Here is a 46,151-nt window from a genome sequence, read left to right as displayed (position 1 = left end):
ACTGGTGCTGGAGCTAAACAGTATGAAGTTAGCTCGGATAACGGTGTAACTTTTGGAGCAGGAATTCCGCTTACATCTAATAACTTTCTTTTTGATACAGCAACTCCAGGAACCTATATTTTTAGGGTTACCGATAATAATACAACGAGTGCTGGTTGTGCAGCAAATTCGGCATCTATTGTTTTAAACCCACCTCAGGCAATTGCAGCAGCAGTAGCAGTAAGTACACCTGTAAGTTGTGGGCAAACAAGTAATGGTATAGTAACCATTACACCAGATGCAACAAGTGGTGTGCCACCTTATGAGATTAATTTTAATAATACGGGTTGGAGTGCGCAAACGGTTTATTCAGACTTACCAGTAGGTACGTATCCATTTTTAGTAAGAGATGCTCGTGGGTGTGAAACGTTACCGGCAGATATAGATGTAATTTTAGATACTACGCCGACTCCAGATGCAACAGTTGCAGAAGTGCAAGCTAGTTGTACAACGGCCGTTTTAAGCGGGGGAATAGAAATTTCTAATGTAGTAGATGGTCAAGAGAATTTTACTTTTATTATAGAAGATAATACAGGAACAGAAATAACAAGACAAACAAATGTAGCTAGGGCTGCATTGCCAATTCAAATTTTTGATAATGGTTTAATTCCTGGTGATTATACCATAATTACGATTGATGCTAATGGTTGTACAGATATAGATACGGCAACAATAACTACAAACGAGGTGCTAATTACACCAATACCACCACCAGCACCAATAACATGTGATGATATAGGGTTTACATATACTGTTTTGGTTAGTGGAGGAACTGGTTCTTATGAAATTAGATTAGCAAATCAACCTGCATTTTATGCGTTGAATAATATTCCAGGAGCAAATAACCATACATTTAGTAATGCTACGGATGGTATTCTATATGGTGTGGCTTATACGGTTGAGGTTAGAGATATAGGTACGGGTTGTATTTATGAACAAGAAATATTACCTATAGATGGGCCATCAACACTTGATGTAACTGCTAGTTCTACTCCAGGGGCTTGCGATATAAATAGAAATGGAGAGATAAATTACGAAATAACAGGGTTTACAGTTGGCGATAATTTAAGAATAGAGTTGCTTAATAATGATGATAATACAGTAACTGTTTTACATAATTCAGTAACAACGGTCGTAGATCCTTTTGTGGATGTTTATGCCGAATTGCCAGGGGATTACCAAATAATAGTAACCAATTTAACGGATACTTGTACAGATGCCGTAGGAGTAGTTATTGATCAAAACTTACCTGCAATAGATATTTTGTCAGAAGTACCAGCAAATTGTAATGCTTTAGGGCAGATAACAGTTCAAGGTCGTGGAGGTAATGGTGGACCTTATGAATTTGCTTATATGGATAATGGGGTCGTACCAGTTTACCCAACGGACTATACAACAAGTACTACTTTTGTAGCACCAGATGGGAATTATGATGTATACGTAAGAGATGCGAGTGGGTGTACCTCTTTTGATATTGCAACAATAATACTATTGGATCCTAATCTTCCTACACCAACATTTATAGTTGTAAACCAATGTGATCCTACCTCAACATCTTTTGATATTACAGTACAAGTGCCAAGCTCTTTAAATACGCCAAGATTTACTTTGGCAGGAACAGAAGTGTTACCAGTTATAAATGGGGTTTTTTGGGAACATACCTATACAGTTGGTAGTCCAGGAGATTATATAGTTGATGTGGTTGATGCAAATGGATGTACAAGCCAAGGAACTGCTACGGTATATGATTTTTTAGCAGCAACAGGAGATTTTGCAACAGAGTCTACTTGTAATTCTGCCGATGGCGAAATTACTATTTCTACCAATGGAGGTAGTGGTGACTTTAGTTTTGTATTAACAGGAACAAATTATTTAGGTGCTAGTGTTGCCGCTGTTACTCAAATAAATAACCCACTTTTTACAGGTCTTTTACCAGGGAATTATCAAGTACTTGTGACCGATAGAATTGTGAATGATGGCTCTGGGTTTTGTGAGTTTACCGTAACAGATATTAACCTAAACCAAGCTGCGTTACCAGTGATAAGTTCACAAATAGCTACAGATATTAGTTGTCGTGATCTTAATGATGGCGAACTAGAGATTGTGGTTGATCCAGCAGATGCCTTGGTGCCATTTACATCAGAAGATTTACCAATAGAATATATACTAAATAATACAGATACAACCACAGAGATAGCAAGAAACAATACAGGTTCTTTTACGGATTTGCCTGAAGCTAATTACCAAGTAGAAGTAGTTACGGCACGTGGTTGTTCAATATTATCTGCTGTACATTTTATAGACAATCCAGATGATTTTTCGTTAACAGCTGCAGCGCCAGATTTTGCCTGTGAACCAGGAGCAAATAGATTTAGCTCTACCACCATAACAACTACAATTGCAGATGTAGGAACAGTAGGTAGTGGTTACAGGTATAGTATAACAGGTTTTTCCAATTATCAATCTTCAAATACTTTCGAGATTGTAGACAATGGTAGTATACAAAATATTACGGTTTATGCTATAGATGGTAATGGTTGTCAAGCAACTTTTGATGTAACAATTAACCCTCCGACAGGGGTAGTGCCATCCATTAGCAATATAGTTCCTTTAAATTGTGCAGCGGATGAAGTTGTAACTATAAGTGTGTCTGGAACAACAAATTTCACGGTAACAACTATATCGGCAATACCAGTTGCTCCAGTGAGTAACTCAGGAGGAAGTGCGACATTAAATGTGTTATTACCAGCTGCGGGAGATTATATTTTCGAAGTAACAGATAATATAGGAGGTTGTACATACCCAATGCCAGTACATACTGTAATTGAACCTATTAGTCCTACTGTAGTTGTAGCAGAGGCTAAACCTATAAGTTGTTTTACTCCAGGTAATGATGGTGAGTTAAGTATAGTTGTAACAGATTATACAGGCTTATATGATTATAGAGTATATAGGGGAGACGATCCAGGGAAAACAACAATCATTGCATCTGGTACAGGTTTAGATACAGCCAATAACCCAGAAACTATTGCGGGCTTATCCGGTGGAAATTATTTTGTTACCGTAACATCTACTGCAACTCCTTTTTGTGATGCAGACAGTAATGTTACAACTATACGAACGCCAAATGGAGAGTTGCAAGTTAGTGCTGTAGAAATAGGAAATACAGGCTGTAATGATGATACAGGGAAAATTGAAGCAACAGGAATAGGTGGTTGGGATGCCTCTGCATATCAATATAGATTATTAAGAAGCTTAGATGGTGGTACAACTTACCCAACAGAAGTAGTCGCATTTTCTAATCTTAATGAATTTGAAAATTTACAAAGTGGCGATTATCGTGTGGAGATTACAGATGTCGAAGGATGTATAAATGATTTTGATATTAATTTACCAGTTGTTCCTCAGATTGATGCTGGAATAAGAGAACCGCAAGGATTACAGTGTCCTAGTGGTAATAATGCAGTATTAGAAGCTTACGACCCAACAAGTGGTACGCCTACCACAGCTACACCAGGAGCTTCAGGGGGTTACCCAGGGGCTGGTTACAATTATAGGTTGCTTTACTTAAATAGTAACGATAATACAGATATAGCATCGACAAGTGGTCTTCAGAACTCACCTACTTTTATAGGGGCTACTGGCGGATTTATTAGTGCGGGATGGTATGCAATTGAGGTTTCTTCTAGTTTTGACTGTGTATTTGTTACCGTACCATACTATGTGGATCCACCACCAGCTGTAGAACCAAGACTGGTACAAACTCAAGTGCCAGGTTGTGGAGGATTTGGAGAAGTGCGTTTGTCTATAGAAAACCCAGAACCATCTTTTGTGTATGAATATTTACAAATTGAAAATGGAGTGGCAGTTGGTGCTTATACCGATATGGTTGGAACTTCTGTTTTAATCTCTGGAACGGCTGGTATTTCGTATCAGTTTGATGTTAGAAAGAAAAACATACTAAATACTTGTTTGGCAGTTAGATCTAATGGTATAACCATGACAGATGCTACTGGTATAACCATATTACCAAATCAGATAGATGATATCTCTTGTGCATCAGAATTAGATGGAAGAATTGAATCTTTTGTAAATGGAGGAGTGGGTAACAACGAATTTATTTTATATGCGGGTGATCCCGTGGACGCTTTTAGTCCGGTAGCTTCAGCAACAGTTTTTAGAGGGCCACAGCCAGATGGTACTTTTGAAGGGCTACCAGAAGGGAGCAACTATTATATAGCGGTTACTAGTGGCGCTACTTGTAGTGATATAAAAGGACCTTTTGAAATTATTAGACCAGTGCCAATTGTGTTTACAGCGAATGAGAGTCCTGTAACTTGTTTTGGACAAGAAGATGGTTCTATCTTAGTAGAGGTGCAATCAGGTGGAGAGGGCTTATTACAATTTGCTATCGGACCTCATTTTGATGAATTTTTTAGTGATCCATTAACTCCAAATTCTTATGTTTTTGATGAATTGGCAGCAGGTTATTATGAAATTCTTATTAAAGATGATAATGGTTGTTTTGAAAAAGATTTTATAACGGTTACGGAGCCCGATGTTCTAGAGGTAACGAATATGGTTACAACTCCAGAACTATGTATTGGAGCAAATGACGGTACTTTAGTTTTTAATATTATAGGAGGTACTCCATTTACCGATGTATTGGTTTATCCAACACCATATTATGAATATAAACTAGAGAAGATAAGTCCGGTAGATGAAACAGGAACAGGTCTATTTGCTCCGTATGATGGTTTACCTATTGAGAATTTAGAAGGAGGGTCTTCTTATGCATTATATATTCAAGATGTTAATTTATGTGCAGTAACCGAAGTTATAACTATTAATATAGGGGTAGATTTAACAGCGGAACCTATTATACAGTACGGCTGTGATGGAATTTTTCCAAATAGTACCGTTACTATAGAAATGGAGGAGCAAGGTGTTATGGCAGATTTGCTATTTGCTTTGGATCCTGTAGATCCAACCGATGCAGTTACTTCTTTAGCTGGAACAGAAAATGTTTGGGGAGATTTAGCAGCAGGTGACCATACAGTTTATATTTACCATCAAAATGGTTGTACAAATATTATAGATTTTACAATGGAAGCATATAATCCACTTACCTTAAGTGCTATTAAAACTGCGCCTAATGAATTAACAGCAAGTGCAGACGGTGGTTATGGTGGTTATGAGTTTTTCTTCCAAGGGGAATCTTTTGGAATAAATGGAGTTTATACAACAAATGAAAGTGAATTGGTTACCGTAAGAGTAGTAGATCAGAATGGTTGTGAGGCAATAGTTTCTGTACCGTTTGAATTTACAGGAATGTTAGATATACCTAATTTCTTTACCCCAGACGGTGACGGTAATAATGATATGTGGTATCCAAAGAACAGAGAATACTTTCCGAATTTAGAAGTTAAAATATATGATCGTTACGGTAGAATTGTAGCCATACTAAATAATATTAATTATTGGGATGGAAATTACGAAGGGTCTCCCGTGCCAACAGGAGATTATTGGTATGTAGTGAATGAAAATAATAAGAGTAAAAATCATTATGTAGGTCACTTTACCCTTTACAGATAGGTAAGCATATTATGTTATAAATTTGTTTTTTAAGGATTAAGAAACGACTTTGGAACAGACTAAGACAGTTAGTGAATTCTCACAGTTTTTAGTAAAAAACAAGTAGATATTACCGCCATCTTTTATTTTGTGTTTTTTACGGATATCAGAAACGTTTTCAGGAAAATTTCGAATAGTAACATTTGCTTTTGTTATTCCTAGATTTTTTATTACCTTTTTGTTGTATGGGTGTATACTGTTAATTTTAAATGCCCTCCCTGGAAAGTTATGGTAATCTTTGTGTGTATATAAATGGGTGTTTGTATGAAGCTTAGCAATGTTAAGTTGCTTGCTTAAAGTTTTGAAAGCACCAGATTTTAAAATCGCTGCATTAGGTTCATAAAGATATTTTAAGGGTAAAGAAAGTTCTGCATTGTTCTCTTTTTCTTCTTCTAAAATAAAATTAAATAGGTCTATTCTCTTTTTTACTATGTTTACTGCTGTTATAGAAATGGTGTCTGTGTAATTTTTTTCAAGAACCCAAAGAAGTTCTTTTACTTCATTTTCTACAGCTACAATATGAATTTCTTTAACATTTTTTAGTTCAGATATTCCTACAGAAAAATCTAATAGAGGAGAGGTTTTTATTAAAATATTGTTGGTTTTACTAAAAAGAAAGTCTACATGGCTCGGAACATTTGGAAGGCAGTCTGATAGCAAAAATACTTTTCCTTTACGGTCATTTCTACGAGAGGGATCTACATAAACCCAATCCAATTTTAGGTCTATTTTTTTTAAATATTCAATTCCATCCAGAGGAATCATTTTAATATTTTTTACATTTAAAATACTTAAGTTATGAGAAACAATTTTGGATAATTGGGTGTTAATTTCGCAATGAAAAACTTGTTCTATTTTAGAGCTAAAATAAAAACAGTCTATGCCAAACCCACCGGTTATATCTATTACCGATTTACCTGTTAAAATAGAAGCTTTGTATTCTGCTGTTTTTTCTGATGAGGTTTGCTCAATGTTTAGCTTATTAGGATAGTATATTTTGGAAGTATTAAACCACTTTGGGAGTTTGTTTTTACATTTTTTTTTGGCTTCAATCTGTTCCGCGAGTTCTTTGGAGGTAACACTGGTAAATGGTGATTTTTTTAATAAAATGGAGGAGATGTCTGTATTTATGTTCTTGCTTATAAAATTTTGAACACCAGTATGTAGTATATTTTTATTCAAAGTTTAGCTATAAATTTTGTGTTAAAGACTTTACAAGCTTGTTCTCGGATAAAAATTCTTTTAAAATCACTTTTATAGCGGTATATCCTGGCACAGCAACAATCATTCCTACAACTCCAAAAAGTAATCCAGCAATAATAATAACTAAGAAAATTTCTAGGGGATGCGATTTTACACTGTTAGAAAAAATAAAGGGTTGTGAAAAGAAATTATCAACCAATTGTCCTATTGCTAAACCGATTAATACATAGCCTGCTTTGGGAAGAATAACCGTGCTAAAATCTGCACCCAAATTACTTGTCATTGTAAGAATAATCATGAGTACGGCACCAATGATAGGGCCTACATAGGGAATGATATTAAATAAGGCACAAAGAAAGGCAATTACGATAGCATTTTCTATACCTACAATAAGTAATACAATAGTGTAAATTACAAACAAAATAAAGATTTGTAGTAGTAAGCCTAAAAAGTACCTGGATAGTAAATTATTAATTTTGTCAATAGAATTTACAGTGCCTTTTTCTTTAGTGTTGGGAACAAACATTAAAAGCCCATTTTGGAGTAACTTACTGTCTTTTAAAAAGAAAAATGAAATAAAAAGAACGGAGAACAACCCTATGCTAGCGGAACTCAGAATGTTTAAAAAGGAATTTAAAAAATTAGGAATAAACCCAATATTAAGACCACTTAATATATTTTTTTCAATATGAGCTTCTTGTAAAACTTCATTAACAGTGACCGTAGATAGTCCTAAATAAGTTGTTATTTCTTTATATAGTATGTTTAAGTTGTTTTGTAAATCTTCGATGTTTAGTAATGAGAGGTTTTTCCCCTGTTCCGATATTAAAGGAACAAATAAAGCTATAATTCCGGCCAATATTCCAACCATTATAAGCATGGAGGTTATTACGGCAATGGTATTAGGGAATTTTAATTTTCGTCTTAAAAAAAGAACAATAGGCCTTCCTATCAATGCAATAACTGCTGCAATTGCTAAGTATGCCAGTACGGATTGAATTTTATATAAAAAATATATAATAGCTACTACGCCTAGAAAGATTCCAATAGCTCTTAAGATACCGTTAGAGATTGTTTTAGAAGTCATTTTGCTAATGTTTAAATGCGTAATTTATAATGTTTGCGCCCATTTTAAGGGCTTTTTCTCTAATAGACTCTGGGTCATTGTGCACAGATGCATCTTCCCAGCCATCTCCTAAATCGGATTCATAAGTAAACAAAAGAACAAGTCTACCTTCATGGAAAACCCCAAGTGCTTGAGGTCTTTTATTGTCATGTTCATGAATTTTTGGTAACCCATCTGGGAAACTATACGTATCGTTAAAGATTTCGTGGTTTTTACCTACTTCTTCTAATTTTTTATCGGGAAAAACTTTAGATAACTCTTTTCTTAGATAAGGTTCCATACCATAATTGTCATCAATATGTAAAAAACCGCCAGATAATACATAGTTTCTTAAATTATCGGCTTCTTCGGTAGAAAAAACAACATTACCGTGTCCAGTCATATGGATAAAAGGGTATTGGAAAATAGCGGAACTACCAACTTCAACTGTTTTTGGTTTTTCTTTAATAGTCGTATTTAGATTGCTATTGCAAAAAGCTATTAAATTGCGAAGGGCAGTGGGATTAGCATACCAATCACCTCCACCATTATATTTTAAAACAGCAATTTCTTGCGCTTGGGAATAGAATGTGAAGAATAAAAAAAAGAGTAAAAAAGTAATTTTGCTTTTGAACATTGCTTAAAGATACAATAACTAGGATTAGCTGTTATTAATTATGGCAATAGTAGTACAAGCAACTAATGCAGCAGTCTCTGTTCTTAATCTGTTTTCTCCTAAAGAAACAGGAAGAAAATTAGCCTCATACGCACTTTTAATTTCAGAAGAGCTAAAATCGCCTTCAGGGCCAATTAATATAGTGATATCTTTATCTGCAGTAGCTCTTCTTTTGAGTTCTACTTTTTCTTCATTTTCACAATGTGCTATAAATAATAAGCCTTTGTGTTCTTTTTTTATAAATTCTTTATACGAGATTGCGGGGTTGAATTTAGGTAAATAGCATTGTAAAGATTGCTTCATAGCGGACTGTATTACTTTTTCTAAGCGCTCTTGTTTAATAACTTTTCTTTCGGAATGTTCGCAAATAATAGGAGTTATCTCATCTATTCCTATTTCTGTGGCTTTTTCTAAAAACCATTCGTAGCGATCATTGTTTTTGGTAGGAGCAACTGCTATATGTAGCCACTTTTTTTTGTGATGCTTTTTTACACAAGCAATTATCTGGGCTTTGCAACGCTTTGCATTGGCTAAAATGATTTCAGCAGTAAGTAATAATCCTTTTCCATTGGTAATGGACAATGTATCTGATTCTTTTTTACGAAGAACCCTTACAATGTGTTTGCTTTCTTCTTCGCTAAATATAAAGTCAGATGTTTGCTCATCTAGGTTTGGGTTGTAAAAAAGTTGCATTCTAATTTTTTATGTAAAATTATAAACTTTTGAGCTTACTTTCGGCATGTTCTAGTCCTAGTTCTAACTAAATTTGTAATTGTTCTTCGGTTTTTAACCCTTCGTTAGAGATATAGACGAATTCTTTCATACGTTTTTTTGGTGAAATCTATGGGGCTAACAAAATGGAGATTTAGGTAGTGGTCTATTTTACCCGAAATAATTTTTACCATTAAATCATTCTTAATAATCCCAATAGTTATTTTACTTCTATAGATATATCCTAGGCCGCCAAATATCCTTTTTTTTGTGAAATTTTCTTTACTCGATAATCGAGTATTTAAATGCTCCGAGGCTTGCCTCTAAATTTTAAGATTGTTTTTCTACGAATGCCTCGTGGGCTTATCTCGAGGTAGTTTACTATTTTAGCAAAAACTGTAATAACCACATCTATTCTAGATCCTAATTGTTCTTGATACCCCATTTTTATTAGTTCATTGAGTCTAAATACACTAAATACTATACCTTGCCTTAGCGGTAATGTTTTGATTAGAAAACAGTTCTTCTTTATATTTTAAATACCCAACAATACCAATCATTGCGGCATTATCGGTACAATATTCAAATTTTGGAATATAGGTTTGCCAATCGCTACTTTGTTCTTTGTCCTTAAGGGCTTTTCGAATGCCAGAATTAGCAGAGACACCTCCGCCGATGGCTATTTGTTTTATACCTGTTTTTTTTACGGCATTCTTCAATTTTAGCATTAGGATTTTTACAATCGTATATTGAATAGAAGCGCAGATATCGTGCAAATTTTTAGAAATGAAATCTGCGTCTTTTTGCACCTCTCTCTGGATAAAATAGAGGATACTTGTTTTAAGTCCGCTAAAACTAAAATCTAATTCACCAACTTTAGGAATAGGGAATGGGTATTTTTTTGGGTCCCCTTCTGCGGCGTATTTATCTATTAAGGGGCCTCCAGGGTAGGGTAATCCTAGAATTTTAGCGCTTTTGTCAAAAGCCTCTCCAACGGCATCGTCTAGGGTTTGCCCTAGGATTTCCATATCAAAATAATTCTTGATTAATACTATTTGCGTGTGTCCGCCACTAATAGTTAAACCAATAAAAGGGAAGGTTGGTTTTTTAGATAAATCATCCCCAATAAAATGAGCTAATAAATGCGCTTGCATATGGTTAACCTCAATAAGTGGTATCTGTAATCCTAGCGAAAGCGATTTAGCAAAAGACGTTCCTACTAATAAAGAACCCATTAATCCAGGACCTCTTGTAAAAGCTATGGCTGATAATTCTTTTTTATCGATATTTGCTTTAGCTAAAGCTTGGTGAACCACGGGAACAATATTTTGTTGGTGCGCTCTTGAGGCTAATTCAGGAACAACACCACCATATTCTCTATGAATTTGTTGTGTTGCTACTATATTGCTTAGTACTTTATCGTTGCATAGAACTGCAGCAGAAGTATCATCACAAGAAGATTCTATAGCTAAAATGTAAATAGTTTTATTTTCCACTTGGTTTGGAATAAAAATTGAAAGACAAAGGTAAAACATAAAGCCCTATCAAAAAATTAAGAAAAATATTGGTAAGAACACTTTTGGCTTTATTGCTAATCGGTGTTTTGGGGACTATAATATTATCATTACCTATTGTTCAAACTAGATTTGCGGAATACGCTACGAATAAAATTAATACTAAATATGGCACAAGTATTAATATTGATCGTTTAAAAGTATCTTTAATATCGGGAAAGACATACTTAAGAGGTGTTTATGTAGAAGATTATCAAAAAGATACTTTGTTCTATGTAAATGATTTAAATACTTCCATTTTAAGTGTAAAAAATCTTCTTAATGGAAAATTAGAATTTGGTGCAATTTCTATTAAAGAATTAAATTTTAAATTAAAAACGTATAAAGGGAATAAAGAAACCAATCTAGATGTTTTTATAAAAAAGTTAGATAGTAAAAAACCTAAAGATCCAGACTCACCAGCATTCTTTTTGTCTTCCTCAAATGTTAGTATTGAGAATAGCGTGTTTAAATTAATTGATGAGAATTTTGAAAAAGAAAAAATCTTAGATTTTCAGAGTTTACATATAAATTCTTCCAATTTTAAAATTTTGGGGCCACAAGTTTCTACAGCTATCCAGAATTAATGTATCGAATCTTAAAACGAATTTTTCATATACAAAACAGCAAATGAGGTTCGATTCTTTGCAGTTAAAAACAAAAGAATCTAATTTAATAGGAGAGTTGGTATTTAATTACGAGAGAAAGGATTTTAAAGATTTTCTAAACAAAGTAAATGTGGCGGCTGTATTTACAGAATCTACAGTAGCCTTAGACGAAATTAATACTCTTTATAACGAATTTGGAAAAGGCAAGATGGTTTCCTTTTCCTCGAATGTCAGTGGAGTTTTAAACGATTTAAATACAGATAAACTCTTTCTTCAGACAGATAATACGGGTATTCGTGGGGATTTTAATTTTAAAAATCTTTTTTCTAGAAAAGAGCCTTTTAAAATGACGGCAAAGATAAAAAATGTAACTTCTAGTTATTATGAGATGCGTTCTTTAATGCCAAGAATTTTAGGAAAATCATTACCATCCTCTTTTCAAAAACTTGGGCAGTTTACTATAAGGGGTAATACTGTTATTACAAAATCTGCCATAGAGGCAAAGGTAAATTTAAATACAGATATAGGTAGTAGTTATACAGATGTTCTGCTATCCAATATTAATAATATTGATAATGCAACGTATATTGGTTTTGTTTCTTTAATAGATTTTGATTTAGGGAGTTTTACAGAGAATAATTCTCTTGGGAAAACAACTTTAGATTTTAATATAGAAGGCAAGGGTTTTGTTAGGGAGAATTTAAATACAGAGGTAATAGGAGATGTGTATTCTATAGAGTTTAATAATTATGTATATAAGGATATAAAAGTTTCGGGAGTTTTAAAAGAGCAATTGTTTGATGGTTCTTTGTTGAGTAATGATGAGAATTTAAAATTTAATTTTAAAGGATTAGCAGATTTCGAGGAAGGGCGTAATAATTTTAATTTTAGAGCCTCGGTAGGCTATGCTAACCTTAAAAAATTACATTTTATTAACGATAGTATATCTATATTCAAAGGGAATATTAATATGGATATTACAGGGAACTCGTTAGATAAAATTGAAGGAGATATAAAGTTTACTAAAACTAATTTTCAAAATAAAAATTTCACTTATTATTTTGAAGACTTTAAAATATCATCCTCTTTTGAAAATGATAGCGTGCGTACTATTGCAATAAATTCACCAGATATTATAACGGGCTATTTAAAAGGTAACTTTAAAGTAAAGGAGCTAGGGAGAGTAGTGCAGAATTCCCTTGGAAGTATTTATACCAATTATAGACCTTTTAAGATTTCTAAAGGGCAAAATTTATCTTTTAATTTTAAAATTTATAACAAGATTGTAGACGTTTTCTTTCCGGAAGTAAAATTCGACCCTAATACTTTTATTAAAGGAAAGATTAATGCAGATGAAGGTGATTTAAAACTAAACTTTAAATCACCAAGTATAGCTGCTTATGGTAATGAGGCAGATAATATAGATTTAAAAATAGATAATAAAAACCCGCTCTTTAACACCTTTGTCTCTGTAGGAGATTTGTCTACGCCGTATTACGATGTAAAAGATTTTAATTTAATAAACACCACCTTGAAGGATACGCTGTTTTTTAGAGCGGAGTTTAAAGGGGGTAGTGAATATGACGATAGTTATAATTTAAATTTTTACCACACTTTCAATAAAGAAAATAAGTCCGTAATTGGTTTAAAAACCTCCGATATTAGTTTTAAGGGTAATAAATGGATTCTTAATAAGGCAGACGATGCAAATAATAAAGTAATTCTCAATAGAACCTTCGATAGCATTACAATAAAAGAAATTGTAATGAATAATAGCAAAGAAGAACAAATACGCTTAAAAGGACAGCTAGCGGATTCTACATATAAGGATTTAGAATTACAGTTTAACTTGGTCTCTTTAGATAAAATAACACCAGCAATTGATAGTCTTAAATTGCAAGGAGAGGTAAATGGTATTTTAAATGTATTACAGAAAGATAATATTTATTTGCCCTCATCTAATCTTCAAATCACCAATTTTGGTATTAACAGTATACCCTTGGGAGATTTAACTATTGGGATAATAGGAAATAAAGATTTGACAGATTTTGTGGTTAATTCTCAAATCACAGAAAATGGCGTAGAAAAATTAGGAGTAGTGGGTAATGTATTGAATACAGGAGGAACTCCACAAGCTAATTTATTGGTTAACCTTAGTAGTTTTAAAATAAACCCATTTAGGCCGCTAGGAAAAAATATAATAGGGAATATAAGAGGAGATGTAACGGGTAGCGCAAGGTTAACTGGACCAGTGAATAATCCAGAAATAAACGGTTTATTATCTTTAAATAATTCGGGTATAAGTATACCGTATTTAAATGTGGATTACGATTTTGCTCCAGATTCTAAGGTGCGTTTATATGAACAAACATTCGATTTTGAAAATGTAAATTTAACCGATGTAGATAAAAAAACAAGAGCTAGTATTGATGGAACCATTTCTCATAAATACTTTGATAATTGGGTGCTGAATTTAGATGTGAATACTAATGATGACCGTTTTTTAATATTGAATACAGAGTATGACGAAGAGCAATTGTATTACGGAACAGGTTTTTTAAACGGAACAGGAAGAATTTACGGGCCAACTACAGCATTAAACATAGATGTCTTGGGGGCAACAGCAGAAGGAACCTCTTTAAAAATACCATTGAGTGATGTTGCTAGTGTAGGGGATTATTCCTTTATAACATTTGTTAAAAAAAACAGAACAAAAAATATTGATGATGAAAGAGTCATTAAGGATTACCAGGGATTAGAATTAAAGTTCGATTTAGATATTACCCCAGATGCTGAAGTAGAAATAGTTACCGATCAAAAAACAAAAAGCTCTTTAAAGGGGACAGGTGCGGGAACCATATTAATGCAGATTAATACTCGTGGTAAGTTCGAAATGTATGGGGATTTTGTGGTAGTTACAGGGCAATATCATCATAAATTTGGAGGGGTAATAGATAAAACATTTACGGTAAAGCCAGGAGGAACAATTGTTTGGCAACAAGATCCTTTAGCTGCAGAGTTAAACATGGAAGCAGTATACTCTTTATACGCTAACCCTGCTCCTTTATTAGATAATTCGGCTTCTTCTACCAGTAGAATACCTACAGACGTGGTTATAAAGTTGACAGATGAATTACAAAGCCCTAATATAAATTTTGAGATAGAGTTTCCGAATACAAATTCTATAATTAAATCAGAATTAGAGTATAGACTACAAGATCCTACCGTAGAAGAAAAAAACGCGTTGTTTTTATTAGCCCAAGGTTCTTTTGTAAATGATCAATCGGGTCTTAATCAACAAGCTCTAACAGGAAACCTGTTGCAATCGGCATCCGGAATTCTAAATCAGATGCTTGGAGGAGATAATGATAAGTTTAATTTAGGACTATCTTATGAGCAAGGAATAATAGATAAAGGTGCCGATATAGAAACGGAGGATAGAATAGGGTTTACCGTTTCTACAAAGATAAGTGACCGAGTTTTGTTTAATGGTAATTTTGGTGTTCCAGTTGGTGGTTCTAGCGAAACGGTTGTGGCAGGTGATGCGGAAATACAATTATTATTAAATGAAGAAGGCACGCTTAGTGCTAAGTTTTTTAATAAACAAAATGAAATTCAAGAATTCTTAGCAGACAACCAGGGATATACCCAAGGAGCAGGCCTTTCTTACGAGGTCGATTTTAATAGTTTTAAAGAACTTTTTAGAAAAATACTAGGAAAGGATAAGACTAAAGAAAAAAAGAAAAAAAAGAAACCTATGCCAACTTCGGTAATGGGAAAAGATAGCCTTCTTAGGTTCTATTCTAAAGACCAAATGAGTCCAATTTCAAACTAATTACAACGCTGTTTTCCCTTTATAGAGAAGGAACTTAAATTATTTTTAATACGAAAACGTTTGAAGTTGTATCGTCTTGAAAATTAATACTTAGAAGCCCTATTTTATTGAATTAAGTTTGCTAATTTCGTGTATAGATAACTTAACAATGACTACAAAAATAGAAAAAATAGGTGTTCTTACTTCTGGTGGAGATTCTCCAGGAATGAATGCAGCAATACGTTCCGTAGTACGTACTTGTGCATATCATGATATAGATTGTGTTGGTATTTATCGTGGATATCAAGGAATGATAGAAGGCGATTTTAAACCTATGGATGCGCGTAGCGTAAATAACATAATAAATAAAGGAGGGACTATTCTAAAAAGTGCAAGATGCATGGAGTTTAGAACCAAAGAAGGTAGAAATATGGCCTACGAACAATTAAAAGCAGAAGGCATAGATGCTTTTGTTGTAATTGGAGGAGATGGTAGTTTTACTGGCGGAATGGTTTTTAATCAAGAATATAATTTTCCTGTAATAGGTATACCAGGAACAATAGATAACGATATTTACGGAACAACCTTTACTTTAGGTTTCGATACGGCTTTAAATACAGTGGTAGAAGCCATTGATAAAATTAGAGATACCGCTAGTTCTCACAATCGTTTGTTCTTTGTAGAAGTAATGGGTAGAGATGTTGGCCATATAGCATTAAATGCTGGTGTTGGTGCAGGCGCTGAAGAAATTCTTATCCCAGAAGAAAATTTAGGATTAGAACGTTTGGTAGACTCTTTAAAACGAAGTAAAGAATCTGGAAAATCTTCTAGTATTGTAATTGTTGCAGAAGGAGATAAGACAGGTAAAAATGTTTTTGAACTTAAAGAGTATGTAGAAAAACATTTGCCAATCTATGATGTAAGAGTTTCTGTTCTTGGGCACATGCAACGAGGAGGTTCCCCTTCTTGTTATGACAGAGTACTAGCTAGTAGAATGGGGGTGCGAGCAGTAGAGGCTTTATGCGAGGGTAAAACCAATTTAATGGTAGGCATACAAGATAATAAGCTTATTCTTACGCCATTAGAAATGGCTATTAAAGGACATACAGAAATAGATAAAGAGCTTATAAGGGTTTCAGATATAATGACAACATAAATTAATTAATAAAGCAATAAAAATGTCAAATTTAAAAATAGGAATTAACGGATTCGGTAGAATAGGTAGATTAGTTTTTAGAACCACTGTAAAAAGAGGAGATATAGATGTAGTAGCTATCAATGATCTATTAGATGTAGAACACTTAGCGTATTTATTAAAGTACGATTCTGTTCATGGAAAGTTTGATGGTACTGTTGATATAAAAGACGGTAACTTAATTGTAAATGGAAAAACAGTAAGGATTACGGCAGAAAGAGATCCAAAGCAGATTAAATGGGATGCTGTTGGTGCTGAAACTGTTGCAGAATGTACCGGTATTTTCACAACATTAGAAATGGCACAATACCATATTGATGGTGGAGCCAAAAAAGTAGTTATTTCAGCCCCATCTAAAGATGCTCCAATGTTTGTTTATGGTGTTAATCATAAAGATGTAAAAGCTTCAGATACTATCGTTTCTAATGCCTCTTGTACAACAAACTGTTTAGCACCATTAGCTAAAGTTGTTGATGATAGTTTTGGTATAGAGGAAGCTTTAATGACAACAGTACACGCAACTACTGCTACGCAAATGACAGTAGATGGTCCTTCTAGAAAAGACTGGAGAGGTGGTAGGAGTGCTATGTTAAATATTATACCAGCCTCTACAGGTGCTGCAGTTGCTGTTACTAAGGTTATTCCTTCTTTGAAAGGAAAACTTACAGGGATGGCGTTTAGAGTACCCACAGCAGATGTTTCTGTTGTAGATTTAACTGTAAAAGTTAAAAAAGAAACTTCTTTAGAGGAGATTAAAAAAGCATTTAAAGTTGCTTCAGAAGGAGAGTTAAAAGGAGTTTTAGGATATACAGAAGAAGCTGTTGTTTCTCAAGATTTTATAGGGGATGCAAGAACAAGTATTTTTGATGCAGGAGCCTGTATTGAGTTAAATTCTACATTCTTCAAATTAATTTCATGGTATGATAATGAAGCTGGGTTCTCTCATAAAATGGTAGACCTAATGAAACATGTAAATACTTTGTAAGTTTGTTTATAGTATAATTATATCCTGAAAATAAAGAACTTCTTTATTTTCAGGATTATTTTTAAAAGTTTAGAAATTATGATGTTAATTGTGGATAGCGGAGCTACTAAATCGGATTGGATAGCCTTAAATGAAAAAAGAGAACAACTTTTTTTTACACAAACTTTAGGATTAAGCCCAGAGGTATTAACTCGAGAAGTTATAGAAGATAGATTAGCAAATAATTTTGAACTTTCTAAAAACAGAGAGAATGTTACACACTTGTTCTTTTATGGAGCGGGTTGTGGTACAGATCGTATGAAAATATTTTTAAAAGAAATTTTTAAAGATTATTTTCCAAAAGCTAAAGCCGTTGTAAAAGAAGATACGTATGCAGCTATTTATGCTACCACAGAACTTGGTAAGCAAGGTATAGTCTGTATTTTAGGAACCGGTTCTAATTGTTGTTATTATGATGGTCGTCAATTATTCCAAAAGGTGACTTCTTTAGGATATATACCTATGGATGATGGTAGTGGAAATTTCTTTGGACGTAAGTTAATAAGAGATTATTATTTTCATAAAATACCATCCGACTTAGCAATTAAATTTAACAATGAGTACGATTTGGATGCGGATGTTATAAAAGAAAATTTATACAAACAACCTAACCCAAATACCTATTTGGCAACCTTTGCACGCTTTTTAATTGAAAATAAAGAGCACCCTTATTGTAAAGGGGTAATAGATAAAGGGTTTCAGCAATTTGTAAATAACTACATTATGCAGTTCGAGTTAGCTACGAAAGTACCAGTCAATTTCGTTGGGAGTATAGCACATTATTTGCGTAAAGAATTAACGGCTGTTTTGGAGCGTAACGATTTAGTGGTGGGTGTTATTCGCCAAAGACCAATCGAAGGTCTTGTAGAGCATCATCAAAAAACAATATAGTTTATTGTTTTATAGCAATCATTGATATTTCTACATTAACAAATTTAGGTAAATTAGCAACCTCTACAGTTTCTCTTGCAGGAGCTGTTTCTGGGTTAAAATAGGTGCCATAGATTTCGTTTACTTCAGAAAATTGATTCATATCACTTAAAAAAATAGAAGCTTTAACTACATCTTCGAAACTCATATGGGCTTCTTCAAGAATAGCCTTAAGGTTTTCCATAGATTGTTTGGTTTCCTTTTTTATATCTCCTTCTATTAATTTTCCTGTAGAAGAATCGATAGGAATTTGACCAGATATATATAGGGTGTTTCCGCTTAAAACAGCTTGGTTATATGGTCCTATAGGAGCTGGTGCTTTAGAGGTGTTTATTATTTTTTTCATATTTTTTTAATTTGTTATCTAACTCTTTGACTTCTGTTTTCCCATTTAAGGTCTTTTAATATAGAACTTTTTATGCCGATAAAGAAATACCATCTTTTGTAAGTACCAAAGGGGGTCCAGTTAAAACGCATAGTAAAACTTTTTAAGTCTCGTTCAAAGCGAAGCTGGGTTAGTGTAAATCCTTGATTTTTAAAATCATATCCAGAAGACCCGCCTACTTTCCATCGTGGAGATAATTCTATGTCTCCGGAAAACATTAAAGAGTGACTGCTAAATTCATTTTGTCTTGCGGAGTTAGCGTAACTAGCAGAATATGCGAGTCTAAAATTCCATGGAATTTTAGTTCCATAGATAGGGTTATCTACATCTTCTCCCTTTTTTTCATCGTCTTCTCTGCTTCTTGGGCTATTAAAATCGTCTCCTTTCCCAAAAAGATCATCCGTGCGGCCTCCACTAGATGCAACATAATCAAAAGGGTCTGGTTCTTCTTCTTTTTCTTCGTCGTCTTTTTTGCCAAAAGTTTTACTGTCAATAGAATAGCCAACATTAATATTGGCTCTTGTTAAGCGTAGTAAACTTCCTCCGTTATCAATATTAAAAGTGTTTATACGTGATCCGTTATTGTCTATAGCGTAAGGATCTAATCCTGCGGAGAAATTAATAGACATTTTGTTGTCTAGTATATTAGTTCCGCCATTTACGCTTAAAGGGCTTAATTTTAAAGAGTCCGATTCTAGGTTGTATCCTGTGGAGATATTAAAATTACTTAATATGGGTATTTTTTTAGCTTCTGTGGCAGTAGAGTCTTTATCGGTTACTTTGGCTTCCAGGGTGTTGGCTAAGGAAAAACTTAGGCTGTTAGATTTTCCTAGGCTTGGTTTTCCAAATAAAGTACCTTCAAATCTACTGTATTGTATAGGTTTTCCATCAATGTCATATTCATCATAAAACTGCTCAAAAGAAGGCGCGTATCCGTAGCTTAAAGACGGGCGCATAACATGGCGAATGGCTTGTATTTTTTTATCTTCTCCAAAGTCATAAGTACCGTATAATGTGGTTCCTATGCTGGCGCTTAAATTGTATTTGTTAAATCTGTCGAACCCACTTACTGTATCTATAACTACGCTTTGCGAATCTACATCATAACTTTTTTTATAGGTATCCAGGGACCATACGTCTTCATAACTACCACCAAGACTAACACTAAAGTATTTTGCAACTTTAAAGTTTGTGCTTATGGGTATTTTGTGTTTTGCTCCAATCTTAGAATTTGCAAAGGAAAAATTCTCACTATCTGTTACTACACTATTTCTGGCATTTAGATCATACTGAAAATTTATATTCTGAATTAGTCCTTTTTTTATACCATCTCTTTTTGCAAATGGATAAATGCGTTCCATGCTGGCTTGTAAAGTTGGCAGTGTAAGGTTAACTACTTCTGTATTGGTGTTCTGGCTGTGTGTGGCAGATAAACTCATGTTTACCGATGGATAGGCAGGGAACGTTTTAGAATAAGAAATAGAGGAGGATAATGTATTGTTCTGTGTATTTGGTAAATTTTGTTGCTGTAAAGATTCTTTGTAATAACTGCTACTTCCAAGGTTTACAGAAGCAGAGAATCTGGAATTAGGGCTAGCTTTTGTGTCTTGTGAATGCGAAATCTGAATATTATAGTTTGTATTATTGCTATACTTACTAAACCCTTTCTGGCTATTTACTTGGTTCTCGTATCTTATATTTACATTACCTCTGTATTTATACCTTTTTGCGTATACCGATTGTCCACGTACACCATAGCTTCCGTTGGTGTAAAAACTTCCATTTACGGTTAGGTCGGCTACTTCACCTATTGGTATATAATAACCTAAATCTTGTAAAAAATAACCTGTGTCTGGGTCGCTACCATAGGTAGGCATCATAACACCTGCAGTTCTACCAACTGTTAGTGGAAAATAAGCAAAAGGTAAGGCTATTGGGGTTGGTACATCGGCAATATAAAGATTACTGTATCCGGCAATAACTTTTTTCTTAGGAACAAATTTTGCTTTACGGATACGAATATAATAATCTGGATTAATCGTATCAGCAGATGTGGTGAGTTTACCTTCTTTTAGGAAATATACAGAGTCGTTTTCTTTTTTTGTAATGTCGGCATACACCTTCATAGCATCACTTCCTAAAGCTCCGGCTGCAGCTTGTTGTTCTGTTCTAGAATTCCAAATTAATGCTTTTTGCGTATCAAAATTAAATCGAATAGAATCTGGGATAACTACGTTGCTGCCTTGTTTAAAATATGGTAGCTGAGAATAGTTACCTAAAGAATCTCTTAATCGCCCAGCGTAGACTTCATTTTTAATATAGTCCATTATTATAACACCCGCTTTTAATTCGGTGTCTTGATAATGAATTTCTGCTTCATTATACAAATATATTTTTTGGTCTTTTTGGCTCAGTTTTACATAATCCTTCGCTTTGTAAGTGATTTGGTCTAGTAAAAGAGCAGGCTTTTTGTTTAGACTATCGGTGATAGTTGAGTCTCTTTCAATGCTATCTTTCGCTACAGGAGGAGGAAACAAAGGAGCTGTTATAGAATCTGTTACTGCCTTTATAGGGAGTGTAACTAGTTGGTCTTCTTGTGCGTACAAAGAAATTATGCTAGTAATTAGCAGCAAAAAGAAAAGTGGAAAATGTTTGTTTGATTGCAAGGCTATATGTCCTATTTTTGTAAAAGGTTTGGCTCGGCTTTTAGAGTTCAAAACTACATATATTTTTTGTTCCTCTTGTAGGGTATTACAATAATTTTAACCTTATCAAGAACCTCAAATCAAAATACTAGTATGAAAATGAAGTTGTTTTTTATTTTGCCTGTTATTTTTTTAGCAGGCTCATTATCCTCTTTTGCATTATTTAATGGAGGTTTACAAGAGAAAGATCCATTTGTAATTGTTTTAGATGCCGGGCATGGAGGGCATGATCCGGGGAATTTAGGAAATGGTTACCTAGAAAAAAATATAGCTCTTAATATTGTCTTAAAAGTCGGAGCTATTTTAGAACAGAATAAGGATTTTAAAGTTATTTATACTAGGAAAGATGATACTTTTATAGATTTATTTGTTCGTGGAGAGATTGCGAATAAAGCAAATGCAGACCTTTTTGTATCGGTGCATTGCGATTCTCATTCTTCAGATGCTCATGGAGCAGGAACTTTTGTTTTGGGTTTACATGCAAATAAGCAAAATTTTGAAATTGCTAAAAAGGAAAACTCTGTAATATATTTAGAAGATAATTACGAAACAAAATATGCTAATTATGATATTAATTCACCAGAATCAGTAATTGGCTTAACTATTATGCAAGAAGAGTTTTTGGATCAGAGTATAGCACTTGCTAAAATGATTCAGGATCAGTTTTCTGGAAAATTAAAAAGAACAAATCGTAAAGTAAAACAAGCAGGTTTTATTGTCTTGCATCAAACTTTTATGCCAAGTGTTTTGGTAGAAACGGGTTTCTTAACAAACAAAGAGGAAGGCGCTTTTTTAAACTCCAAAGATGGCCAGTCTAAAATGGGAAAAGCAATTGCAGAAGCAATATTAAAATATAAGGAAGGAGTATCCTATAAAATTTCTCAAAATAAAACCCTTGTTTCAGAAAGTTCTTCGCCTAAGGTTTCGTCTGCAGAAATAGTTAAGGATAAAGAAGAAAAAGGAACTAAGGAAGTTGTGCAAGAAAATACAGAAGTTAAAACCCCAGTGGTTGTTTCTCCTCCAGAAATAAAGGAAGAAGTAGTTTCTATTGTTGTTAAAAAAGAGGTGGGTAAGCCAACTAAAGAAGTGGTTAGGTCGTCTAATGGCGTTAGAACCAAAGTTTCAGAAGGTAAAGAAGAGCAAGAGGTAAAGGAGGCTGTAAAAGAAGAGGTGGTTGTTGCTAAAGAAATAGCCCCAGCTGTTTCCAAAAAAATAGAGAAGTACAATATTATTTTTAAAGTGCAACTCTTGGCAAGTGGCAAGAATATAGCTTTGGAACCCGAAAATTTTAAAGGCTTAAATAAGTTGTCTAAAGAACCTGTAAAAAACCTATATCGGTACATGTATGGTAGTACAGAATCTTATCAGCAAGTAAAATTGATGAAGAATAATGCAGATTTAAAAGGATATACCAGTTCATTTATAGTAGCTTACAAAGATGGGGCTCGTATTCCTTTGACGGAAGCTCTTAAATACGTGTCTAAATAATAGTAGACATCTAAAATTTATTTATAATTTAGTAACGAAAAATTTACTCATTTGAAATTATCTAAAGAAATTAAAACAGGAATTATCGTAATAGGTGGTATTTTGTTATTTATAATGGGTTTCAGTTACCTAAAGTCTACACCGCTTTTTGATAACAGTAATAAGTTATATGCCATATATCCTCACGTTGGAGGGTTGCAACCAGGTACACCCGTTTCTATTAACGGTTTTAACGTAGGTACTGTTAATGATATTCGTTTTAAAGACGGTATAGGAAATTTAATGGTTACGTTTACTGTAGGTAAAGATTATGTTTTCTCTAAAAGTAGTAGAGCGGAGTTGTACGATACAGGAATAATAGGGGGAAAAGGCCTTCAGATAATTCCAGTTTTTGATGGTTCTCCTAATGCTCAGGATGGAGATACCTTAGTGACCGAAACTAGACTTGGTTTAACGGAACTGGCACAGCAGAAATTAACCCCTTTATTTAATAAGTTTGAATCTGCAGTTACAGATGCAGATTCGGTTTTACTAAATGTAAATGAGATTTTAGATGCTAAAACAAAAAAAAATTTACAAAAAGCAATTACGGGATTAAGTGAGCTAATGGAAAGTCTTAATGGTAGTGCTTCCGTGTTAAATAGCATTTTAAAGAATAACGAGAGTAAGTTGGATAGTTCTTTAACCAATTTTCAATCTTTAACATCTAATTTAAGTAGTATTACAGATTCTATTAATAATGCTGGGTTAGGGAAAACATTAACAAGTTTAGAATCTACTGTAGGTAATTTAGATAAGTTAATGTCTAAAATTGAAAAAGGAGACGGTACACTAGGGAAGTTAATGAAGGATGAAGAATTATATAATAATTTGAATAATGCATCCAAAGAACTCGATTTGTTATTGCAAGACTTTAGATTAAACCCTAAGCGTTATGTAAATGTTTCGGTATTTGGTAAGAAACAAAAAGAATACGCTGTTCCGCAGGATGATCCTGCGGATAAAATTGAATAGTTGATATGGAATACATTCCTAACATTTTATTTGCAATACTTTTAATTGTAGGTGTTGGTTTTTTTACAAAAAATATAAAACGCCTTTCTAGAAATATTAAACTAGGGAAGGATGTAAATGTTGAGGATAATAAACCTCAGCGATGGAAAAATATGGCCAAAATTGCCTTAGGCCAAACAAAAATGGTGGTAAGGCCAATAGCTGGTTTCTTGCATATCATTGTTTATGTAGGTTTTGTAATTATTAATATTGAAGTTTTAGAGATTATTATCGATGGTCTTTTTGGTACACATAGAATACTAGCCGTTCTTGGTTCTTTATATGATGTATTAATAGGTTCTTTTGAGATTCTAGCACTATTGGTAATAGTTGCAGTAACTATTTTCTGGATTCGTCGTAATATTATTAGAATAAAAAGATTTGTAAAACCCGAAATGGAAGGGTGGCCAAAGAATGACGGAAACCTAATACTATATATAGAATTAGTCTTAATGACTCTATTTTTAGTCATGAATGCTGCAGATTATCAATTGCAATTATTAGATGCGCCACATTACACAAAAGCTGGAGCTTTCCCTGTAAGTCAATTTATTGCATCTGTTTTTGGAGATATGTCTGTCTCTTCTTTAATAATTATCGAAAGAACAACATGGTGGCTACATATTGCAGGAATTTTATTCTTTTTAAATTACCTATATTATTCTAAGCACCTTCATATTTTATTAGCCTTTCCAAACACGTATTACGGTAGTGTAAAACCAAAAGGGCAATTTCCTAATTTAGAAGCAGTAACTAACGAAGTTAAACTTATGATGGATCCAAATGCGGATCCATTTGCTGCACCAGCAGAAGACGCTCCGATTCCTGAAAAGTTTGGAGCATCCGATGTTCAAGATTTAAGTTGGGTCCAATTACTTAATGCATATACGTGTACAGAATGTGGTAGATGCACTTCTTCCTGTCCTGCAAATTTAACCGGAAAAAAACTATCTCCACGTAAGATTATGATGGATACCAGAGATCGTTTAGAAGAAGTAGGTAAAAACATAGATGCTAATAATGGTATTTTTAAAGACGACGGAAAACAACTTTTAGGAAATTATATTAGTCCTGAAGAACTTTGGGCATGCACAAGTTGTAATGCCTGTGTAGAAGAATGCCCTGTAAGTATAGATCCTTTATCTATTATTATAGACATGCGCCGTTATTTGGTTATGGAGCAAAGTGCAGCTCCAACAGAGCTGAATAACATGATGTCTAATATAGAAAATAATGGAGCCCCATGGCCTTATAATCAAATGGATAGATTAAATTGGGTAAAAGAATAAAGTAATAAGTGCGTTTCCCTTTCGGGTCAGGCTTTCGGCAGTCGCTCTTTACAAGGAGCTCCAACAAATGCCTCAATCCCTAACGCAAAACATTAAAAGTTATGAGCGATCAATTAAAGGTTCCAACTATGGAGCAATTTATGGCAGAAGGCAAGCAGCCCGAAGTATTATTTTGGGTAGGTTCCGCTGGTAGTTTTGATGATAGAGCAAAAAAAATAACCAAAGCCTTTGTTAAAATATTAAATAAAGCTAATGTAAATTTTGCGGTTTTAGGAACCGAAGAAAGTTGCACAGGAGATATTGCCAAACGGGCAGGTAACGAGTTTCTATTTCAAATGCAAGCAGTAATGAATATAGAAGTGCTTAATGGGTATAAAATTAAGAAAATAGTAACCTGTGATCCACATTCTTATAACTGTTTAAAAAACGAATACCCAGGCTTAGGAGGTATTTATGAGGTAATACACCATACACAATTCATACAAGAATTAATAAAAACGGGACGTTTAAAAATGGAAGGAAATGTTTTTAATGGTAAACGTATAACCTTTCATGACCCCTGTTATTTAGGTAGAGCAAATAATGAATATGATGCTCCTAGAGCACTGCTAAATACCATTAAAGCAGATGTGGTAGAGATGAAAAGAAGTAAGAATACTGCATTATGTTGTGGAGCAGGAGGAGCCCAAATGTTTAAGGAACCAGAAAAAGGAGATAAGGATATAAACGTTTTAAGAACAGAAGACGCGCTTAAAACAAACCCCAACATTATAGCAACAGGCTGTCCATATTGTAATACCATGATGACAGATGGCGTAAAAAGTAAAGAGAAAGAAGATTCTGTAGCAGTTATGGATATTGCAGAACTTATTGCAGAATCTGAAGATTTATAGTTTTATTGAAAAGAAAATAGAAAAGAAAATGTTAGTAGATTTTAAAGAGTTGCCAGATACTTCTAGAGTATGGGTATATCAATGCAGTAGGTCTTTTTCGGAAGAAGAATTAGAGGGGATTAAGAAAGAATTGAATGCATTTGTGGAAGATTGGACCGCTCATGGGAGCGATTTAAAAGCTGGTTATGAAATTAGATATAATCGTTTTATAATTCTAGCACTAGATCAATCTTTAAATGCAGCCTCTGGCTGTTCTATAGATGCTTCTGTTCATTTTATAATGAATTTAGAAAAAAAACACGATGTTCTTTTGTTAGATAAAATGAATGTATCCTATAAACAAGGGGAATATGTAGCTTATAAAACGCTTACAGATTTTCGTAAAATGGCAAAGGATAAAGCGGTTTCGTTAAATACTATTGTATTTAATAATTTAGTAGCCAATAAAGGAGAATACTTAGAGCATTGGGAAGTGCCTGCATCCGAAAGTTGGCACAATCGTTTTATGTAATATTTTTGGTATAATCCTTGAACTTATTGAAATAGGTTCTACATAGATAAAATCGTAAAGATGCAATAATGTAGTACGTTTTAAGTTATTTTCATACATGATTTTTATATGCGTTTTTATCTAATTTTTATTTTTGCTTTTTTCCATTTTCTTTTAGTTAATGGGCAATCGAATCCTTTAGTTACAAAAGATAGTATAGCCCAACAAAAATGGGTTAATATCACCTATGAAAAAATGTCCTTAGAAGAGAAATTTGGACAGCTTTTTATGGTCAGTATAGCATCTAATCAAGATAAAGTAAGTATAGATAGAACCATAGCGCTTATTAAAAATCAAAAAATTGGAGGCATCCTCTTCTCTAAAGGAGGTCCAGTACAACAAGCAAAGCTTACCAATACATTTCAGTCTAATGCAAAAACACCTTTATTGGTAAGTATGGATGCGGAATGGGGTTTGGCAATGCGTTTAGACTCGACCTATGCATTTCCTTGGAACATGACACTTGGAGCAATTAGGGATAATGCTATTGTAGAAAAAGTGGGTAGGCAAATTGGGAAACATGCCAAACGCATGGGAGTACACATTAATTTTGCGCCAGATATAGATATTAATACCAATCCCCAAAACCCTATCATTGGGAATCGTTCTTTTGGAGAGGATAAATATAATGTAGCAGCAAAAGGAATTGCATTTATGCAGGGAATGGAAAGTGCAGGAGTTTTATCTAGCGGAAAACATTTTCCTGGTCATGGCGATACTTCCATAGATTCTCATTTAGCGTTACCAACCATTAATTTTACAAAAGCCAGATTAGATAGCGTGGAGTTATACCCATATAAACAATTAATCAAAGCAGGCTTAAGTAGTGTAATGGTAGCACATTTAAATGTGCCGAGTTTAGAAATAAAGAAAAATTTACCATCTTCTTTATCCGAACAAATAATCACCAGCATTTTAAAAGAACAACTAAGGTTTAAAGGGTTAATTTTTACAGATGCTTTAAACATGAAAGGGGTAGCTACCCAAGGAAAGCATGGAGATGTGGAGTTGGCTGCTTTTATGGCAGGTAATGACATTCTTTTAATGCCTACAGAAGTACAGAAGGCAAAAGAAAAACTTATAAAAGCATATAATAGAGGTAAAATATCAGAAAACCGTTTGGCATACTCGGTAAAGAAAATTTTACTAGCCAAGTATAAAGTAGGTTTACATAAATATAAACCTATTGCTATTAAAAACTTACACCAAGATTTAAATAGCTTAGAAGATGATTTAATTTATGAAGAAGCAATAGAAAATGCAATTACTGTTGTAAAGAATAAGTTTTACCTGATGGGTATTAAGAAATTAGAGAATAAGAAAATTGCTTATGTTAAGTTTGGAGATGCGGACCATAAGCCGTTTTTAAAAGAATTAAATAAGTATGCTAAGGTTATAGAGGTAAAAGGGAAAGATATTGCTACTCTAAAGAATAATCTAAAAGCCTATAATTTGGTTATTGTTGGGCATCACAGGAGTAATGCAAGTCCATGGAAACCGTATTCTCTTTCTAAAAGAGAGAAAAGTATTCTTCAAGAAATAGCAAAAGAAAGAGGGTCTAATTTAATTCTGAGTTTATTTACTAAGCCATATACACTTTTAAATATTAATTCTTTTGATAATATAGACGGTATTGTAGTTGGGTACCAAAATAGTGCGTTAGCTCAAGAGAAAACGGCTCAAGTAATATTTGGAGCAATTGCAGCTAAAGGTAAATTACCAGTATCTGCAAATAAAGTATTTCCTGTAAATACAGGGGTTTCTTTAAAATCATTAAAACGTTTAGGATATAGTTTCCCAGAACGTGTAGGTTTAAGCTCTTCTAAACTTGCAGAAATAGATAGGCTAGTTCAAAATGGATTAGATTCTTTAATGTTTCCAGGTGCTCAGGTGTTAGTAGCACGTAAAGGTAAAATAATTTTCAGCAAGGGTTATGGTAGCCCTACTTATAAATCAGATAAAAAAATTACCCCAAATCATATTTACGATTTGGCTTCTGTTACAAAAATTTTAGCCACACTTCCTATGGTTATGAAAATGGAAGAAGAAGGGAAAATAGCATTAAATGATACTTTTCAAGAGCTAGTACCAGCATATGCAAACACGGAAATTAAAAATGTTACGGTGTTAAAAGCCTTATCGCATTATGGAAGATTACCTGCTTGGATTGCTTTTTATGTAAGTACGTTGGATGAAAAAAGAAAACCATCTAAAGAATTTTATAGAGAAAAGAGCTTGCCAGGGTTTTCTATAAAAGTAGCAGACAATTTATTTTTAGCAAATGCATATAAAGATTCTATTTATAATAGGATTGGTCGTCAAGATTTAAAATCTAATAGATACCGCTATAGTGATGTGGGGTATTATGTAATGAAAAAGTATATTGAAGATACTTATAAAAAAGGATTGGATGTTCTTGCTTCAGATTTCATATATAAGCGAATTGGAGCCTTTCAAACAGGTTATAACCCTCTAGAAAATCATTCCAAAGAGAATATAGTCCCTTCCGAAGAGGATTCTTATTATCGTTATCAAACCGTACAAGGTTATGTACATGATATGGGGGCTGCCATGCAAGGAGGAGTAGGAGGTCATGCAGGCCTATTTAGCAATGCTAATGATGTAGCAAAAATAATGCAGATGTATTTACAGAATGGGTATTATGGCGGAGATAGATTTTTAGATTCTAGAACCGTTAAAAAATTTAATACTTGTTATTTTTGCGATAAAAAAGTACGTCGCGGTGTTGGTTTTGATAAACCACAATTAGAAAAGAGCGGACCAACTTGTGGCTGTGTTTCTCGTAAGAGTTTTGGCCATAGTGGATTTACAGGAACCTATACTTGGGCAGATCCCGAAGAAGAAATAGTATATGTTTTTCTATCTAATAGAACATACCCAACGGCATCAAACACACTTTTAGTTAAATCTGGGTTAAGAACAAGAATTCAGAAGGCTATTTATGAGGCTATCTTAAATTAATACCTAATTTTAGTTTTTTATGGTAAGTTTTTCTAGTTTTTAAAGACATAGATTACACTATTTAAGTTTAATTTTTTTTTTGAAATAAATAATAGGGACATGAAAATAGCAATAGTTTGTTATCCAACATTTGGAGGTAGTGGTGTTGTAGCAACAGAATTAGGTATAGCTTTGGCAAATAGAGGGCATGAGGTTCATTTTGTAACCTATAAACAACCTGTTCGTTTAGAGTTATTAGAAAATAACATACATTTTCATGAAGTACATGTTCCAGAGTACCCTTTATTTCATTACCAACCATACGAATTAGCATTATCTAGTAAATTAGTAGATACTGTAAAACTTTTTGGAATAGAGCTATTACACGTGCATTATGCTATTCCACATGCTTATGCAGGTTATATGGCAAAAAAAATGCTGGAGGAAGAAGGGATATGCTTACCAATGATTACAACGCTACACGGTACAGATATTACTTTGGTTGGGAAACACCCTTTTTATAAACCAGCAGTTACATTTAGCATTAATCAATCGGATGTGGTAACCTCTGTTTCTGAAAACCTGAAACAAAAAACATTAGAACTTTTTAATATTAAAGGAGAAATAGAAGTTGTTCCTAATTTTATAGATAGAAAAAAATACAAGCCTTCTTTTACAGATTGTCAGCGGACAGCGATGGCAGAAGAAGGAGAAAAAATTATCACACATATTAGTAATTTTAGGAAAGTAAAACGTATTCCTGATGTAATTCATATTTTTAATAAAATACAAAAGGAGGTGCCTTCTAAATTGGTTATGGTAGGGGAAGGACCCGAAAAAGAAAACGCAGAGATGTTATGCGAAACGTATGGCATTACCGATAAGGTCATATTCTTAGGTAATAGTAACGAGATAGATAAAATTCTTTGCTTTTCAGATTTATTTTTACTCCCCTCGGAAACAGAGAGCTTTGGTTTAGCAGCTCTAGAAGCTATGATCAATAAAGTACCTGTTATATCTAGTAATGCAGGAGGTATTCCAGAAGTAAATAGGCATGGTGTTACAGGTTTTTTAAGCGATGTTGGTAATGTAACCGAAATGGCTAAAAATGCTATTTCTTTATTGAGTGATGATGCTACATTAGAGCAATTTAAATGTAATGCAGAAAAAGTAGCAGAAGAGTTTGATATTGTGAATGTACTTCCTTTATATGAGGCAATCTATCAAAGAGCCTATGATGGTAGATGCGATAATAAATAAAAAAGGATGAAAAATATTTTAGGGTTATTACTAATTATTTGCTTTGCATGCAAAGGGCAAAAAGAAATTTCTAAAGAGAAACAACAGGTAGTAAACAATAATTTGGTCTTATTGATGGAAGATAATTACAGTAGTTTAAGTACTGCTGATAATGTAATAATAAGAGATCAAAAAGCCTTGCAGAAGTTTTTTGCTAAAATAAATAGAGTAAGAAAACCGGGAATACCTTTGCCAGAGATAGACTTCTCTAAGAATGTTTTAATTGTTGTATGTGAAGGAGAGCATGCCCAAGGAGATAGTGTAGCGTTAGAAGTATTAAAAGAAACAGAGGAAGAAATAGAATTACACACAAAAAAGTATAAAGGAAAAGTCATTTCAAGCGCAATGGTTAGTCCATTTAAAGTGTACAAAATGGCACTGTCAAAAAAAGAAATTATTATCAAGTAACAGGTTGTTTATCGACTATTATTACAGTTAATCTATCTATCGAATATCCCTACAGTTTGTAGGGATTTTTGTTTCTAAAGTATTGCTTTTTATATTTTTACATATTATATATCCCAAATTCTTAATTATGAAAAACGTAAAGCACTACGCATTAATTACAGCACTTTTTTTAAGTGTAGCTATGTTTGCTCAAGAAGACTTAAAGCTTACAGCAAAAGACAGCATAGTTCAAAGCTCTTGGATGTTTGGATTAGGCTATAATTTTGTCGATGACTCTGGCGATGTAACGGATGGTCTTTTAAAATTTAAAGACGAATGGAATAGTACACCTTATCCAAATAGAATAAGTATAGGTCGCTACTTTAAAAGCGGAATAGGTGTCGAAGCTATAGCTACGTATAATAAGTATAAAGAAGGTAAGCTTGTAGATGCTGCTTTGGTAACGCAGGAAAGTGACTATTTAGGGTTTGATGCTCGCGTAACCTATGATTTAAATAAGTTAATAGGCCAAACAGCTTGGTTTGATCCCTATGTAGGAGGCGGATTAGGGTATACAGATGCTAATAACGTAGGCAGAGGTACATATAATGCTGTTGTAGGGTTTAGAACATGGTTTTCAGATAGAGTTGGTTTAGACTTTAGCTCCTCTGGTAAATGGGCTATGGGTAATAATGGTGCAACAAACCATTTGCAGCATGCAGTAGGAGTTGTCTATCAATTTGCTACGGAAAAAGGCTTGTCTAAAAAAGGGGAGGAGAAACTAGCTTTACTACAAGAACAAGAAAAAGAAAAGCAACGTGTAAACGATTCTATTGCGAATGTAAATAGAATTAAAGAGGAAGTGTTATTGGCGGAAAGACTAGCGCAAGAAAAAGAAAAGGCAAGATTAGCGTCTGTTGAAAAGGAAAGAATAGATGCAGAAAATCAGCGTAAAAAATCAATTGAAGATAAAATTAATAATTTAGGGTATGTTTATTTTAATTTAAACTCTTCTTATATAACTAAAAAGTCAAGTAAAGTTTTAGTCTCTTTGGCTGAATTAATAGAAGAGACACCTAGCTTAAAGCTTATGATAACCTCACATACAGATTCTAGAGGAAGTTCTAAATATAACTCTTGGCTATCTGAAAAACGAGTGGAAAGAACAAAAGATTTTTTAATAAAACAAGGTGTTTCAAGTGAAAAATTACGTGTAAAAGCTTATGGTGAAGAGAGATTGTTGAACGAGTGTGCAGACGGTATTTACTGTCCAGAAAGTAAGCATAAAGTTAATAGAAGGTCAGAATTTATTGTTTTGGAATTCTAAAACAACGGGAATGCAATAAAATAAAAACTCCAATCTTAATAAGATTGGAGTTTTTATTTTATAAATATTAGAAGAGGCATTTTATTAAACTCCTCTTGAAAAAATTATAGTAGTAAATGTTTTAAATATAATTCTTAGGTCCAATGTTATAGATCTACTTTTTATATAGTACAAATCGTATTCTAGTTTTTGAATAGAATCGTCTAAAGTTTCTCCATATTTATATTTTACTTGAGCCCAACCTGTAATTCCTGGTTTAACCAAATGTCTAATATTGTAATAAGGAAGCATAGTATTCAATTTATCAACGAATACTTCTCTTTCTGGTCTTGGACCAATGAATAACATATCACCCCTTATAACAGATAAAATCTGAGGGAGTTCATCTACCCTAAACATTCTTAATATTTTACCAAATGGAGTGATTCTAGCATCATTTTTAGAAGCCATTTTTGCTCCAGATTTTTCAGCATCTACAACCATAGATCTAAATTTGTAGATATTGAATTCTTTACCGTATTGCCCAATCCTTTGTTGTACATAAAATAAAGGGCCTCTGTTAAGTAGTAAATTTAATAGAAACACAAAAGGAGTAACCGTTGCGAATATGACGCCAATAAATAATCCTAAAAGAAAGTTTACAGTAAAACTAAATACTCTATATAAATACCTTATTCTGGTATGTTGCAATTGTAGAATTTCGGAGCAACTTTCATTTGCGTTGTGCGAAATTATGGGTAATGCTTCATAAATATTTTCATAAAAAGAACTGAATGTAACTATTTCTTTTCCTTCCACAAATGCATCGAGCATTGTTTTTTCAACATTCTTAGGTAGCGGTTTAGAGGTGTCGGTGTCAATAATCCAAGAATCAATATTCGTATCTAACTCTTTTAATTCCTTCTCGGTTAAGCCAGCAGCCTCTCCTAAATCTATGGATTCAATAACATTATAGAATGTATTAATTTCATGCCCATTAATAATACTAACATCCTTTTCTAAATTATGACCTCTTTTATTATAAAAGTATAGGACATCTTTGGTTGTCGATATAAATTTAAAAACGTAGAAGAATAATTTTCTCCAGAAAAAAAGCAGTAATGGTGTTCCAAAAAGGAATAGTAAAAGATTTATTCTCCAGAAACTAATATCAAAAATAATTACGGAAAGCAATACTTCTCCCAGAACAAAAAGTAGGGATATTAAAAAACCTTTAATAATAGTTCTTCCCGAGTAATTAGAAGTGATGCCTAGATAATAAAAATTTAATACATAAGCCAAGAAGAAATAGGCTAAAAACCCGATTCCAAATAATAGTATGTTTGCATATACAGATAGAGTATTGTTATCAATTACATGTCTTAAAAAGAAATATAAAAGAGAAATAATAATTATAACATCTCCTGCTACAAGGATTAATTTTCTTTCTGGGATATTTAGTTTACTTCGGCCTAGCATAGTTTGGTGTAAAATCAAAAAAATATTGTTTATTCTATGGAATAAGTAATATTTTGAAATTATTTTAATAAAAAAGTATGAAATAATTGATTAAAAATATTGTTTCAATTTTGGTAAAAGTCTTACTATTGGGTATAATTTAGAAATAGATAAGTCATTTTTCTTAAACGCTTTAATACATTCTTTATTGCCATCTATATTGCTTTGGTAAGACTTATTACTTTCTCCACCCAGTCTCATTCTTACTAAAGCTTCAGGAATGTAATGAGAGCTTATTTTGTGTTTGTCAAGGAATCGGAGCATCAACTCAAAATCTGCAGCTATTTTAAAATTAGTATCAAAAGAACCATATTTATTGTAAATTTCTTTTTTTACAAAAAATGCAGGATGTGCAGGGTGCCAACCGTTTTTAAAACCTTTTTTTAGATTGTACTCCCCTGTTATCCATTTTCGTTTTATTATAGAGGGATTCTTTTGGTCTACATAGAATAGGTTACCATAAACGCAGTCTACTTCATTATTTATAAATGCACTTATAACGGTTGAGATAACATTAGAATTGGTATAAAAATCATCGGAGTTTAAAATACCAATAACATCACCTGTGGCTAGTTGTATGCCTTTATTCATGGCATCATAAATGCCGTTGTCTGGTTCGGATACTATTTTAGTAACTCTGTTTTCTGTATTGTTTATTATATGTATCGTATTATCTGTAGATGCGCCATCAATAATTATATGTTCAATAGTAGTATAATCTTGCTCATTTATACTAGAAACACAATCTTGTATGTATTCTTCGCTATTATAAGTTCCTGTAATAAGGGAGATTTTCATTGGTAATTATTTAACTTTAAAAAAGCTATAAATTATTTTTATAATTTTTTATTACTTTCTCTAATTCATGAATATTTGCTTCTTCCATTTTTTTGGAAAAAATTTCTATTACTTTTTTTGTTTTAAAAAAAGTAATAGGGAGATTCCACCACTTTAAAGAATTTAATCTTTCTATAATACTATGGGAGAATCTTTTTTTTATTTCTTTAGCAGGAACACCACCAACAATAGAATATTTAGATACATCTTTTGTTACCACACTATTTGCAGCAATAATAGCTCCGTCACCAATTGTAATTCCATCTAGTATAATGGCACTTGCACCAATCCATACATCATTCCCTATGATTACTTTTTTATTTTCTTCAAAACACGACTTAGAAACAATAGTATGTTTTAGGGGGTTTGTGGGGGAATAGAATATCGGACTTGTAGAAATAAAATCTGTAGGATGTATTCCTAAGCCTATTTTAACGCCATTAGCAATAGAACAAAATTTACCAATAGTGCTAACATTTATGATACAACTATAACTTACATAACTAAAATCTGAAATAGTAGAATTACTAATTTTACTAAACGGATATATTTTTGCACTTTTTGAAATGTTTGAATTTCGTTTAAAGTATAACAGGTTTAATAGGTTCATACGACGGAATCAAATATTTCTTTTTGTTTGTAAGGATTGTAAAAATTATCAATGATTGCATAACAATCTTTTTGGACATCTTTTTTGTTTTTTTCAAAAAGCCACTTTTTTAAAACGTTTTCCATTTCAGTTACATTGCCATGTTTAAAAAAATCGCCAGTAATATTGGATTTAATTACTTCAAATTCAGGCATTTGTTTGCTAAAATCATTATGTGTAATTACGGGTGTTCCATAGGTGAGAGCATGTATGGCAGTTAAGCCAACTTCACCAGGGGAGACTACAACCTTAACATAATTTAATAACTGGTATATTTCTTTTTCATCATAAGAAGATCCATAGAAACATGTAAATTCTCCTAAGTTATATGTTTTAACTTTTTCTTTTAAAAGTTCTTCTTGGTCTCCAGAACCAATTATAAGTAAATTTGCTTTTGTATTATTTTTTTGTAGGCGATACAAAACTTCAATTAAGGCGTCTACATTTTTTTGCTTTGTTAATCTGCCAATAAATCCAAATGTAGGCAAATCGTTATTTTTAAATAAGTTTAAAATTTCAGTCTTTTCTTTCCTTATTTCTAATTGTTTATCATAATCCAAAGAGTTGTACACTAATTTTATTTTTTTAGGAGAAAATCCTTTAGATATTAAAATGTCCTTTGCCCATTGTCCATAAACAAGAATTTCATCTGCTAGTTTATAGAATGTTTTTCGAAGGAACCCTTTAAATCCTTTTTCATTGCTAATATAGCCGTGAGTCCAGAAAATCACTTTTTTATTAGTCATTTTTGCTAAAATAGCCCCAAGCCATGTAGTTGGGTAGTACATAACACCTAAGAAGATAATTGTATCATATTCTCTAGAAAGACTCTTTTTTAATACTGCAGGCTGAATTAAGAAAAGGTTTAAGAACCAATAATTTTTAACAAAAATCCATCGTAATCCTCCGTTTTCAACTTTAGTTTTGGCAAGCTCTTTACTTGCTGTTTTTATGTTTATTTCTGTTTTAGTGCCAGATAATAAAGTATACCTGGGGGTAGTACTCTTTGATAGGATATTAAATATAGGAACTCTATAGTGTGCTATATAGTGATAAACGATTAATACATTTTTCATAGAAAATATTCTATATTTTGGGGCTAATAGGTTTTAATAAATGTTTTAATTCTATATAAAAAATTGTAATTACTATAAGAAACGCAAGAGTAATTAATCTAGTATTAGAGAAGTATAAATATTATTTTATTAAAATAAAAATCACCTTTTCTCATTAATTATTAAATACAATTTGGGGAAAATAACTTTTAACCAACCAGCTAAAAAGACCATTGGTACTCTAAAAGGAAAATGGCGTTTCATTAGTGCCATATTAGATTTAAAGTCTAAGCCAACGGGGTTAAGTAGTAGTGCTTTTCTTTCTTTATATGATTTGTTGGTAAAGTTGCCATATTTTTCTCCGTGGTCATTCTCACATTCTCCCAAGTACGTGGCACTTAATAAAACAGGAAGTTTCTTATTTACAGCGGTTAAGGTATAATCATAATCGGCAACACCATGCACAAAAGACTCAGATAAAATACCAATTTTATCTACCACACTTTTGGTAACAAACATGATGTTGGCATTCCCTAAATCGCATTCTTGAATTTTACCTGTTGGGTTCAATTTTCTATATTTAAAGAGAAATTTATTAGTAAGTACGGCCCCGCCGTATGTTCTTTTTTGTGTTTTCGGGTCTTTTACCGCACCAAGGTATATTCCCGTTTGTTTATACTTTTCTACACAAAAAGTATTCATTTGCATTAAATCTTTAAAAAGAGTAGGTATTACGTATGTATCATCGTTCAGTAGTAAGTAGGCATCAAAATCTTCTTTTAAAGCTTCATTCCATGATTTTCGCATTCCTCCTGCCCAAAATAAAGAACCAGACCCTTCGAGTATAATAACATCTTTAAATGTATTACGTACAGCATCAGAAGTTCCATCGGTACTGCCATCGTCGGTTAAATAGATGGATATTTTGGATGTAATGTTACTTTCTTCTATAGCGTTGTAAACATTGGCTAGTGATTCTAATGTTTTTTGTTTGCGGTTAAAGCATGTATATAATATGGCTATTTTTTTCAATTCAATTTTTTTTGAGTAGGGAGTTAAAGGTGTTTTTTTATTGTTTACTTCTAAATTCATTTATGTTCACCATGCCTACCATGAAGCAAAAGAATATAAAGGACATAAAATATCCGTTGAGAATTGGTTCTACAAAGAACAGAAGAAAAAGGGCTAATCCGTAGTTAAGAATTAATCCGTTTAATAAATAATTGGTAGACTTCTGAACTACTATTTTTGCAATTTGCCAAAAGGAACGAAAACTAAAGAGTAGTAAGAAAAATAGTGTTAAAATACCTCCCATTCGGGCAACATCTAGCCAGAAGTTATGAGAATAACCAAAATCATCTACAGACCAGCCTAAAGGTTTTGTTATTAAACTTTCTAAGGATAACATCCATCTTTCTGTTCTACCACCTGCTGATGAGGCTCCATATTTTTTGCTGCCAGCTCTATCTGCAAAGGCACTAAAAAGTTTATCTCCTATTTCGTCATTTACAAACTGAAAAGCAAAAAGCATTAACACGGCAACCGTTATAAAAGCAAAAATATTTTTCTGTATAGATTGTTTAGAAATTTTATATAAAATCGAAAAAGCAAAAGTAAATATTAGAATAGATATTTGGGTTCTACTTCCTAAACGTAAAACACAAAGTACGCTAATTATAAATATTGCTAAAAGAATTATTCGGGTTTTTAATTTAATGGAGCTAGATTTTATAATTAAGATGCCTGGAAAGCACATGGTAAGAACAAAATGTGCAGCCATATTAGTAGCAGCTACTCTTTCTCCTCCCCAAATCATTGGTATATTTCTTTGCGCATGAACAAAGCCATTTGTAATAATATCGAAACCCACGCTAACAAGAGCTGGGGACGCATATGCAATTCCAAAAAATAATAGAATAGAGACTCTGCTTTCGCTGGATAATGAAATAGAAGAAATATGTTTTCCTATAACATAAAAACAAGCAGGAAAAAAAGCATATATAAAAATAAATTGTATCCCAGAAACAGGGTCTAGGGCATAAAATAGAGCAAATATTACAGAAAATATAATTAGAATAAGTAAGTTTCTGTCTGCATATTTTTTAATATAATTTTTATTAAAAAGAAGAACAAGTATTATCATGTAACCAAAAGCATATCCATAACCTAAGGGGTTAATGAAGTAAAGTGTTATTAAAATAAATTTAAGAACACCAATTAGTTTTATATTTTTTAGATCTAAAAGCTTCAAGATAAAATTTTCAATTTTTATATTTTTTTAATGTATTTTGCTGGATTTCCAGCCCAAATTTCTCCATCTGGAACAGATTTGGTAACTACCGAACCAGCCCCAATTATAGAAGATACTCCAACGGAAACCCCTTTTAGTATAATACTATGTGCTCCAATAAATGCATTGTCTTTTATTATAATTGGTTTGGTTTTAGCAGTATCAGTTTCTTTATTTTTTCTTAAAGCAAAATCTAAAGAGTGAAAATCAGTATCATAAATTTTTACACTGCCCCCAATTTTTACAAATGCTCCAATTGTAACAGAATCATGTGCTATAATAGTAACGTTAGAAATACCAGTTGAATGATTAATTTCTAAACTACCGTTTGTTCCTAAATCAATTATGGTCTTTATATCGCCACCAATAGGGTTAGCGCTTCTAGAGGAATTAATACTAATGTTTTTTCCTAGATTTAATTTTCCATTACCGGTAATCATAATTTTTCCTTTTATTTTAGGAAATTGCTGGTAGCTTACCTTTTTAAATTTAAAAAGGAATTTGTTGTATCCTAAGTCTATTAGGTTTTTAGCGTATAAAAGATATGTCTTTATAAGTAAAATCATTTAATTATGAGGCAATAATGGTATCATATATTTTAATCAATTGGGTTAAGTTACCTTGGGGATTATGCCGCTCTTCAGCTGTCATTAATCCTTTTTTAGAAATTTCAGTTGCGTATTGATCATTTGCAAATATCGAAATAATATTTTCCGCGAGCATTTCTATTTCTTCATAACGGTATAGTAGACCATTTATTTTGTGCTTTATCATGTTAGGAATACCTCCGACATAGGACCCTACGCAAGGTACACCTAATAGTTGCGCTTCTCCTAGAGAATTTGGGCTGTTCTCTATGCTAGAAGGGCAAACAAAAACATGCGAACTCTGATATTCTTTTATCATTTGAACCTCATTTAAGGGGCCCAAAAAGTGAATATTGTTTTTTAAATTATTTTTGTGGATTAAATATTTTAGATACTTTGAGTATCCTGTTTCTTTTAGTCTAGAGATTAGGCTTTTACCTGAGTTAAATGGGGTAGAAGTACCCGCTATTTTTATTTTAGTTTTTGGGTGTTTTTTTAAAATATAAGGCAAGGCCTTAATAACTTGGTGTGCTCCTTTTAGGGGGTAATTAGCTTGGCTTAAAAAAATAGAGTTGGTTTCGCAACTTGCAATATTCCATGGTTTGGTTTTATAAAAATTTTCTCGTAAAGTTTCATTACAAAAATGATAGGTAACATTTGGATTTATTGTAATTGCATGTGCTTTGTCCCAATCTGTCCTTCCAATTACATGCTGTGCCTTTTGCAGAGAATTAATTTCTGAATTGGCTCTAGATCTTAACATTTTTTCTCCTGAGAAAAAAGACTGCCTTAAAAGAACATCTCGTAAGCTTATTTTTTTAGTGATATTCTTTTTAGAAATACCACCAGCATAGTATCTAGAGATAACGCTAATCATTCCTTGAATAGAAACAACCGATTTAAGATTTGGGCATGCATTCATTAAAGCAATTCCATGCGCATATTCTGTGCCGTGTATGTGTGTTAGATCTGGCTTTTCTTTATCTATTAGCTCTTTCCATTTATTTTCAAGACTTACATCGTAATTCATTCTTCCTTTTTTAGTAGGAATAATATAATACGTTATGCCATTAATATTTTCATGAATGGTATTGCTTATATCGCTAACAGTCGCAATGATTAGTTCTATGTTTTTTAAATTAGCGAGTTGTTTGGCTAAATTAAACATCCAGCCACCACTTGTAGGAGTAGGGGTTCCTATTTTTTCTGCAAGTTCTGGAAATATAGAGTTAGTAACCCAAAGAATTTTCATGCTAAGAATAATTTAGTACTTGTTTTAAAACTTTAATTTGGTAGTGTGGATTGTATTTTTCGTCTATAATGCGGTGCAATTGGTTTTCTGCCTTTTGCCTTTTGTTAGGATTAGAATCTATCCAATCGTTTATTTTTAAACATAAATCTTCAAAATCACCATCTTTATAGAATCCCCCAGACTCGCCTTCTTTTATTACCTCATGTTCTGGCATTTGGTTGTAAAAATCGTCATTACTAATGATAGGAAGTCCATAGGTAGCAGCATGTATAGCTGTAAGACCAACAGGACCAGGAGAAACACATACTGCTGCGTTGTATAGGAGTTCTCCTATCTCCGTTTCATTATAACTAGACCCATAGAACCATACTTGTTCTGTTATATTTAGTTCATTAACAAGGCTTTGAATTTCGTTATCCTCTACTTCTTTTCCTATAAAAACTAAATTACATTTTCTTTCCTCTTTATTAATTAAATGAACAGCTTTAACTAATAAATCTAATTTTTTAGATTTTTGTATTCTGCCTATATAAATAAGGGTAGGGGCATCATTTTTAAAATGATTAGAATAAATCTCGGAAGGCACTAATTTTTTTCTAACTTCTAACTGTTCATCATAATACAATGAATTATAGATTGGAACCAATTTGTTTTTATTGAATCCTTCCTTAATCATGGTACGCATAGATTTTTCTCCATAAAGAAGAACGGTATCGCATAATTTGTAGAAGACTTTGTTTAAAAACTTAGACTTACCAGTTTCTCCGCCTTTTATTCCATGTGTCCAAGCGAATACCTTTTTTCCGGAAAGTTTGGCTAAAAGTAAAATTACCCAGTTAGATGCATAATAGGGAGAACTATTTATTATATAGTATTTATACGGCTTAAAAATTAATTGCCATACGTTAGATTGCCAGACCCAGCCCTTTGCTATTTTTTTGTTTTTTACGGTTTTTTTATATCCTTTTAATAAGCTATAATCCATAGTTTTTATAGGAGTAAAAACGGTGTCTCCAAAATAAAAGCTACACTCTAGTTCTTTGTCCATTAAACTATAGATAGGAGCTCTATAATGGGCGCCAATATTAAAAATACAACAGATTTTATGATTCATTTATCAAACTATTTTTTAATACGAGACTTTACTTTTTTTATCAACATAGAAAATTCTTCAACTTTAAATAATTGAATAAATATAATATATGAAATAATTGCAAGGAAAGGAGAAGCTAATAGTTTCAAAATATCATTTTCAATAAGGGTGTTTAAAAAATATACACATGTTGACATAGCAAGACCCGATATAATAATAGGGGATAAGTCAGATAGCTGTTTTAATCCTCCATATTTCATTATTTTTCCAGGATGGTATGTATTTATAAAAAAGTGTACTATAGTAGAGGCTAACTCGGCTAAAGCAATATATATTATTCCAAATTTTAATGCAATTACAAGAAAGATTATTCTTATTGCTATTTTTATGTATTGTTGTTTTAAGGCTAAGTCTGTTCTGCCTAAAACATATAATATATTTACGTTAATACCAGATAGTATAGTAATTAATCTAGCAATACAAAATATTTGCATAATTGGTACAGCAAGAAGCCATTTGTCAGTTAGTAATACTCTAATTAATGGCTCTGCAATTACAGCTAAAAAAAGAAAAAATGGGACTATTAAAAGAGATGCAATTTTTAATATCTTTTGGGTATACGACACAAGTATATCGATTTTGTCTTGAACTTCAGCTAGGCCTGGAAGTAATACTCTGTCTATAATAGTATTTATAATGGCAAAAACTATATCTGAAAACTGAGTTCCTCTGGTGTAATACCCTAAGTCACTGGTACTGTTAGTTTTTGCAATTACTAATTCGTAAGATTTGTTTACAAAAGTATTTAGAAGGGAGGAAACTAATAAGTTGGAACCAAATTTAAAAAGTTCTTTTAGTGATGCTTTAGAAAATGACCAAGTAGGTTTCCAATGTAATCCTATCCAAATTAGAATGGCCGTTAAGCCAGATTTACACAATGTTTGTATTACTAAGGCCCAAACACCATAGCCTATTTTAGCAAAGTATATAGCGGAAAGACCTGCAATTATAGCTGTAACAAGATTTATTTGTGTTATTTTTTTAAAATCTAATTTTATAGTATAAAGGGTAACTGGGACTGTTAAAATTGCATTTAAAATTAGTGAAATGGACAAAACTCTAAGAAGAAGGCTTAGCTCTTCAATATTATAAAATTGAGCAATAAAAGGAGAGGAGACCCAAAGAGTAGCGTAACATAAAAAGCTCAACCCTAAATTAAATAAAAAGACAGTTGATATGTCTGTTTCTGTTCTGTTTTGCTTTTGTATTAAAGCTTTTGTAAACCCACTATCAATAAAAACTTGAGAAATAGCAATGAAAACCAATAAGATAGATAAGATACCATACTCATTTGGCGATAATATCCGGGCAAGGTATATTCCAATAATGAATTGTACAGTTTGTACAGATAGGCGTTCAATGGCGCTCCATACAACACCTTTGAATATTTTATTTCCTAAGCCCATGAATAGTTTTAAATTACATCTACTTTGTTTCTAGTAAGTAGCAAACAAAGTAGATGTTAATTATTAAGAATTTAAATACCAGTCGTATTGTAGTTTAATACCACTATTCAATTCTATTTTGTGCTTCCATCCTAATGCATTTAATTTAGAAACATCTGTTAGTTTTTTTAAAGTGCCATCTGGTTTGTTGGAATTAAAAATAAATTTGCCATTAAATCCTATTTCTTCTTTTATTAATTGTGCTAAATTAGCAATAGAAATATCAGAACCTGTTCCAATATTTATATGGGTGTTTCTAACTTCTTTTAAAGTGTTATCATAGGTGTTTTTAAAGTCTCTTTTCTCTGTAATAAAAACACAAGCATCTGCCATATCCTCGGACCATAAAAATTCTCGCATAGGTTTACCAGAACCCCATATTTCTACGGATACAGTCTCGTCATTTTTTACAATACCATATTTTTTAAAAACTTTTAAAATATCAATTTCTGTGGATTCTCCAGAAACACCTTCTATTGGCAATTTATTTAAATCTTTGCGTATGGCTTCCCAATTATTGTTCTCTAAGGCTTTTCCCAAATGAATTTTACGAATAAGCGCTGGTAATACGTGCGATTTTTCTAAATCGAAGTTGTCATTAGGACCATATAAATTGGTGGGCATTACAGAGATGAAGTTAGTACCATATTGTAGGTTGTAACTTTCACATGTCTTTATACCAGCAATTTTTGCTATCGCATACGGTTCATTCGTGTACTCTAAAGTATCGGTTAATAAATACTCTTCTTTCATTGGTTGTGGGCAATGTTTTGGATAAATACATGTGCTCCCAAGGAATAATAATTTCTCCACTTTATGTACATAACTTTGATGAATTACATTGTTTTGTATCATTAAATTAGCATAGATAAAGTCTGCTCTATAGGTATTATTTGCAACGATACCACCAACTTTTGCAGCTGCAAGAAAAACGTATTCTGGTTTTTTAGCATCAAAAAAATCAGCGACAGCATTACTGTCCGTTAAATCTAATTCTTTATGTGTTTTTGTAATTAAGTTGGTATACCCTTTTTGGGTTAAATTTTTAATAATAGCGCTGCCCACCAAGCCTCGGTGACCAGCGACATATATTCTAGAATCTTTATTCATTTGTTTTACTCAAAATAGTTTAAAGTTTTGTAACCCCCAGATTTTAAATACTGGTCTTTTTTCATAAGAGTTACATCGCTTTGCATCATATCTTTTACTAAGTCTTTAAGCTCAAATTCAGGAGTCCAGCCTAATTTATTATTCGCTTTGGATGCATCACCAATTAATAACTCTACTTCCGTAGGTCTAAAGTATTTAGGGTCTACCGCTAAAATTTCTTTACCAATTTCTAATTGGTATTCTGGATTATTACATGCTTTAACGTATCCTTTTTCATTAACACCTTCACCTTTAAACTCCAGCTCAATACCAACTTCAGCAAAACTCATTCTAACAAATTCTCTAACAGGGGTTGTCTTACCAGTGGCAATAACCCAATCTTCTGCTTCATCTGCTTGTAGAATCATCCACATCATACGAACATAATCTTTAGCATGACCCCAATCTCTTTGAGCATCTAAATTACCAAGGTAAATTTTGTCTTGTAAGCCTAATGCTATTCTAGAAGTAGCTCTAGTAATTTTCCGCGTTACAAAAGTTTCCCCTCTAATTGGAGATTCGTGGTTAAATAAAATGCCATTACAAGCATACATGCCATACGCTTCTCTGTAGTTTACCGTAATCCAGTACGCGTACATTTTAGCAACAGCATAAGGGCTTCTTGGATAAAAGGGTGTAGTTTCACTTTGCGGTACCTCTTGCACTTTTCCATATAATTCAGAAGTGGAAGCTTGGTAAATACGTGTTTTTTTTGTTAATCCTAAAAGACGTACAGCATCTAAAATTCTAAGTGTACCTAAGCCATCTGCATTCCCTGTATATTCTGGAATTTCGAAAGATACATGTACGTGGCTCATTGCTGCCAAGTTATAAATTTCGTCTGGCTGAATTTCTTGTATTAACCTAATTAGGTTTGTACTATCGGTCATATCACCATAATGCAGAATAAAATTTCTATTCTCAATATGTGGGTCTTGGTATAAGTGGTCTATTCTATCCGTATTGAACATAGAAGACCTTCTTTTTAATCCATGTACTATATATCCTTTTTTTAGTAAAAACTCACTCAAATAGGCGCCATCTTGTCCTGTTACACCCGTTATTAATGCTACTTTACTCATTATATGTTTATTTTTTATAGTATAAATGTTATTTCTAAAATATTAAACGCCAAATATCCGATTTAAGTTTACAAAGGATAAATAAAATGAGTTGAAATTCTAAAAAAAAAGATAAGAGACATTATTATAGTCCCTTAAAAGGATTATATGGAATTTGTAAAGAGAAGTATACTTCTTTTAATGTTTAATTTGTGGAAGGTGTGGTAAAACTGTTGTTAAGCCAAATACAATCAATAAAAGAAAAATCGGACTTACTATAGTTAAGATATTTTCCTTCACTTTCTTTAATTAAATTATTTCCTTTATTGAATTTGCAATTTTCAAAT

Annotated in this window: 34 protein-coding genes; 15 read left to right on the top strand and 19 right to left on the bottom strand. The window is 32.7% G+C overall.

Going from position 1 to position 46,151, the window contains the following annotated elements:
* The coding region (locus QZZ51_RS04235) for a T9SS type B sorting domain-containing protein (protein WP_291866399.1) at positions 1-5,634 on the top strand (5,634 nt) is incomplete at its 5' end.
* A gap of 36 nt (positions 5,635-5,670) precedes the next feature.
* Here QZZ51_RS04235 and QZZ51_RS04230 read toward each other — a convergent pair.
* The 5 genes from QZZ51_RS04230 to tsaD all read right to left on the bottom strand — a co-directional run bounded on the left by QZZ51_RS04230 (position 5,671) and on the right by tsaD (position 10,864).
* Positions 5,671-6,855 (bottom strand): class I SAM-dependent methyltransferase, encoded by a 1,185-nt coding sequence (locus QZZ51_RS04230; RefSeq protein WP_291866396.1) that lies wholly within the window; start codon positions 6,853-6,855, stop codon positions 5,671-5,673.
* Positions 6,856-6,862: 7 nt separating this feature from the next.
* Entirely contained in the window at positions 6,863-7,963 is a 1,101-nt protein-coding gene (locus tag QZZ51_RS04225) for an AI-2E family transporter (RefSeq protein ID WP_291866393.1), read from the bottom strand.
* Positions 7,964-7,967: 4 nt separating this feature from the next.
* Positions 7,968-8,618 carry a DUF4159 domain-containing protein gene (locus tag QZZ51_RS04220; protein WP_291866390.1) on the bottom strand — a complete coding sequence of 217 codons (651 nt, stop codon included), beginning with the start codon at positions 8,616-8,618 and terminating at the stop codon, positions 7,968-7,970.
* Between the two features lie 24 nt (positions 8,619-8,642).
* Positions 8,643-9,350 carry a 16S rRNA (uracil(1498)-N(3))-methyltransferase gene (locus tag QZZ51_RS04215; protein WP_291866387.1) on the bottom strand — a complete coding sequence of 236 codons (708 nt, stop codon included), beginning with the start codon at positions 9,348-9,350 and terminating at the stop codon, positions 8,643-8,645.
* A gap of 491 nt (positions 9,351-9,841) precedes the next feature.
* Positions 9,842-10,864, bottom strand: coding sequence for a tRNA (adenosine(37)-N6)-threonylcarbamoyltransferase complex transferase subunit TsaD (gene tsaD, locus QZZ51_RS04210; protein ID WP_291866383.1), 1,023 nt, complete (start codon positions 10,862-10,864; stop codon positions 9,842-9,844).
* Between the two features lie 68 nt (positions 10,865-10,932).
* Here tsaD and QZZ51_RS16625 point away from each other — a divergent pair, with 68 nt between their 5' ends.
* From QZZ51_RS16625 to QZZ51_RS04190, 5 genes are all read left to right on the top strand, one after another.
* On the top strand, positions 10,933-11,508 hold the full coding sequence (locus QZZ51_RS16625) for a hypothetical protein (protein ID WP_366511944.1): 576 nt from the start codon (positions 10,933-10,935) through the stop codon (positions 11,506-11,508).
* 43 nt (positions 11,509-11,551) lie between these two features.
* On the top strand, positions 11,552-15,364 hold the full coding sequence (locus QZZ51_RS04205) for a translocation/assembly module TamB domain-containing protein (RefSeq protein ID WP_366511943.1): 3,813 nt from the start codon (positions 11,552-11,554) through the stop codon (positions 15,362-15,364).
* A 148-nt stretch (positions 15,365-15,512) separates the two neighbouring features.
* The gene (gene pfkA, locus QZZ51_RS04200) at positions 15,513-16,499 is read left to right on the top strand and encodes a 6-phosphofructokinase (protein WP_291866380.1); all 987 of its coding nucleotides are present in this window, start codon (positions 15,513-15,515) and stop codon (positions 16,497-16,499) included.
* Positions 16,500-16,521: 22 nt separating this feature from the next.
* Complete coding sequence (gene gap, locus QZZ51_RS04195) at positions 16,522-17,523, top strand: type I glyceraldehyde-3-phosphate dehydrogenase (protein ID WP_291866378.1); 1,002 nt, start codon at positions 16,522-16,524, stop codon at positions 17,521-17,523.
* A 78-nt stretch (positions 17,524-17,601) separates the two neighbouring features.
* On the top strand, positions 17,602-18,453 hold the full coding sequence (locus QZZ51_RS04190; protein WP_291866375.1) for an N-acetylglucosamine kinase: 852 nt from the start codon (positions 17,602-17,604) through the stop codon (positions 18,451-18,453).
* A 1-nt stretch (position 18,454) separates the two neighbouring features.
* Here the strand turns inward: QZZ51_RS04190 and QZZ51_RS04185 are convergent, their stop codons facing one another.
* The gene (locus tag QZZ51_RS04185) at positions 18,455-18,838 is read right to left on the bottom strand and encodes a RidA family protein (protein WP_291866373.1); all 384 of its coding nucleotides are present in this window, start codon (positions 18,836-18,838) and stop codon (positions 18,455-18,457) included.
* A 14-nt stretch (positions 18,839-18,852) separates the two neighbouring features.
* Positions 18,853-21,543, bottom strand: a complete 2,691-nt coding sequence (locus tag QZZ51_RS04180; protein WP_291866402.1) for a putative LPS assembly protein LptD — start codon at positions 21,541-21,543, stop codon at positions 18,853-18,855.
* Between the two features lie 132 nt (positions 21,544-21,675).
* Between QZZ51_RS04180 and QZZ51_RS04175 the strand changes: the two genes are divergently transcribed.
* The 9 genes from QZZ51_RS04175 to QZZ51_RS04135 all read left to right on the top strand — a co-directional run bounded on the left by QZZ51_RS04175 (position 21,676) and on the right by QZZ51_RS04135 (position 32,829).
* Positions 21,676-23,070: an N-acetylmuramoyl-L-alanine amidase gene (locus QZZ51_RS04175; RefSeq protein ID WP_291866370.1), complete on the top strand. Its 1,395-nt coding sequence runs from the start codon at positions 21,676-21,678 to the stop codon at positions 23,068-23,070.
* Between the two features lie 51 nt (positions 23,071-23,121).
* On the top strand, positions 23,122-24,084 hold the full coding sequence (locus QZZ51_RS04170) for an MlaD family protein (protein WP_291866368.1): 963 nt from the start codon (positions 23,122-23,124) through the stop codon (positions 24,082-24,084).
* 5 nt (positions 24,085-24,089) lie between these two features.
* Complete coding sequence (locus QZZ51_RS04165) at positions 24,090-25,412, top strand: (Fe-S)-binding protein (RefSeq protein WP_291866366.1); 1,323 nt, start codon at positions 24,090-24,092, stop codon at positions 25,410-25,412.
* A gap of 101 nt (positions 25,413-25,513) precedes the next feature.
* On the top strand, positions 25,514-26,305 hold the full coding sequence (locus QZZ51_RS04160) for a (Fe-S)-binding protein (RefSeq protein ID WP_291866363.1): 792 nt from the start codon (positions 25,514-25,516) through the stop codon (positions 26,303-26,305).
* 28 nt (positions 26,306-26,333) lie between these two features.
* Positions 26,334-26,816, top strand: a complete 483-nt coding sequence (locus tag QZZ51_RS04155) for an ABC transporter ATPase (protein WP_291866361.1) — start codon at positions 26,334-26,336, stop codon at positions 26,814-26,816.
* 108 nt (positions 26,817-26,924) lie between these two features.
* Entirely contained in the window at positions 26,925-29,837 is a 2,913-nt protein-coding gene (locus QZZ51_RS04150) for a glycoside hydrolase family 3 N-terminal domain-containing protein (RefSeq protein ID WP_291866358.1), read from the top strand.
* A 99-nt stretch (positions 29,838-29,936) separates the two neighbouring features.
* Positions 29,937-31,076, top strand: coding sequence for an N-acetyl-alpha-D-glucosaminyl L-malate synthase BshA (gene bshA, locus QZZ51_RS04145; RefSeq protein ID WP_291866355.1), 1,140 nt, complete (start codon positions 29,937-29,939; stop codon positions 31,074-31,076).
* Between the two features lie 6 nt (positions 31,077-31,082).
* The gene (locus QZZ51_RS04140; RefSeq protein ID WP_291866352.1) at positions 31,083-31,523 is read left to right on the top strand and encodes a hypothetical protein; all 441 of its coding nucleotides are present in this window, start codon (positions 31,083-31,085) and stop codon (positions 31,521-31,523) included.
* A gap of 127 nt (positions 31,524-31,650) precedes the next feature.
* On the top strand, positions 31,651-32,829 hold the full coding sequence (locus QZZ51_RS04135; protein ID WP_291866350.1) for an OmpA family protein: 1,179 nt from the start codon (positions 31,651-31,653) through the stop codon (positions 32,827-32,829).
* An 84-nt stretch (positions 32,830-32,913) separates the two neighbouring features.
* Here QZZ51_RS04135 and QZZ51_RS04130 read toward each other — a convergent pair whose 3' ends face one another.
* The 12 genes from QZZ51_RS04130 to gmd form a co-directional block, all read right to left on the bottom strand.
* Complete coding sequence (locus tag QZZ51_RS04130) at positions 32,914-34,305, bottom strand: sugar transferase (RefSeq protein WP_291866348.1); 1,392 nt, start codon at positions 34,303-34,305, stop codon at positions 32,914-32,916.
* 72 nt (positions 34,306-34,377) lie between these two features.
* Entirely contained in the window at positions 34,378-35,124 is a 747-nt protein-coding gene (locus tag QZZ51_RS04125) for a glycosyltransferase family 2 protein (protein WP_291866345.1), read from the bottom strand.
* A gap of 25 nt (positions 35,125-35,149) precedes the next feature.
* A complete protein-coding gene (locus QZZ51_RS04120; protein ID WP_291866342.1) occupies positions 35,150-35,773 on the bottom strand; it encodes a CatB-related O-acetyltransferase in 624 nt (207 codons plus the stop codon).
* Positions 35,770-36,888 carry a glycosyltransferase gene (locus tag QZZ51_RS04115; RefSeq protein ID WP_291866339.1) on the bottom strand — a complete coding sequence of 373 codons (1,119 nt, stop codon included), beginning with the start codon at positions 36,886-36,888 and terminating at the stop codon, positions 35,770-35,772. The genes QZZ51_RS04120 and QZZ51_RS04115 overlap by 4 nt, the downstream gene beginning before the upstream one ends.
* 141 nt (positions 36,889-37,029) lie before the next feature.
* Positions 37,030-37,899, bottom strand: a complete 870-nt coding sequence (locus tag QZZ51_RS04110) for a glycosyltransferase (protein ID WP_291866337.1) — start codon at positions 37,897-37,899, stop codon at positions 37,030-37,032.
* A 37-nt stretch (positions 37,900-37,936) separates the two neighbouring features.
* A complete protein-coding gene (locus QZZ51_RS04105; RefSeq protein ID WP_291866334.1) occupies positions 37,937-39,118 on the bottom strand; it encodes a hypothetical protein in 1,182 nt (393 codons plus the stop codon).
* A gap of 17 nt (positions 39,119-39,135) precedes the next feature.
* Positions 39,136-39,723, bottom strand: a complete 588-nt coding sequence (locus QZZ51_RS04100; protein WP_291866331.1) for an acyltransferase — start codon at positions 39,721-39,723, stop codon at positions 39,136-39,138.
* A gap of 4 nt (positions 39,724-39,727) precedes the next feature.
* Positions 39,728-40,996: a glycosyltransferase family 4 protein gene (locus tag QZZ51_RS04095; RefSeq protein WP_291866328.1), complete on the bottom strand. Its 1,269-nt coding sequence runs from the start codon at positions 40,994-40,996 to the stop codon at positions 39,728-39,730.
* Between the two features lies 1 nt (position 40,997).
* Complete coding sequence (locus QZZ51_RS04090; RefSeq protein WP_291866325.1) at positions 40,998-42,110, bottom strand: glycosyltransferase; 1,113 nt, start codon at positions 42,108-42,110, stop codon at positions 40,998-41,000.
* Positions 42,111-42,118: 8 nt separating this feature from the next.
* The gene (locus QZZ51_RS04085) at positions 42,119-43,555 is read right to left on the bottom strand and encodes a lipopolysaccharide biosynthesis protein (protein WP_291866323.1); all 1,437 of its coding nucleotides are present in this window, start codon (positions 43,553-43,555) and stop codon (positions 42,119-42,121) included.
* Positions 43,556-43,618: 63 nt separating this feature from the next.
* Positions 43,619-44,704 carry a GDP-L-fucose synthase gene (locus QZZ51_RS04080; protein WP_291866320.1) on the bottom strand — a complete coding sequence of 362 codons (1,086 nt, stop codon included), beginning with the start codon at positions 44,702-44,704 and terminating at the stop codon, positions 43,619-43,621.
* Positions 44,705-44,709: 5 nt separating this feature from the next.
* Positions 44,710-45,825, bottom strand: coding sequence for a GDP-mannose 4,6-dehydratase (gene gmd, locus QZZ51_RS04075; RefSeq protein ID WP_291866317.1), 1,116 nt, complete (start codon positions 45,823-45,825; stop codon positions 44,710-44,712).
* Positions 45,826-46,151 lie beyond the last annotated feature (326 nt).

Origin of the sequence: Maribacter sp., from assembly GCF_016744255.1 — a bacterium.
In the GTDB taxonomy this organism is placed as follows: Bacteria; Bacteroidota; Bacteroidia; order Flavobacteriales; family Flavobacteriaceae; genus Maribacter_B.
The sequence above is the reverse complement of the archived record's forward strand: the minus strand, read 5'-3'. Positions and strand labels throughout refer to the sequence as shown.

Excerpts from the sequence above, each read along its gene's own strand:
- QZZ51_RS04120 (WP_291866342.1), bottom strand. The coding sequence starts at position 35,773 with ATGAACCTATTAAACCTGTTATACTTTAAACGAAATTCAAACATTTCA.
- gmd (WP_291866317.1), bottom strand. The coding sequence starts at position 45,825 with ATGAGTAAAGTAGCATTAATAACGGGTGTAACAGGACAAGATGGCGCC.
- QZZ51_RS04160 (WP_291866363.1), top strand. The coding sequence starts at position 25,514 with ATGAGCGATCAATTAAAGGTTCCAACTATGGAGCAATTTATGGCAGAA.
- QZZ51_RS04185 (WP_291866373.1), bottom strand. The coding sequence starts at position 18,838 with ATGAAAAAAATAATAAACACCTCTAAAGCACCAGCTCCTATAGGACCA.
- QZZ51_RS04125 (WP_291866345.1), bottom strand. The coding sequence starts at position 35,124 with ATGAAAATCTCCCTTATTACAGGAACTTATAATAGCGAAGAATACATA.
- QZZ51_RS04225 (WP_291866393.1), bottom strand. The coding sequence starts at position 7,963 with ATGACTTCTAAAACAATCTCTAACGGTATCTTAAGAGCTATTGGAATC.
- pfkA (WP_291866380.1), top strand. The coding sequence starts at position 15,513 with ATGACTACAAAAATAGAAAAAATAGGTGTTCTTACTTCTGGTGGAGAT.
- QZZ51_RS04115 (WP_291866339.1), bottom strand. The coding sequence starts at position 36,888 with ATGAAAAATGTATTAATCGTTTATCACTATATAGCACACTATAGAGTT.
- QZZ51_RS04080 (WP_291866320.1), bottom strand. The coding sequence starts at position 44,704 with ATGAATAAAGATTCTAGAATATATGTCGCTGGTCACCGAGGCTTGGTG.
- QZZ51_RS04135 (WP_291866350.1), top strand. The coding sequence starts at position 31,651 with ATGAAAAACGTAAAGCACTACGCATTAATTACAGCACTTTTTTTAAGT.
- bshA (WP_291866355.1), top strand. The coding sequence starts at position 29,937 with ATGAAAATAGCAATAGTTTGTTATCCAACATTTGGAGGTAGTGGTGTT.
- gap (WP_291866378.1), top strand. The coding sequence starts at position 16,522 with ATGTCAAATTTAAAAATAGGAATTAACGGATTCGGTAGAATAGGTAGA.
- QZZ51_RS04165 (WP_291866366.1), top strand. The coding sequence starts at position 24,090 with ATGGAATACATTCCTAACATTTTATTTGCAATACTTTTAATTGTAGGT.
- QZZ51_RS04140 (WP_291866352.1), top strand. The coding sequence starts at position 31,083 with ATGAAAAATATTTTAGGGTTATTACTAATTATTTGCTTTGCATGCAAA.
- QZZ51_RS04100 (WP_291866331.1), bottom strand. The coding sequence starts at position 39,723 with ATGATTTTACTTATAAAGACATATCTTTTATACGCTAAAAACCTAATA.
- QZZ51_RS04090 (WP_291866325.1), bottom strand. The coding sequence starts at position 42,110 with ATGAATCATAAAATCTGTTGTATTTTTAATATTGGCGCCCATTATAGA.
- QZZ51_RS04205 (WP_366511943.1), top strand. The coding sequence starts at position 11,552 with ATGAGGTTCGATTCTTTGCAGTTAAAAACAAAAGAATCTAATTTAATA.
- QZZ51_RS04095 (WP_291866328.1), bottom strand. The coding sequence starts at position 40,996 with ATGAAAATTCTTTGGGTTACTAACTCTATATTTCCAGAACTTGCAGAA.
- QZZ51_RS04190 (WP_291866375.1), top strand. The coding sequence starts at position 17,602 with ATGATGTTAATTGTGGATAGCGGAGCTACTAAATCGGATTGGATAGCC.
- QZZ51_RS04175 (WP_291866370.1), top strand. The coding sequence starts at position 21,676 with ATGAAAATGAAGTTGTTTTTTATTTTGCCTGTTATTTTTTTAGCAGGC.
- QZZ51_RS04215 (WP_291866387.1), bottom strand. The coding sequence starts at position 9,350 with ATGCAACTTTTTTACAACCCAAACCTAGATGAGCAAACATCTGACTTT.
- QZZ51_RS04150 (WP_291866358.1), top strand. The coding sequence starts at position 26,925 with ATGCGTTTTTATCTAATTTTTATTTTTGCTTTTTTCCATTTTCTTTTA.
- QZZ51_RS04155 (WP_291866361.1), top strand. The coding sequence starts at position 26,334 with ATGTTAGTAGATTTTAAAGAGTTGCCAGATACTTCTAGAGTATGGGTA.
- QZZ51_RS04085 (WP_291866323.1), bottom strand. The coding sequence starts at position 43,555 with ATGGGCTTAGGAAATAAAATATTCAAAGGTGTTGTATGGAGCGCCATT.
- QZZ51_RS04220 (WP_291866390.1), bottom strand. The coding sequence starts at position 8,618 with ATGTTCAAAAGCAAAATTACTTTTTTACTCTTTTTTTTATTCTTCACA.